At 69.5% G+C, this 56,001-nt stretch carries 50 protein-coding genes, 4 tRNA genes and 1 pseudogene (1 of these 55 only partly in view); 12 read left to right on the top strand and 43 right to left on the bottom strand.

The window, feature by feature from the left end; genetic code table 11:
• The 6 genes from CYJ26_RS00270 to CYJ26_RS00245 all read right to left on the bottom strand — a co-directional run.
• A protein-coding gene (locus CYJ26_RS00270) for a zinc ribbon domain-containing protein (RefSeq protein WP_006549863.1) crosses the window boundary here: on the bottom strand, positions 1-724 show its 5' portion. Its footprint begins 11 nt before the window's first position; only the first 724 of its 735 coding nucleotides appear in the window; it begins with the start codon at positions 722-724; the stop codon falls past the left edge of the window.
• A gap of 28 nt (positions 725-752) precedes the next feature.
• On the bottom strand, positions 753-1,592 hold the full coding sequence (locus CYJ26_RS00265; protein ID WP_006549864.1) for a Nif3-like dinuclear metal center hexameric protein: 840 nt from the start codon (positions 1,590-1,592) through the stop codon (positions 753-755).
• 163 nt (positions 1,593-1,755) lie between these two features.
• Positions 1,756-1,837: transfer RNA gene (locus CYJ26_RS00260), tRNA-Leu, on the bottom strand.
• A 17-nt stretch (positions 1,838-1,854) separates the two neighbouring features.
• Positions 1,855-1,945 (bottom strand) — tRNA-Ile (locus tag CYJ26_RS00255).
• 68 nt (positions 1,946-2,013) lie between these two features.
• Positions 2,014-2,089 (bottom strand) — tRNA-Val (locus CYJ26_RS00250).
• Between the two features lie 68 nt (positions 2,090-2,157).
• Positions 2,158-2,562, bottom strand: a complete 405-nt coding sequence (locus tag CYJ26_RS00245; RefSeq protein ID WP_006549865.1) for a DUF3052 domain-containing protein — start codon at positions 2,560-2,562, stop codon at positions 2,158-2,160.
• A 319-nt stretch (positions 2,563-2,881) separates the two neighbouring features.
• On the opposite strand from CYJ26_RS00245, the gene aceE reads away from it, so the two are divergent.
• Positions 2,882-5,641 (top strand): pyruvate dehydrogenase (acetyl-transferring), homodimeric type, encoded by a 2,760-nt coding sequence (gene aceE, locus CYJ26_RS00240; RefSeq protein WP_048681185.1) that lies wholly within the window; start codon positions 2,882-2,884, stop codon positions 5,639-5,641.
• Positions 5,642-5,732: 91 nt separating this feature from the next.
• Here aceE and aspA read toward each other — a convergent pair whose 3' ends face one another.
• Entirely contained in the window at positions 5,733-7,208 is a 1,476-nt protein-coding gene (gene aspA / locus CYJ26_RS00235; protein WP_024035800.1) for an aspartate ammonia-lyase, read from the bottom strand.
• A gap of 257 nt (positions 7,209-7,465) precedes the next feature.
• Between aspA and CYJ26_RS00230 the strand changes: the two genes are divergently transcribed.
• The 4 genes from CYJ26_RS00230 (at position 7,466) to CYJ26_RS00215 (ending at position 11,384) form a co-directional block, all read left to right on the top strand.
• Positions 7,466-8,644 carry a PucR family transcriptional regulator gene (locus CYJ26_RS00230; RefSeq protein WP_006549868.1) on the top strand — a complete coding sequence of 393 codons (1,179 nt, stop codon included), beginning with the start codon at positions 7,466-7,468 and terminating at the stop codon, positions 8,642-8,644.
• On the top strand, positions 8,641-9,675 hold the full coding sequence (locus tag CYJ26_RS00225; protein ID WP_024036573.1) for an ACP S-malonyltransferase: 1,035 nt from the start codon (positions 8,641-8,643) through the stop codon (positions 9,673-9,675). The genes CYJ26_RS00230 and CYJ26_RS00225 overlap by 4 nt, the downstream gene beginning before the upstream one ends.
• Before the next feature lie 176 nt (positions 9,676-9,851).
• Complete coding sequence (locus CYJ26_RS00220) at positions 9,852-10,100, top strand: acyl carrier protein (protein ID WP_048681170.1); 249 nt, start codon at positions 9,852-9,854, stop codon at positions 10,098-10,100.
• A gap of 3 nt (positions 10,101-10,103) precedes the next feature.
• The gene (locus CYJ26_RS00215; protein WP_040319880.1) at positions 10,104-11,384 is read left to right on the top strand and encodes a beta-ketoacyl-[acyl-carrier-protein] synthase family protein; all 1,281 of its coding nucleotides are present in this window, start codon (positions 10,104-10,106) and stop codon (positions 11,382-11,384) included.
• An 8-nt stretch (positions 11,385-11,392) separates the two neighbouring features.
• Here CYJ26_RS00215 and CYJ26_RS00210 read toward each other — a convergent pair whose 3' ends face one another.
• The 4 genes from CYJ26_RS00210 to CYJ26_RS00195 form a co-directional block, all read right to left on the bottom strand.
• Complete coding sequence (locus CYJ26_RS00210; protein WP_006549872.1) at positions 11,393-11,893, bottom strand: DUF3145 domain-containing protein; 501 nt, start codon at positions 11,891-11,893, stop codon at positions 11,393-11,395.
• A gap of 177 nt (positions 11,894-12,070) precedes the next feature.
• Positions 12,071-13,012, bottom strand: coding sequence for a DUF7916 family protein (locus CYJ26_RS00205; protein ID WP_006549873.1), 942 nt, complete (start codon positions 13,010-13,012; stop codon positions 12,071-12,073).
• A gap of 67 nt (positions 13,013-13,079) precedes the next feature.
• Complete coding sequence (gene def, locus CYJ26_RS00200) at positions 13,080-13,571, bottom strand: peptide deformylase (RefSeq protein WP_006549874.1); 492 nt, start codon at positions 13,569-13,571, stop codon at positions 13,080-13,082.
• Between the two features lie 87 nt (positions 13,572-13,658).
• Positions 13,659-14,888, bottom strand: a complete 1,230-nt coding sequence (locus CYJ26_RS00195) for a glycosidase (RefSeq protein WP_034236328.1) — start codon at positions 14,886-14,888, stop codon at positions 13,659-13,661.
• Between the two features lie 145 nt (positions 14,889-15,033).
• On the opposite strand from CYJ26_RS00195, the gene CYJ26_RS00190 reads away from it, so the two are divergent.
• From CYJ26_RS00190 to CYJ26_RS11210, 3 genes and pseudogenes are all read left to right on the top strand, one after another.
• Positions 15,034-16,356 carry a deoxyguanosinetriphosphate triphosphohydrolase gene (locus tag CYJ26_RS00190; RefSeq protein ID WP_006549876.1) on the top strand — a complete coding sequence of 441 codons (1,323 nt, stop codon included), beginning with the start codon at positions 15,034-15,036 and terminating at the stop codon, positions 16,354-16,356.
• A gap of 90 nt (positions 16,357-16,446) precedes the next feature.
• The gene (dnaG, locus tag CYJ26_RS00185; protein ID WP_048681175.1) at positions 16,447-18,453 is read left to right on the top strand and encodes a DNA primase; all 2,007 of its coding nucleotides are present in this window, start codon (positions 16,447-16,449) and stop codon (positions 18,451-18,453) included.
• A gap of 333 nt (positions 18,454-18,786) precedes the next feature.
• Positions 18,787-19,002 (top strand): annotated as a pseudogene (locus tag CYJ26_RS11210) (helix-turn-helix domain-containing protein); the annotation flags it as partial.
• A gap of 82 nt (positions 19,003-19,084) precedes the next feature.
• On the opposite strand, the gene CYJ26_RS00175 reads toward CYJ26_RS11210, so the two are convergent.
• Both CYJ26_RS00175 and CYJ26_RS10900 read right to left on the bottom strand, forming a co-directional pair.
• A tRNA-Asn gene (locus tag CYJ26_RS00175) sits at positions 19,085-19,156 on the bottom strand.
• A 91-nt stretch (positions 19,157-19,247) separates the two neighbouring features.
• Complete coding sequence (locus tag CYJ26_RS10900; RefSeq protein WP_048679083.1) at positions 19,248-19,952, bottom strand: hypothetical protein; 705 nt, start codon at positions 19,950-19,952, stop codon at positions 19,248-19,250.
• A 220-nt stretch (positions 19,953-20,172) separates the two neighbouring features.
• Between CYJ26_RS10900 and CYJ26_RS00165 the strand changes: the two genes are divergently transcribed.
• The gene (locus tag CYJ26_RS00165; protein ID WP_006549879.1) at positions 20,173-21,186 is read left to right on the top strand and encodes a LacI family DNA-binding transcriptional regulator; all 1,014 of its coding nucleotides are present in this window, start codon (positions 20,173-20,175) and stop codon (positions 21,184-21,186) included.
• 12 nt (positions 21,187-21,198) lie between these two features.
• On the opposite strand, the gene CYJ26_RS00160 is transcribed toward CYJ26_RS00165, so the two are convergent.
• Positions 21,199-22,428: a glycerate kinase gene (locus tag CYJ26_RS00160; RefSeq protein WP_040319881.1), complete on the bottom strand. Its 1,230-nt coding sequence runs from the start codon at positions 22,426-22,428 to the stop codon at positions 21,199-21,201.
• A gap of 4 nt (positions 22,429-22,432) precedes the next feature.
• Complete coding sequence (locus tag CYJ26_RS00155; RefSeq protein WP_101637752.1) at positions 22,433-23,830, bottom strand: M20/M25/M40 family metallo-hydrolase; 1,398 nt, start codon at positions 23,828-23,830, stop codon at positions 22,433-22,435.
• Between the two features lie 40 nt (positions 23,831-23,870).
• Between CYJ26_RS00155 and CYJ26_RS00150 the strand changes: the two genes are divergently transcribed.
• Entirely contained in the window at positions 23,871-24,479 is a 609-nt protein-coding gene (locus CYJ26_RS00150; RefSeq protein ID WP_101637751.1) for a DUF3043 domain-containing protein, read from the top strand.
• 118 nt (positions 24,480-24,597) lie between these two features.
• Positions 24,598-25,617, top strand: a complete 1,020-nt coding sequence (locus CYJ26_RS00145) for an aldo/keto reductase family protein (RefSeq protein ID WP_006549884.1) — start codon at positions 24,598-24,600, stop codon at positions 25,615-25,617.
• Positions 25,618-25,668: 51 nt separating this feature from the next.
• Here CYJ26_RS00145 and CYJ26_RS00140 read toward each other — a convergent pair whose 3' ends face one another.
• Positions 25,669-26,940, bottom strand: coding sequence for an MFS transporter (locus CYJ26_RS00140; RefSeq protein WP_244901976.1), 1,272 nt, complete (start codon positions 26,938-26,940; stop codon positions 25,669-25,671).
• A 98-nt stretch (positions 26,941-27,038) separates the two neighbouring features.
• Positions 27,039-28,085, bottom strand: coding sequence for a quinone-dependent dihydroorotate dehydrogenase (locus CYJ26_RS00135; protein ID WP_101637749.1), 1,047 nt, complete (start codon positions 28,083-28,085; stop codon positions 27,039-27,041).
• Positions 28,086-28,174: 89 nt separating this feature from the next.
• On the opposite strand from CYJ26_RS00135, the gene CYJ26_RS00130 reads away from it, so the two are divergent.
• Positions 28,175-28,537, top strand: coding sequence for a DUF488 domain-containing protein (locus tag CYJ26_RS00130; RefSeq protein WP_006549887.1), 363 nt, complete (start codon positions 28,175-28,177; stop codon positions 28,535-28,537).
• Here the strand turns inward: CYJ26_RS00130 and CYJ26_RS00125 are convergent.
• From CYJ26_RS00125 to CYJ26_RS00005, 26 genes are all read right to left on the bottom strand, one after another.
• Positions 28,527-28,961 (bottom strand): metal-sulfur cluster assembly factor, encoded by a 435-nt coding sequence (locus CYJ26_RS00125; RefSeq protein WP_034236337.1) that lies wholly within the window; start codon positions 28,959-28,961, stop codon positions 28,527-28,529. The genes CYJ26_RS00130 and CYJ26_RS00125 overlap by 11 nt on opposite strands.
• A 72-nt stretch (positions 28,962-29,033) precedes the next feature.
• The gene (gene sufU, locus CYJ26_RS00120; protein ID WP_006549889.1) at positions 29,034-29,516 is read right to left on the bottom strand and encodes a Fe-S cluster assembly sulfur transfer protein SufU; all 483 of its coding nucleotides are present in this window, start codon (positions 29,514-29,516) and stop codon (positions 29,034-29,036) included.
• A gap of 2 nt (positions 29,517-29,518) precedes the next feature.
• On the bottom strand, positions 29,519-30,880 hold the full coding sequence (locus CYJ26_RS00115; protein WP_052039832.1) for an aminotransferase class V-fold PLP-dependent enzyme: 1,362 nt from the start codon (positions 30,878-30,880) through the stop codon (positions 29,519-29,521).
• Positions 30,881-30,889: 9 nt separating this feature from the next.
• Positions 30,890-31,639 carry a Fe-S cluster assembly ATPase SufC gene (gene sufC, locus CYJ26_RS00110; protein WP_101637748.1) on the bottom strand — a complete coding sequence of 250 codons (750 nt, stop codon included), beginning with the start codon at positions 31,637-31,639 and terminating at the stop codon, positions 30,890-30,892.
• Positions 31,640-31,684: 45 nt separating this feature from the next.
• Positions 31,685-32,944, bottom strand: a complete 1,260-nt coding sequence (gene sufD, locus CYJ26_RS00105) for a Fe-S cluster assembly protein SufD (RefSeq protein ID WP_101637747.1) — start codon at positions 32,942-32,944, stop codon at positions 31,685-31,687.
• A 74-nt stretch (positions 32,945-33,018) separates the two neighbouring features.
• Positions 33,019-34,458, bottom strand: a complete 1,440-nt coding sequence (sufB, locus tag CYJ26_RS00100; protein WP_034236341.1) for a Fe-S cluster assembly protein SufB — start codon at positions 34,456-34,458, stop codon at positions 33,019-33,021.
• On the bottom strand, positions 34,455-35,189 hold the full coding sequence (locus CYJ26_RS00095) for a helix-turn-helix transcriptional regulator (protein WP_034236342.1): 735 nt from the start codon (positions 35,187-35,189) through the stop codon (positions 34,455-34,457). Before CYJ26_RS00095 ends, sufB begins: the two co-directional genes overlap by 4 nt.
• 354 nt (positions 35,190-35,543) lie before the next feature.
• Positions 35,544-36,464, bottom strand: a complete 921-nt coding sequence (locus CYJ26_RS00090; RefSeq protein ID WP_101637746.1) for a glycoside hydrolase family protein — start codon at positions 36,462-36,464, stop codon at positions 35,544-35,546.
• A 30-nt stretch (positions 36,465-36,494) separates the two neighbouring features.
• On the bottom strand, positions 36,495-37,457 hold the full coding sequence (locus CYJ26_RS00085; RefSeq protein ID WP_101637745.1) for a carbohydrate ABC transporter permease: 963 nt from the start codon (positions 37,455-37,457) through the stop codon (positions 36,495-36,497).
• A gap of 1 nt (position 37,458) precedes the next feature.
• A complete protein-coding gene (locus CYJ26_RS10895; RefSeq protein WP_244901975.1) occupies positions 37,459-37,629 on the bottom strand; it encodes a hypothetical protein in 171 nt (56 codons plus the stop codon).
• A gap of 4 nt (positions 37,630-37,633) precedes the next feature.
• Positions 37,634-38,302 (bottom strand): carbohydrate ABC transporter permease, encoded by a 669-nt coding sequence (locus CYJ26_RS00080; RefSeq protein ID WP_244901974.1) that lies wholly within the window; start codon positions 38,300-38,302, stop codon positions 37,634-37,636.
• A 137-nt stretch (positions 38,303-38,439) separates the two neighbouring features.
• Positions 38,440-39,744 (bottom strand): ABC transporter substrate-binding protein, encoded by a 1,305-nt coding sequence (locus CYJ26_RS00075; protein WP_101637744.1) that lies wholly within the window; start codon positions 39,742-39,744, stop codon positions 38,440-38,442.
• Between the two features lie 78 nt (positions 39,745-39,822).
• Positions 39,823-40,851, bottom strand: coding sequence for a LacI family DNA-binding transcriptional regulator (locus CYJ26_RS00070; protein WP_101637743.1), 1,029 nt, complete (start codon positions 40,849-40,851; stop codon positions 39,823-39,825).
• Between the two features lie 213 nt (positions 40,852-41,064).
• A complete protein-coding gene (locus tag CYJ26_RS00065; protein WP_391484583.1) occupies positions 41,065-41,715 on the bottom strand; it encodes an NUDIX domain-containing protein in 651 nt (216 codons plus the stop codon).
• A gap of 23 nt (positions 41,716-41,738) precedes the next feature.
• Positions 41,739-43,526, bottom strand: a complete 1,788-nt coding sequence (locus tag CYJ26_RS00060) for a CTP synthase (protein WP_101637742.1) — start codon at positions 43,524-43,526, stop codon at positions 41,739-41,741.
• Positions 43,527-43,587: 61 nt separating this feature from the next.
• Entirely contained in the window at positions 43,588-44,709 is a 1,122-nt protein-coding gene (locus CYJ26_RS00055) for a glycosyltransferase family 4 protein (RefSeq protein ID WP_034236357.1), read from the bottom strand.
• The gene (gene murJ, locus CYJ26_RS00050; RefSeq protein ID WP_231550222.1) at positions 44,706-46,391 is read right to left on the bottom strand and encodes a murein biosynthesis integral membrane protein MurJ; all 1,686 of its coding nucleotides are present in this window, start codon (positions 46,389-46,391) and stop codon (positions 44,706-44,708) included. The genes CYJ26_RS00055 and murJ overlap by 4 nt, the downstream gene beginning before the upstream one ends.
• Entirely contained in the window at positions 46,381-47,289 is a 909-nt protein-coding gene (locus tag CYJ26_RS00045; RefSeq protein WP_024035465.1) for a hypothetical protein, read from the bottom strand. The genes murJ and CYJ26_RS00045 overlap by 11 nt, the downstream gene beginning before the upstream one ends.
• Entirely contained in the window at positions 47,286-48,251 is a 966-nt protein-coding gene (locus CYJ26_RS00040; protein ID WP_034236359.1) for a copper transporter, read from the bottom strand. The genes CYJ26_RS00045 and CYJ26_RS00040 overlap by 4 nt, the downstream gene beginning before the upstream one ends.
• A 27-nt stretch (positions 48,252-48,278) precedes the next feature.
• On the bottom strand, positions 48,279-49,505 hold the full coding sequence (steA, locus tag CYJ26_RS00035; RefSeq protein WP_034236361.1) for a putative cytokinetic ring protein SteA: 1,227 nt from the start codon (positions 49,503-49,505) through the stop codon (positions 48,279-48,281).
• Entirely contained in the window at positions 49,502-51,280 is a 1,779-nt protein-coding gene (recN, locus tag CYJ26_RS00030; protein ID WP_101637741.1) for a DNA repair protein RecN, read from the bottom strand. The genes steA and recN overlap by 4 nt, the downstream gene beginning before the upstream one ends.
• Positions 51,277-52,161 carry an NAD kinase gene (locus CYJ26_RS00025; protein ID WP_048682953.1) on the bottom strand — a complete coding sequence of 295 codons (885 nt, stop codon included), beginning with the start codon at positions 52,159-52,161 and terminating at the stop codon, positions 51,277-51,279. The genes recN and CYJ26_RS00025 overlap by 4 nt, the downstream gene beginning before the upstream one ends.
• A 20-nt stretch (positions 52,162-52,181) precedes the next feature.
• Positions 52,182-53,045, bottom strand: coding sequence for a TlyA family RNA methyltransferase (locus CYJ26_RS00020; RefSeq protein WP_024035744.1), 864 nt, complete (start codon positions 53,043-53,045; stop codon positions 52,182-52,184).
• A gap of 37 nt (positions 53,046-53,082) precedes the next feature.
• Positions 53,083-53,250: a hypothetical protein gene (locus CYJ26_RS00015; RefSeq protein WP_231550223.1), complete on the bottom strand. Its 168-nt coding sequence runs from the start codon at positions 53,248-53,250 to the stop codon at positions 53,083-53,085.
• Between the two features lie 38 nt (positions 53,251-53,288).
• A complete protein-coding gene (locus CYJ26_RS00010; protein ID WP_024035746.1) occupies positions 53,289-54,377 on the bottom strand; it encodes an HAD-IIA family hydrolase in 1,089 nt (362 codons plus the stop codon).
• Positions 54,374-55,126, bottom strand: coding sequence for a tetratricopeptide repeat protein (locus tag CYJ26_RS00005; protein ID WP_040319968.1), 753 nt, complete (start codon positions 55,124-55,126; stop codon positions 54,374-54,376). The genes CYJ26_RS00010 and CYJ26_RS00005 overlap by 4 nt, the downstream gene beginning before the upstream one ends.
• Positions 55,127-56,001: the final 875 nt, after the last annotated feature.

The following is a 56,001-nucleotide window of genomic DNA, read 5'->3' as shown; positions in this document are numbered from 1 at the left end:
TCCGCACGATGATGACGTCACCGTCCTCGGCGTGGATGACCTCGTCCTCGTCAGCGGCGGCGATGCGTGCGTGCTCCTGCGGGCTGATCTCCACGGCGGCGCCCTCGACGCGCCGTCCGTACAGTGCGACCGCGCCCACCCCACCGGTAGCCTCGCGCACTGCGTCATAGTCGGCCAGGAGGTCCGCAGCGACGGAACCGGCCAGGAAGTCCCGCTTGCCCTGCTCCTCGGCGATAGCGGCGTCCAGCCGCGCGAACTCGGCGTCACGCTCAGCGGTCAGCTCACGGCCAGCAGCCCGGATCGCCGTCTCTTCCTCGGCCAGGCGATCGACCTCACCCTGCGCCGCCTCCAGGGACTCCATGGCGGCCAGCTGGGCCTCCTCCAGCACGGCCTGACGCCGTCCGAGCTGGTCGATCTCACCCTGGATAGCCGTCAGGTCCCGGGCGCCTGCCCCGCCCGAGGACAGGCGCTCGCGCAGCACCCCGGCACGGCGCACCACCTGGCCGACCTCGTCCTCGCGGCGTGTGGCCTCCTTCTTGGCCTCGCTCAGGCCGGCGTCAGCGATCACGGCCTCGCGCTTGTTGGCCTTCAGCCGCTCCACCGTCGCCTCGATGCGGGCGAGCACGGGCAGGTGCCGGCGCTCGTGCCTGAGCCGCGCCAAGGCAGAGTCCAGTGCCTGGAGCTCGATGAGCAGCCGCTGCTGGGCAAGTGGTGCGCGCGTCACGTCGGGGGTCCTTCCGGTGGTGGCGCCCTCAGGCGCCCGTGCTCAGTCTCAGGGTCCAGGCGTCGGTGACGACGCACGAGACCTGTGCGGTGAGTCTACGTCCCTGGGCGGCCGCCTCGGCCTCAAGACGCGTGGCCAGCGGGGGCAGTCCCACCCACTCCGTCGCCCAGTGCGTACCGCACAGCAGGAAGGGGCGTCCCTCAGCCAGGTGGTCGGTCGCAGGGTGGTGCCGTAGGTCCGCGGTCACGAACACGTCCGCGCCAGCCGCCCGGGCGGCGCCGAGCAAGGAATCCCCAGAACCACCTGAGACAGCGATCCGGCTCACCTGGGCGTCCAGGTCTCCGCCGACGAGCAGGCCGGGGACGCAGTCAGGCAGGACCGTAGCCACGGTCTGGGCGAAGGCACGCAACGTCGTCGGCTCCGCCAGCTCCCCCACGCGTCCGATCCCCAGCTCAGGGTCAGCCTGGCTCGGGCTGAGCACGACGGTCCGCGTGAGTCCCACGGCCGCTGCCAGTGCGTCAGCCACGCCGCCGGCCGCCGAGTCCCAGGAGGTGTGGGCGTTAGCCAGGGCGATGCCGGCGCGGATGAGGCGGTGGACACTGCGGCCCTTGGAGGTCGTGGCCGAGACGTGGTCAGTGCCACGCAGGAAGAGGGGGTGGTGGGTGATGACCATGTCCACGCCCGTCTCGATCGCCTCATCAACGACGGCGGGCAGCGGGTCGACGGCCAGCAGTACCCTGCGTACCGGGTCCGCGGGGTCTCCGCAGATGAGCTGGTTGGAGTCCCAGGGCTCAGCGAGCTCGTTCGGGGCGATGCGACGCAGGAGGCTGACGACCTCGCCGACGGTCAATGGGGTGGTCTCGCTCATGGTCCCAAGCCTACGGCCGGCGACCCGCCAGGCAGGTCCCGCTACCCACCCATGCCCGTCGCTACCCGTTGAGGTTGCCCGCTACCCCGTAGCGCGCGCTGAGGGGTAGCCACGGATACCAGGGGGTAGCCACAGGCGCCAAGGGGTAGCGACGGCGGTCAGGTGCCCCCAACGGGACTCGAACCCGTACGCCCAAGGGCATCGGCTTTTAAGGCCGCTGTGTCTACCGATTCCACCATGGGGGCGTGGCTGGCTGAGCCAGTACCCCCACTGGGATTCGAACCCAGGACCATGTGCTTATCAGGCACGGACGAGGTATAAGCTCGCTGCTCTAACCACTGAGCTATGGGGGCCCGCCAGGGTGCCAAGTAAGCACGCTGACCGGCTGAGACTACCGCAGTCACGGCCGTCGCTGTGCACGTGGTGGACCCGGCCGGACTCGAACCGACGACCGACGCGGTGTAAACGCGTTGCTCTACCAACTGAGCTACAGGTCCGTGGCGCCCGTAGGCGCTGCTGCTCGCCGCAGCATACGGCACGCCGTCGTTCGACGACGCACCCGGCGTCAGTGCCGCCGGCTGGAGATGCGGATGCCGCTCCAGTGCTGGCCCATCGCCGCGGCCGAGGTGGCATGCATACCGGCAGTGCGGGCAGCCTCCTCCACGTCCGAGGAGGGAACGGCCCCGGCCGTACGAGCCTTGGGGGTGAGCACCCAGATCACGCCGTCGCCGTCGAGGTTGGCCTGCGCGTCCACCAGGACGTCAGTCAGGTCGTCGACGTCACCGTCGTCATCGCGCCACCACACGATCGTGGAGTCGGCTACGTCCTCATAGTCCTCATCGACCAGCTCGGTACCGGTCAGCGCCTCGGCGGCCGCGCGGAGCTCGTCGTCGACGTCGTCGTCGTAACCGAACTCCTGGATGATGAGGCCGGAGGTGAAGCCAAAGGCCCCACCTGCTGTGCTCGCCACTGTCGTCTCTCCGTCCCTCGGGCTCGCAGTGCGTCCCGTTCTCGTGCGCGGTAGCGCGGTTTTCAGTGCCCCGTGGGGCGCTACGGAGTCTAGCCCACAGCATGTGACCCCACTGACGCAAGCCCATACGCTCAGCCGGATTCCGGTGGCTGACCTCACAGCATCACTGGGACCTTCTTCCCGTCACCTGGGCGACGCTGTGACGCAAAGGCCGTAGATTTGTGGTGGACTACAGTCCATGCGACCCGGCCGGGCTCGCCGGCCCGACGCCGCCGCGAGCCTGAACTGCCACCGCACCGAAGCGAGGAAAGAGGAACCCGTGAGCCCGACCAGTGACTCCACGCCGCTCATCGACGGCCTCCTGACCAAGGTCACCGACAACGACCCCGAGGAGACCAGGGAGTGGCGCGAGTCCCTTGACGCCCTCATCCAGGAGAAGGGTGGCCCCCGTGCCCGCTTCATCCTGCTGTCGATGCTGGCGGAGGCACGGCGCAAGAACGTCGCCGTCCCCTCGCAGACGACGACGCCCTACGTCAACACCATCGACGTCGCCGACGAGCCCTACTTCCCTGGCGACGAGGACGCCGAGCGCACCTACCGCCGATGGAACCGCTGGAACGCCGCCGTCATGGTCACCCGCGCCCAGCGCCCGGGGATCGGGGTGGGCGGACACATCTCCTCCTACGCGTCGACCGCCACGCTCTACGAGGTCGGCCTCAACCACTTCTTCCGCGGCAAGGACCACCCTGGCGGCGGCGACCACGTCTTCTTCCAGGGCCACGCCTCCCCCGGCAACTACGCCCGAGCCTTCCTCGAGGGCCGTCTGACTGAGGACGACCTCGACGGCTTCCGCCAGGAGTACTCCCACCCCGCCGCCACCGGCGGACGTGGCATCCCCTCCTACCCGCACCCGCGCCGGATGGAGGACTTCTGGGAGTACCCGACCGTCTCGATGGGCCTGGGCCCGGCTGAGGCCATCTACCAGGCCTGGTTCGACAAGTACCTCCAGGGTGCGGGCATCAAGGACACCTCCCAGCAGCACACCTGGGCCTTCCTGGGCGACGGCGAGATGGACGAGCCCGAGTCACGCGGCATGCTCCAGCTGGCGGCCTCCCAGCAGCTGGACAACCTCACCTTCGTCATCAACTGCAACCTGCAGCGCCTGGACGGCCCGGTGCGTGGTAACGGCAAGATCATCCAGGAGCTGGAGGCCTTCTTTAAGGGCGCAGGCTGGAACGTCATCAAGGTCATCTGGGGCCGTGGCTGGGACCAGCTGCTGGCCGCGGACAAGGACCACGCCCTGGAGCACCTCATGATGGAGACGCTCGACGGCGACTACCAGACCTTCAAGGCCAACGACGGCGCCTACGTGCGCGAGCACTTCTTCAACCGTGACCCGCGGACCGCCGAGCTGGTCAAGGACTGGACCGACGAGGAGATCTGGGCCCTGCAGCGCGGCGGTAACGACTACCGCAAGATGTACGCCGCCTACAAGGCGGCCATGGAGCACAAGGGCCAGCCCACGGTCATCCTGGCCCACACGGTCAAGGGCTACCTGCTGGGCTCCCACTTCGCGGGCCGCAACGCGACCCACCAGATGAAGAAGCTCAAGCTCGACGACCTCAAGGGCCTGCGCGACCGGCTGCACATCCCGATCACCGACGAGCAGCTGGAGGCTGACCCCACCCGTCCTCCGTACTACAAGCCTGCGCCGGATGACCCGGCTCTGCTCTACATGCTCGAGCGCCGTCGCCAGCTCGGAGGCTTCGTGCCCGAGCGCCGTGACGCCGGCACCGAGCTGGAGCTACCCGGTGACAAGGTCTACGACATCCTCAAGTCCGGCTCGGGCAAGCAGGAAGTCGCCTCGACGATGGCCTTCGTGCGCCTGCTCAAGGAGCTCATCAAGGACAAGAACATCGGCCGCCGCTTCGTGCCGATCGTTCCTGACGAGTCGCGCACCTTCGGTCTGGAGTCGCTGTTCCCCACGAAGAAGATCTTCAACACCCAGGGACAGAACTACACGCCGGTGGACGCGGACATGATGCTGTCCTACCGCGAGTCCACCTCCGGTCAGCTCATGCACACCGGCATCAACGAGGCTGGCTCCGCCTCACTGTTCCAGGTGGCCGGTACCAGCTACGCCACCCACGGCGAGCCGATGATCCCGGTCTACATCTTCTACTCGATGTTCGGCTTCCAGCGCACGGCCGACCAGTTCTGGGCCGCCGGGGACCAGCTGGCCCGTGGCTTCGTCATCGGTGCCACGGCCGGTCGCACGACGCTGACCGGTGAGGGTACCCAGCACATGGACGGCCACTCCCCGCTCATGGCTTGGACCAACGAGGCCTTCGCCTCCTACGACCCGGCCTACGCCTACGAGATCCGCCACATCGTGCGTGACGCGCTGGAGCGCTGGTACGGCCCGGACAGCGTTCGTAACCGCAACATCATGTACTACCTGACGGTGTACAACGAGCCGATCGTCCAGCCGGCCGAGCCCGAGGACGTCGACGTCGAGGGCATTCTCAAGGGTCTGCACAAGATCTCCGACGCCCCGGCAGGCGACGGTCCCGAGGTCCAGCTGCTGGCCTCCGGCGTGGGGGTGCCGTGGATCGTCGAGGCTCAGCGGATCCTGGCTGAGGACTGGGGCGTGCGCGCCAGCGTGTGGTCCGTAACCTCGTGGGGCGAGCTGCGCCGTGAGGCTCTGGCGGTGGAGAAAGACAACTTCCTCCACCCCACCGCTGACCAGCGCGTGCCCTACGTGACCGGCAAGCTTGCCCACGCCACCGGTCCCTTGATCGCCACCAGCGACTTCGACCACGCGGTGCCTGACCTCATCCGTCCGTGGGTCCCTGGCGACTACCACGTGCTGGGTGCCGATGGCTTCGGCTTCTCCGACACCCGCGCTGCGGCTCGCCGCCACTACCTCATCGACGCCGATTCCGTCGTCGTCAAGGCGCTTCAGGCGCTGGCGCAGCAGGGCAAGCTCGACCGCGAGGTCGTGGCCCAGGCGATCGAGCGCTACAACCTTGAGGACGTCAACGCCGGTTCCTCCGGCAGCCAGGGTGGCGAGGCCTGAGGGCTGCCGTTCTCGCTGAACGCGTGAGTGCGGCCGGTGAAGGGTCTTCAAGCCCTGCACCGGCCGCACTTGCACGCGCTGGGCGCTGGCGTCAGTCCTCGTCAGCGTCCTCGGCCCGGGTACGGGGAACCGACGGGTCAGAGCCGGAGTAGTAGCGCATGTCGCGGTAACGCGGACGCAGGAGGTTGTCCACGCTCAGCAGCTCGTCCAGCGCCTTCTCGTCCAGCAGCCCCATCTCCAGGACCACCTCACGCACGTTTCGTCCTGAGCGGGCGCACTCACGTCCCACCAGGTCACCGTTGTGGTGACCGATGACCTCGTTGAGGTAGGTGACGATCCCGATGGAGTTCAGGACGTTGTCGCGGCACACCTCCTCATTGGCCTCGATGCCGATGATGCACAGCTCGCGCAGCGTGCGCATGGCGTGGGTGAGCAGGCGGATCGACTCAAAGCTCGTCTGGCCGATCACCGGCTCCATGACGTTGAGCTGGAGCTGGCCGGCCTCGGCAGCGAAGGTGAGCGCCACATCGTTGCCGATGACCTTGAAGCAGACCTGGTTAACGACCTCGGGGATCACCGGGTTGACCTTGGCCGGCATGATGGAGGACCCCGCAGCCCGCTCGGGCAGGCGGATCTCCCCCAGGCCTGCACGCGGTCCGGAGGACAGCAGACGCAGGTCGTTGCAGATCTTGGACAGCTTGACCGCCAGCCTCTTGATGGCCGCGTGCATGGAGACGTAGGCGCCGGTGTCGCTGGTGGCCTCCATGAGGTTCTCCGCGCCCTTGATCGGCAGGCCCGTGACCTGCTGGAGGTAGCCCACCACGGAGTCCTGGTACCCCTCAGGAGTGTTCAGTCCCGTCCCGATCGCCGTGGCACCGAGGTTGACCTCCAGGAGCAGGCTGGAGTTGGCCCGCAGCCGCGAGATCTCCTCGCCCAGCAGCACGCTGAAGGCCTCGAACTCCTGTCCCAGGCTCATGGGCACGGCGTCCTGGAGCTGGGTGCGCCCCATCTTGAGCACGTCCTTGAACTGGGTGCCCTTGGACGCCAGGGCGTCGATGAGACGGTCCAGCTCAGCCAGGAGCGCCTCGACCTGGGCGTACAGACCCAGCCGGAAGCCGGAGGGGTAGGCGTCATTCGTGGACTGGGACTTGTTGACGTGGTCATTAGGGTTGATGACGTCGTAGCGTCCCTTGGCGTAGCCCAGGTGCTCCAGCGCAAGGTTGGCGATGACCTCGTTGGTGTTCATGTTGACGCTCGTGCCAGCCCCGCCCTGGAAGACGTCGATGGGGAACTGGTCCAAACAGCGCCCGTCGTCGAGCACCTGGTCGCAGGCCCACACGATGGCGTCAGCCACCTCGTCAGACAGCGTCCCCAACTCGTGATTGGCCAGTGCCGAGGCCTTCTTGACCTGGACCATGCCGCGGATGAAGGCGGGCTCCTCCCCGATCGTCACGCCAGAGATCTGGTAGTTCTCCTGGGCGCGCAAGGTGTGGATACCCCAGTACGCCTCGAGCGGTACCTCGCGGGGACCGAGGAGGTCTTCCTCGGTGCGGGTGGCCTGCGACATCGTGATTCCTCCAGTGCGCCCCAGGCGCACGTCGACGTTGACGGTCTGCTCACGGCCCAGCGCCGTGTTGCAGGCCCCAGCCTAGCGACCCGCAGCAGGACCCGGACGCCATTGCCGGGCGAGATCCGACGGCGTCCACGGACTTTCGCCCCAGATCTGCCGTATTCCGGCCCCGCCGTCGTTTTTCTGTCGGTTCCCTCAAAAGGTCCCACCTGCGGACCGTTCCGGTGTCGTGGGTGCAGGCTAGGCTCTCAGGCATGAAGGACCTCAGTGCACCCGCGGTCGCAGCTCTGCGTCAGGCCCAGGAGCCCATCATCGAGCACGCTCTGGACCGCATCAGCGCCGCGCACCCGTGGTACCGCACCCTGGCTGAGCCTGCCCGCAAGCAGATTGCTGCTGTCGCCCGTCTCGGCGTGACGATGTTCGTCGACTCCATTGAGTTCCCAGACACCGCCGTCGCCCCCGGCAAGATCTTCTCCGTGGCGCCAGCAGCCCTGACCGGCACGATCACGCTGGAGCAGACGCTCGGCATGGTACGCACCGCCCTCGACGTCGTCGTGGAGGAGGCCCCCCAGGCCGTTCCCGAGCAAGATCATGACGCCCTGACGGTTCTCGTCCTCACCTTCGGCCGGGACGTCGGTTTCGCCGCAGCGGAGGTCTACGCCCGCGCGGCAGAGGCTCGTGGCGCCTGGGACGCCCGTCTGGAGTCGGTCGCCGTGGACTCGATGCTCCACGGGTCCCCGGAGGAGGCGGCCTCCCGGGCCGGTTCGGCCGGCTGGAGCGGAAACGGACCGGTGGTGGCGATCGCCGCCCGGGCGAGCCTGGACGCCATCGCAGCCTCCCGGCTTCGCCACGAGGGCAGGCAGCACGCTCACGACTGTCTGGTCTCCGTGCGCGGGGACTCAGTCATCATCGTGCTGGGGGGCCAGCCCGAGGCGGCGCAGTCCTCCGGCAGCCCGGATCAGGCGGTCGACGCCGCAGCCGCCCTCATCGCTCGCCGGCTCGACGGCGCCGCCGTGCTCGGTCCGGTGGTGAGCGCGGTCAGCCAGGCGGGTCGGTCGCTGCGCTCAGCTCTGGCTGGGTTGCGCGCGCTGCCGGGATGGATCCAGGCTCCGAACCCGGTGCGCGCTGACGATCTGCTTCCTGAGCGTCTGCTGCTGGGCGATGAGCTGGCCACCGAGCGCGTCGAGACCCTCGTGCATGAGCCGCTGCGTGCGATGGGTGAGCCCTTTGAGGAGACTGTCGCCACTTACCTGGCGCTGGGCCGCAGCCTGGAAGCCACCGCGCGGGAGCTGTTCGTCCATGCCAACACTGTGCGCTACCGGCTGGGCCGCGTCAGCGAGGTGACGGGATGGGACGCCACCGACGCGCGTGACAGCCTGGTCCTCCACCTGGCCATCATCGCCGGCCGTCTGCACGAAGGCGATCAGCGATGACGACGACGCCCCCGCCGCCCGCAGCGAGCGCCCGCGCACCGCTCGCTCCTGCGCGCGCTGAGCCCGAGATCCTGGCCCTGGCCCTCCCAGCTGGCACCGCCGTCGTCTGCCCCGGGCAGGGTTCTCAGCGCCCCGGCATGCTCACGCCTTGGTGGCAGGGCGCCAACGCCCGCTTCCCCGGCGTACTGGAGGCCATGTCCGAGGCGGCGGATGCGGATCTGGTGGCCCTGGGCACCACGGCCTCGGCCGAGGCTCTCCGCCCCACTCAGGTCGCCCAGCCGCTGACGGTGGCCACGTCCCTGGCCTGCGCCATCGCCGTCGGGCTCGCCGGCCCTCGCCCCGTTCAAGCCTCACCTGGGCCAGCGCCGGTGCTCGCTGGGCACTCCCTCGGGTACCTCACCGCCTTGGCACTGGCCGGGGTTCTCTCCCCGGCCGAGGCCGTCGGGCTGGCTGCGCTGCGGGGCCGGGCGATGGCCCGGTGCGCGGCCGAGCACGACGGTGGGATGGCGGCGCTTATCGGCGGTAGCCGGGAGGAGGTCCTGGCGGCTATCGACCAGGCCGGCCTGACTGCCGCCAACGTCAACGGCTCAACCCAGGTGGTTGCCTCGGGCAGCCGCGAGGCACTGGCGGCGCTCGTTCCCCCTGCCGGCGTCCGCGTGCTCCCCCTTGCCGTGGCAGGAGCCTTCCACTCCCCCGCGATGTCCGCGGCGCAGACGCAGGTGGCTGCGGCCGTGGCGCACCTGCCCCGGCGGGCCTCCACCGCCGTCGTCATCGATGACGCCGACGGCGTAGCCCACCTGCCGCACGAGGGCAGCGAGGGCCTGCTGGACGCCGTCTGCGCCAAGATCACCCGGCCCGTGCGCTGGGACCTGGTCCAGGAGACACTGCACCGGCAAGCGATCACCTCGATCATCGAGCTCGCCCCCGCAGGAACCCTCACCGGCCTGGCTCGCCGCGACCTGCCAGAGACGCACCTGACCCGCCTGCGCTCGCCTGAGGACCTGGTGGAGCCGGCGCGGCGCCAGGCCTGACACCCGCCTCGCGCCGCCAGCCGGCCCTGTGACAGGCCGACGCGCCGTCGGTTCACCCCCGCCCCTGCTTGTGAGACACAATGACCGGTAGCGGCCGCTCACCGGCCCTACCGCCCGGACTCGGCCGTGGCCAGAGCCGGCGCCACCACGAGTCTATGACCTCTTAGGAGACCCTGATGCCTGAGCAGACCGACGTCCTCACCGTCATCGCCGAGATCACTGCTGAGGAGGCTGGCGTAGAGGCCAGCGCGATCACGCCTGAGTCCCGCTTCGCCGACGACCTCGACATCGACTCCCTGGGCCTGCTCACCATCGCCACCCAGGTCGAGGAGCGCTTCAGCGTCGCGCTGGACGACTCCCTCATCCCCACCCTGCCGACCGTTGGCTCGCTCGTCGAGCTCGTGACCGCGCAGAAGCAGGGCTGAAACGTGGCCCGTCCCGCTCCCGAGGCCTCGGCCCTGGCGCCACGCACCGTTGTCGTCACCGGCCTGGGTACCACTAATCCGTTGGGCGGGGACGTGCCCACCACGTGGCAGGCCCTGCGCGAGGGGCGCTGCGCGGTGCGCGAGCTGGACGAGGACTGGGTGGCGACCCACGAGCTGCCGGTGCGGATCGGGGCTCGGCTCGCCCTCGAGCCGCAGTCCTGCCTGACGCCTAAGGAGCTGCGGCGACTGGACCGTGCCAGTCAGTGTGCCCTGCTGGCGGCGCGTGAAGCCTGGCAGCAGGCGTTCGGCCCGGGCGCGGCAGGCAACGGGGTGGTCGACGGCCAGAGGCTGGCTGTCTCGATCTCGCCGGGCATGGGCCCCGTGCTCTCGGTCATGGAGGCCTGGGACACCCTGCGTGAGAAGGGACCACGCCGGGTGCTGCCGACGGCGGTCCCGGCTCTCATGCCCAACGCTCCGGCGGCCACGGTTGGTATCGAGCTGGGCTCGACGGCGGGGATCCACGCGCCGGTGTCCGCCTGTGCCTCAGGAGCCGAGGCCATCGCCTACGGCGCCGACCTCATCGCCTGGGGGCGCGCCGACGTCGTGGTCGCCGGTGGCACGGACGCAGCCCTGCACCCCATGACGGTCGCTGCTTTTGCCGCCATGCGGGCCCTGTCCACCCGCAACGAGGAGGCGGCGACGGCGTCGCGTCCCTTCGCACCCGATCGCGACGGCTTCGTCCTGGGTGAGGGGGCCGGTGTTGTGGTCCTGGAGTCCGCTGCGCACGCAGCAGCCCGCGGCGCCCAGGTGCTGGCGGTCCTCGCAGGTTCGGCCGTGACCGCAGACGCCTATGACGTGGCCCGGCCCGATCCGAGCGGCGCCCAGCAGGAGCGAGCGCTACGAACCGCCCTGGACCAAGCTGGCCTGGAACCCAGCCAGCTCGGGCACGTCAACGCCCACGCGACCTCGACGCCCGCCGGGGACGTGGTCGAGGCGCAGGTGCTGGCGCGAACGGCGCCAGCAGCGGCAGTCTCGGCGACCAAGTCAGCGACTGGCCACCTCCTGGGCGGAGCCGGCGGCCTGGAGGCGGTTCTCAGCGTCATGGCACTGGCCGAAGGCTGGCTGCCACCGACCTTGCTGCCTGGCGGCATCGATCCGCAGATCGCCGAGCTCGGAGTGGACATCGTCGGTCCGCAGGGGCGCCAGGTCCCTGGGCTGCGGGCCGCAGCCAGCACCTCCTTCGGTTTTGGCGGGCACGACGTCGCGCTCGTCTTCACGCGCTGAGCGCAGGCTCAGCCCACCCGGTGCAGCCAGCGCACCGGCGCGCCCGCACCGGCATAGCGGAAAGGCTCGAGCTCGTCGTCCCAGGCTTGACCGAGGGCCAGATCCAGCTCGCGGCGCATGACCTCAGGTTGGGAGGCATGCACGAGCGCCGCGCGCACCCGGTCCTCAGGTACCACCACATTGCCGTGCACGTCGGTCTGGGCGTGGAAGATCCCCAGGTCCGGGGTGTGGGACCAGCGTCCGCCGTCGGAGCCCGGGGCGGCCTCCTCGGTCACCTCGTAGCGCAGGTTCGCCCAGCCCCGCAGCGCGCTGGTCAGCCGGGCACCAGTGCCTACCGGCCCCACCCAGCTGGCCTCGGCACGCAGCATGCCGGGAGCCGCAGGCTGCTCCGTCCAGTCCAGGTGGACGCGTGCGCCCAGCACCTCGGCGGCCGCCCACTCGATGTGCGGGCACAGCGCGCGAGGCGCAGAGTGCACGAAAAGAACACCGCGGGTGTAGGCACCGTTCACGATGGATCGCCTCCTGGTTGGTTCGAGAGCCGTCTTCCCCTACGTTCTCGAGCCCGACCGGGCCTCCTCATGACGCACGCGGCGTGCAAGGTCATGGTGCCATGAACCGCCCCTCAAGGCCAGCACCGCCACACCTGCGGGCGCTGCCCGCCACGCTGGCGCGACGGCTAGCGCGCCTCAGCGCATGCGCGAGGCCGCGATCCGGTGCCAGGTGTGACGCCGACCGCGCACCGCGAGGCTGTAGGCGTAGATGTTCTCCGGCGGGGCGATTCCGAAGAAGCCGGAGTCCCCGATGTGGTGGATATCCGCACCGGTGGTCTTCGAGTCCAGCCCCAGACGCTCGATGACGCTCGTCGAGGCCCCCTCCTGGGAGGTACCGATCGAGTTCCACGCCAGCATGCCCCGCGCGTGCGCCGCAGCCACCCAGGCCTCGCTCGCGGACACGCTCGTGCCTGGCGTGGTACCCGGAGCCGGCAGCACGACGCCGTGGGCACCGGCGTCAGCCAGGCGAGCGACGTCGTCGGCCGTCATCACCGGCTCACCCGAGCCAGCAGCGTGCATCCGACCAGCGAGCAGCACCAGCTCACCGTCCGTGGCTGCGCGAATCTGCCTGGTGGCCTCGATAATCGCCTCGATCGTCACCCCCGTACCGGGGTTTCCCGTGATGACGGCGATCTGCCCGCCCTGCTCGACCAGCATCTGCGCGGCACGCACCGTGGCACGCCGGCCCTGCGGAAAGGTCGCTTGAGGGAAAACCGGCTCCAGGTTCACTGCCGTGACCCGCCCCGTCCACTGGGACACCTGTCCGGCGGTCACGCCCCGGCCCAGACCGACCGAGCCGAAGGCGAAGGCATCGGCGTCTCCAGCCTCCTGCTGGCCCTGCGCATCAGGCATGCCGGCCACACACGGGTGATCGACGTCGTAGAGGTTGAGCACGACGATGTCCGCCCCCGCAGCAGCAGCCAGCTCGGGGTTGGAGACCTTGTCCAGCAAAGGGCCGGTAGCCACGATCGTCTCGGCGGCGACGGCGCGTCCCTCACTGTCAGCGATGGCACGCACGAGCTCCTCGCCGCGCAGCCCTGGCAGGGCCGAGGAGGGAAGGTCGATCAGTCGAGTCATGGAGGGCTCCTTCGTCGCAGCCGGGCGGGGGGGGGTGGGAAAGCTGTCAGATGCAGCCTCGTAGCGCCTACAGACCCTGGGCGCGCAAGTCCTTCATCGCCTTGGCCCGGTTCTTACGGTCCAGGCGGTCCAGGTAGAGGTGCCCCTCCAGGTGGTCGCACTCGTGCTGGATGCACCGGCCCATGAGCTCCTCACCCTCGACCACGACCTCCTTGCCGTCCAGGTCGATGCCGGTGGCGCGCGCGTACCAGGCACGCTTGGTCGGGTACCACAGCCCGGGCACGGACAGGCAACCCTCGTCCCCGTCCTGGTACTCGTCAAAGTTCAGCTCATCGATCCGGGGGTTGAGGATGTAGCCGATCTCGCCGTCGATGTTCCAGGAGAAGGCACGCAGCCCCACACCGATCTGGTTCGCGGCCAGGCCCGCGCGGCCGTCCTCGTCCACGGTCTCCAGCAGGTCCTCAACCAGCTGCTTGACCGAGTCGTCAATGTCAGTGATCCACTCGCACTGGGTGCGCAGGACCGGGTCGCCGATGATGCGGATGTCGCGGTAAGCCATGGGCTCATCTTCGCACGTGGCACCGCCTGGGGCAGAACCCCGCAGCTCCTCTCCCGCCGCGCGCCCCGGCCCTTGGCCGACTCGCCCCTAGCGGACCGTCGCGGCGTCGAGCCAGGTGGTCGTCGTCGGCGGGACCTGCAGCAGCCCGTCCTTCTGGTCCAGCTGCTGGGAGCTGAGCAGGACAGAGGCGTGCTCAGGCAGGGCCACGGCCTGGTCAGTGGTGTTGACCAGGACGACGACGTCGCGCACGAGCAGGGTCAGCGCCTGCGGCGGGCACCAGTCCAGGCCGGTGACGAAGGCGAGGGTGGAGGTGGCCAGCTTGCGCTCACGACGCAGCCGCGTGGCGTGACGCACGGTAGCCAGCGGCGAGCCGAACTGGCTGGCCTGGGTGTGCGCGTGGGCGCCCACCAGCGCCGCCAGCTCCATGGCAGCCTCCGGCTTGTCCTGGTCCAGCAGGGCGATCTCGTCGCCCTGGCGCAGGTAGAGCGCACCGGGCAGGGCCAGCATGAGGGCCTGCATCGACAGTCCTCGACGACGCCGTTCCTCCCCCGCCACGTCGAACCAGCGCCGCCCGTCCCCAGGATCGGTGGCCGCGCTGAGGCGGAAGCTGGGCAGGTAGCGCCACACCGGCGGCGCGCCGAAGCGGTCGTGCTCGGCCAGTGAGGCCGTGATGTGACGCGTCAGGGACTCCACGTCCCAACGCGTGAGGGTCAGGGCGTCGTCGCGCAGGTGGTGCAGCCAGTCCTCCTGGAGGTGGTGGCGCATCGTGTCCGGGTAGTCCGCGGACACGTCCGCCCCGAGGATCCCGTCCTCCACGTGCATAGCGACCAGACCGTGCAGGATCGTGAAGTACTCGGTCAGGCGTCCCAGGTCCGTGCGCTCATCGACCTCCGGGGGAATGATCGTGCCCAGGTCGACGCCGTCGGCCCCGGCGGCTAGGAAGGCCTCTGCACGCTCCAAGATCCCCTCACCGCTGCGCTCGGCGCCGACGACGAAGCGGTCATCATCGTGCACGTGCGCACCCGTGACCGGGCCCAGGGCACCGGAGACCCGCACCACCACGCGCAGACCACGCTCATGCGCCTGCTCGGCCAGTGCCCGGAAGGAGTCGATCTGGCTGGTGGAGGTCTCCAGGAGGCTGGGACGCAGCAGTAGCGCGGTGAAGCCGAGGGAGACCACGTGGTCAAGCATGCGGTGGGCACCAGCCAGATCGGCAGCGCCCAGCTCAGGCGAGGCAATCTCATAAACCAGCCCGTCACGCCACCACTCAATGGGTCCGGAGGACGCACGGTGGACGAGCGTTGTCGTGGTCGTCACGGCAGCTGGCTCCCTTCTGCCGGGCACACCGCCCGGTCACGAGGCCGGGGCGGCACCGGTGAGCACACCTGTGACTGGCACAGGCCGCTAGCGATCGTCCTCAACCTTTCGGCCATACTAGCGCGCCGCTGCGTAGGCTGAGGCCATGTCGTCACCCGAGCACGTCTTGACTACCCCCGCCACAGCCGTTGGAGAGGACCGGGGCGACCTCATCGGCTACGGCGCCCACGACGTCGAACGCTTCGTCACCGAGGCTGCCAAGAACCCTCAGCGCACGCCCTTTGAGCGCGACCGAGCCCGTGTTCTCCACTCCTCCGCGCTGCGGCGCCTGGGGGCCAAGACGCAGGTGCTCGGTCCCTCTGCCGATGACTTCGTGCGCACGCGCCTGACCCACTCCCTGGAGGTGGCTCAGGTTGGCCGGGCGATCGGTCAGGCGCTGGGCTGCGACCCGGACGTCGTCGACACCGCCTGCCTGGCCCATGACCTCGGCCACCCGCCCTACGGGCACAACGGCGAGAAGGCCCTGGACCAGGTGGCCGCCTCGATCGGCGGATTTGAGGGCAATGCGCAGACCCTACGGCTGCTGACCCGGCTGGAGCCCAAGACCCTGGACGCCTCCGGGCGCAGCGTGGGCCTCAACCTCACGCGTGCGAGCCTGGACGCCGTCGCCAAGTACCCCTGGGCCCGTGGTGAGGGGCCGGGCGGGCCTGAGGGCAAGAGCGCCCGCAAGTACTGCTGCTACGACGACGACCGCGAGGTCTTTGCCTGGATGCGTGCTGGTGCGCCGGCGCTCAGACGCTGCCTGGAGGCTCAGGTGATGGACTTCTCCGACGACGTGGGCTACTCCGTCCACGACGTCGAGGACGCCATCGCCCTGGGCAAGATGGACCCGGCCACGCTGCGCTCGGCCGCGGAAAGCCAGGCCGTCGTCGAGGCGACGCTGAACTGGTACGGACACGACCTGGACGCCCAGGAGCTGGAGGCAGCCTGGCGCAGGCTGACGGCGCTGGAAAGCTGGATCGCGGGATACACCGGGTCCATGGCCGACGCCGCCGGCCTGAAGAACATGACGAGCCAGCTCATCGGCCGCTTCGTCTCCGAGGTGGCGCGCGCCACCCGTGAGGTCTTCGGCGACGGCCCGCTGGCCCGCTACGACGCCGATTTGGTCATCCCCGAGGGAACCCGCGCCGAGATCCTCGTGCTCAAGGGGGCGGCGGTGCGCTACGTCATGGCGCCGCGCGAGCACGAGCCGGTCTACCTGCGCCAACGCACCGAGCTGTTCGATCTGGCAGACGTGCTGACGGCCTCGGGCGACGAGCACCTGGAGCCCGTCTTTGCCGAGGCCTGGCGGCAGGCGGCCGACGACGCCGGGCGACTGCGCGCGGTGGTTGACCAGATCGCCTCGTTGACGGACACCTCGGCCAGGCAGTGGCACGCTCGGTTGTGCGGGCTGTTCTCCCAGGTGTGAGGGCTCCACGAGGAGGCGGGGCTCTCCTGGCAGGAGCGGGCCTGGCTCAGCACGTTCATTGATGTCGGTGGGCACGCCTAGGATGACGCCATGGCGGGACTGATCAAGCGCGAGGACATCGAGGCGGTGCGTGAGCGCGCCAAGATCGAGGACGTCGTCGGCGAGCACGTCACGCTCAAGAGCGGCGGCGTGGGCTCGATGAAGGGACTGTGCCCCTTCCACGATGAGAAGACCCCGTCCTTCCACGTCCGCCCCCAGCTGGGCCTGTGGCACTGCTTCGGCTGCGGCGAGGGAGGGGACGTCATCTCCTTCGTCGAGAAGATCAACCACCTCTCCTTCGCTGAGGCCGTGGAGTACCTGGCTGGACGCGTCGGGGTCCAGCTGCGCTACGAGGACTCCTCGGGGGACGTGCGCCGCGGTGTCGAGCCCGGCACGCGCCAGCGCCTGCTGGAGGCCAACCGCGTGGCCGAGGAGTGGTTCCGCTCCCAGCTCTCCCCCGCCAACCCCGCTGCCGCCTCAGCCGGCCGTTTCCTCTACGGACGCGGTTTCGACGACGCCGCTCTCGCCCGCTTCGGTGTGGGCTACGCGCCCCCCGGCTGGGACAACCTGGCCGGGCACTTGCGCTCAAAGGGCTTCACAGAGGCAGAGCTCGTAGCCTCCGGCCTGTGCGGCCAAGGAGGAACCGGCGGCGGACGTGTCTACGACCGCTTCCGAGACCGGATCATGTGGCCCATTCGGGACGTGACCGGAGCGACGGTGGGCTTCGGTGGCCGCCGACTGAGCGACGAGGACAAGACCGTCCCCAAGTACCTCAATACCCCGGAGACCGCGATCTACCACAAGAGCCAGGTCCTCTACGGACTGGACCTGGCCAAGAAGGACATCGCTAGCCAGCACCGGGTGGTGGTCGTCGAGGGCTACACGGACGTCATGGCGGCCCACCTGTCCGGGGTGACGGTAGCCGTGGCTACCTGCGGAACCGCGTTCGGCGAGGACCACGTGCGGATCGTGCGGCGTCTCCTGGGAGACGCCGCTGATCCGTCGGCCGGCGTGGTCATGGGCAACCGCGTTCGTGGCGGCGAGGTCATCTTCACCTTCGACGGCGACGCCGCCGGCCAGAAGGCGGCCTTGCGCGCCTATGGCGAGGACCAGCACTTTGCGGCACAGACCTTCGTCGCCGTCGAGCCACACGGCCTGGATCCCTGTGACCTGCGGCTGGAGGAGGGTAACCAGGGCATTCCTCGCCTGCTGGAGCGGCGCAAGCCCCTGTTCGAGTTCGTCATCCGCACCTGCCTGGCCAACCTGGATCTGGACACTGCTGAGGGCCGGGTACGCGGTCTGCGCACGGCGGCGCCGATCGTCGCCGGGATCCGGGACAGGGCTCTGCGCCGTGAGTACACGCGGCGTCTGGCCGGATGGGTGGCCCTTCCCGAGTCAGACGTGCTGCGCGCCGTCCAGTCTGCCGAGAGACGAGGACCTGGCGCCGTCCAGGCCTCCTCCGGTGGCAGTGGGGATGCGGTCCTGGGCACGGATGCCCGGCGTCCTGCGCTTGAGCCGGTGACGGACCAGGTCACGGCCCTGGAGCGTCAGGTTCTGGCCACCATGGTGCAGCAGCCGATGGCAGCAGCGCGCGCCGGGGCGGACACGATTGAGTCCGCCGCCTTCTCCAACGCCGTCCACCGCGCCGCCTTCGAGGCGATCGAGGCTGCGGGAGGCGTCAGCCGGATGCAGGACGAGGTCACGGCACTCACCGCCGGGGGCAAGGGTCTGAAGGAGATCGAGCGCACTGCCTTCGCCCACTGGGTGGAGCAGGTTCGCCTCGGTGCCACCCCGGAGATTGATGCGGCGCTGACGGCGCTCGCGGTCGTCACGCTTCCGGTGGCCACACGGCGGGGATCGCAGGAGATCGACCCTGATGCCCTTCAACGCTACGCACGCGACGTCGTGACCTCGCTGGCTCGAATGGGTGTCAACCGTAGGCTCACTGAGCTGCGCGGCCGGCAGAGGCGTATGTCTGCCGAGGACCCCGGGTACCGCGAGCTCTTCGAGGAGATCGTGGGCCTGGAGAACAAGCGCATGCAGCTGAGCCAGGGCTGAGCAGGCCCAGACTCGCTCGGCCCTCTGACAGCCAACCTGCCAGGCGTCGCCCAGGACCCGCTCGGGTCATACGCCAGGCTACGTTTCCAGAGGGGGCGAGTCCCCCCCCTGCACGCACCAAAGCCCCACACGCCGCCCCATCTCCGTCGCCTCTTCCCGTCGCTTTAGGCCACACGCCAGCCCCAAACTGACGGTTCAGGGCCTCAACTGACGCAGCCATCAAACCCACCACCCCCACTGGAACGTGCATCCCCCGATGCGGACGTGCACACGTCATTGGTGCGTGCCCTAGCACTCCCCTAGAGACCGTCGCATTCGCCAAAGCACGCACCAATCACCCACCCCACGCCACAAAACCCCCACGCGCCACCGTCGTTCGGAGCCTGCTCCCCAAGGTGCCCAGAACCAACTTCAACCCCGACTATCCAGCACCAGCTCGGTGAGGCCATGGGCGTCAGTCGCGCAACAGTCAGCAACTACGAAACGGGCTTCTCCAGTAAGCCACGCAAGATCGTGCTCAACGTCTGGGCTATGGCTACAGGCGTGCCGATTCAGTGGATCGAGACCGGGACCGCGCCAGGAGCCGGAGACGACGGAAGCCCCGGCCGGTGGGGCCGGGGCTTCCGAGAAGCTCCTGCGGTTGGACTCGAACCAACAACCGTCCGATTAACAGTCGGATGCTCTGCCATTGAGCTACGCAGGAATCGCGCTTGGCGCGGAAAGAACTTTAGCAACCGTTCACGGCCGCGTCGAATCGGCACCTGAGGCTAAGACCGCCAGATTCCGCCATTTTCTCACGGTGTGGGCAGACCCACACCATCACGGACCTGACGAAGCAGGGCCTGAGCAGCCTCACGCTGCCCCGTATCCAGACTCTCGAGCGCCGGATCAAGCACCGCGTACAAGCTCCCGTCGCCACGGCGACGGATCGAGGCTGTCACGCGCAGCCCATCGGGCAGGGCCTGGCTGACGTAGTGGACAATGGCACGCTCAACCTGCTGTCTGACCACCCGCCCGAAGGCGGACTCGTCGACGTCCACACTCTCCCAGCCGCCGCCAGGCCTCCCCTGACGCAGGGCCGCCGGCACGCGCAGCAACCGTGCCCGCCTCTCATACAAGACATGAAACGAGAAGCAGCGCTCCTCGGCATCCCACCGCGCCCGAGTCACCTGGTCCCAGCCCGTCAGCCCGTCCCAGCACCATGGTTCCGCGGCGCCTGCGGCCTTAACCTCGGGCTCGGCCGCGGCAGCACCGCCCGCCGCGGCAGCACCACCGGCAGCCCCAACCTCGACCTCATCCCCGGCAGCACCGCCGGCCGCAGAGGCCTCCGCCGACCCGACCTCAACGCCCCGCAGACCGTCCTGGCACGCCACGAGCCAGCGCCGACCATCCGCCGAGACCGGTACAGCCGCAAGCAGACGAGATTCTGCCGCAACCTCCGCGACTACCTCAGCAGGCAGGGCAAGGTGAGAAGAGCGAGAACGACGCAGCCATGACATGGCCGCAGGCTACAGGCACCAGGCCCGCCCCGGCGCCCCCTCCCCCTGCTCACGACACCTATCTTGCATAGTCTTACATTAAGCCGTTACATTCATACATGACACGGGTCCGCCCCTGCCTCGATTCGACGGCGAGTCACGGCGCCCCGTCCGCGGTCCGTCTGCGTCGTTGTCATCTAACGCCGCACCACGAGCTGCACCGACTCGAAGGAGATTTGAGGTGCCTCAACGCATCACCTTGGCCAGTATTGCCGAGCAGGCTGGCGTCTCGACGGCGACCGTCTCCCGTGTCCTCAACGGCAAGTCCAACGTCGCTGAGGTCACCCGGCGTCAGGTGCTCGTGGCCCTGGACCTGCTGGGATATGAACGTCCCGAGGCCCTGCACCAGGCCTCACGCGGGCTGGTCGGGCTGATCGTGCCCGAGCTGTCCAACCCGATCTTCCCTATGTTCGCCCAGGAGATCGAGCAGCTGCTGGCTCCCAGCGGGCACACCCCACTGCTGTGTACCCAGAACCCTGGTGGCACCACCGAGGACGAGTACATCGAGATGCTCGTGGACCGTGGGGTCTCCGGCATCATCTTCGTCTCCGGCCGCCACGCCGACACCTCCAGCGACGTCACCCGTTACCAACGCCTGCGCGAGCGCGAGGTCCCCCTGGTCACGATCAACGGCAACGCCCCCACGATCAAGGCCCCCGGCTTCACCACGGACGACCGCACTGCCGCGCGCATGGCGGTGGACTACCTCATCAGTCTGGGCCACCGCCGAATCGGCCTGGCCATGGGCCCCTTGCGTATGGTCCCCGCCCAGCGCAAGCGCTCGGGCTACGAGGACGCCATGCGTGCCGGTCTGCCTGGCGAGCCCCTGCGGACCGTCGAGGCCCTGTACAGCTATGAGGGCGGCGCCGCAGGCGCCACCCGGCTGCTGGAGCAGGGGTGCACTGCCATCGTGTGCGGCTCGGACATCATGGCCCTCGGCGCCATTCAGGGTGTGCGTGCCGCAGGTCTGTCGGTCCCCGGCGACGTCTCGGTCATCGGCTACGACGACTCCCCGCTCATCCCCATGACCAACCCGCCGCTGACCACGGTGCGCCAGCCGGTGACTGCCATCGCCCGCTCGGCCGTGACAACCCTGCTGGCCGCGATCGCCGGCGAGGACGTCCCGGATGGGGAGATGTTCTTCTCCCCCGATCTCATTGTCCGCGGCTCCACGGGCCCGGCGCCCAAGGAGTAGCGAGGCCGCCGCCTAACGCGACCAGCTGCGGGCCAGGCGCGCGCCCATCTCCTCCAGCCGACGGCGCACTGCCTGCTCTCCCTCGCTGTGCCAGACGCCCATGGTGCCCGCCCCCATCTCCTCCAGGCTGTAGGAGGCGCTCACACCAGCCACTGCCAGCTCACCGCGCGGCACAAGAGCGCGGCCGCTGACCAGGGCTACCGGCAGCGCCCGCGCCGAGGCAGCCTGGCCCACGACGGCGGTCAGCGAGTCCGCCAGGACGTCGTAGACCTCTCCCGCTGCAGTCACGACGAGATCAGCGTCCTCCACCCTCGCCTCCAGGCCGAGCAGGTCCGCCATCACTCGCGTGCCGGGCATCGCCCGCGCGCCGAGCGCCTGGAGGAGGAGGGCAGCCCCACCGCCGGCCCCACTGCCCCATGAGGTGACGCTGAGCGTGCCCGGTGCGCTCCTTTCGGCTCCAACCACTGGCAGGACCCGGCGCACCGGCCCACCGACCCCGGAGCGTTCGGTCAGCTGCGTGAGGAGACTGCTGGCAGCCGCGCAGGCATCCCGGTCACGTTCCTGCGCCTGCTCGGCTCCCAGGGAGGTCACGGAGACCAGCCCCTGTCCGGCGCCAGACAGTCCGCCGAGCGGGACGTCGTCGGCCAGGGCGAGCAGGAGCCGCCGCTCCGCGAGCATCCGGGCGGCCTGCTCCACTCCCCCGAGCCCGTCGACGAGGCCCGCCCCACCGTCGTGGACACCGCTGCGCGCCAGGCCCACGACAAGCAGGTCGTCGGGTGCGCTCGCCCTCACGGCGGCAGCCAGCACCTGGCCGAGGCCGTAGGTGGTGCCCTCCATCGCCTCGCGCGCAGCCTCCTCGCGGTCCGCCGGCAAGGCCGTCAGGCGGGCTGCGTCCAGGAACCACGTGGTCCCGGAGCCCGACGACGGCGCAGCCGCGTCACTCGGTCTCTTTGCCTGCGGCGGGGCGAGCCTGAGCAGGTCCACCTCACGGACCTGGCCAAGCGGCCCGGAGGCCTGCACAGCCAGGCGGCCAGTGACCAGGGAAGAAGGAAAGACCGCAGCGCTGCCGGCAGCGCCGTCGGCCATCGGCAGGAGCGCCAGGCGGTCCTCGGGCCGCTGGCTGCGCCATCCCGCTGACAGGGCCTGGGCCACGGCGTGAGCAGGCAGGCCCGTCCCCGCCGTGGTCACAGGCACGCCCCCGGGCTCGGGATACATCCCACCCGGTGCAAGAAGGACGCGCACGCGCTCAGCCCTTGGCCGGCTCGTCCACGGCCCCGCCCAGCCGCGCCAGCAGGAGCGCCTCGGCGGTAACGATCTTCTCCAGGTCACCCAGGTGCATGGACTCGTCCTCGCTGTGGGCACGCGTGTCCGGGTCCTCGATGCCGGTCACCAGGACCTGAGCACCGGGGAAGGTCTCCTGGAGGGTGGAGATGAAGGGGATGGAGCCACCCTGGCCGATGTCCACGCAGTTCTCGCCGAAGGCCGTGGACAGCGCCCAGTGGGCCGCACGGCCGGCCGGGGTGTCCGAGGACCCGTCGAAGGCGGGACCGGCCTCGCCCTGGGAGACGGTCAGGCGCGCCCCGAAGGGCACCTGCTGCTTCAGGTAGGCCACGAGCGCGGCCTGGGCCGCGGCAGGGTCCTGGCCGGGTGCCAGACGCATTGAGATGCGGGCGGTGCAGGAGGGGGCCAGGACGTTGCCGGCCAGGTGGAGGGGCGTGACGTCCATGCCGATCACCGTGATCGTCGGCTTGGTCCACAGCCGGGCGGTGAGGTCCCCGGTACCGGCCAGCTCGACGCCGTCGAGCACGCCAGCGTCGGCGCGGAAGGCCTCCTCGGGGTACTCAGGGAAGTCAGGAGCAGCCTGGGCACGGGAGACCAGCCCCGGCACGGCGACGTCGCCCGCCTCGTCGTGCAAGGTGGCCACCAGGCGGCACATGGAGGTCACGGCGTCGAGCACCGGGCCGCCGTACTGTCCCGAGTGCAGGGCGTGGTCGAGGACGTCCAGCCGGGCGTCGACCTGGACCACGCCGCGCAGCGAGGTGGTCAGCGCCGGCACACCGACCTTCCAGTTGGAGGAGTCGGCCACGACGATGACGTCAGCCTCCAGACGGTCGCGGTAGGCAGCCAGCAGGTTCTCGAAGGAGGGCGAGCCGACCTCTTCCTCCCCCTCGATGAAGACGGTGACCGAGCAGGGAAGGCCCCCGAGGAGCTCGTCCAGCACCCGCAGGGCGTGGACGTGGGAGATGACGCCGGCGCCGTCGTCGGCCGTACCGCGTCCGAACAGGCGGTCGCCGCGGCGCTCGGCAGTGAAGGGATCAGCCTGGGCCCAGGCGCCGGGGTCGCCCACGGGCTGGACGTCGTGGTGGGAGTAGAGCAGCACGCGCGGGGAGCCTGCGGGCCCCTCGCGGTGGGCGAGCACCGCCGGACGGCCAGGCACGCCGTCCGGCCCGTCGACGCTCACGACCTCGGCCTCCAGCCCCACGCCCCGCAGCAGGCCGGCCACGTGCTCGGCCGAGCGCGCCACCTCCGCCTGGTCGTGGCTGGAGGCCGAGACCGAGGGGATGGCGACGAGGTCGACCAGGTCGGCCACGACGTCGTCGAAGGAGCGGTGGACGGATGCGCGTACGGCGTCGACTGAGATCATGGTTTTCAGCGTAGCGCGACCGAGCCGGTAACCTAGCGGCGTGAGTCTGTTCAAGAAGGAGAAGGCCGCCGAGCCCGCGCCGGAGGCCGAGAGCACCAAGCCCGGTGGCAAGGGACGTCCCACGCCCAAGCGCAAGGACGCGCAGGCCCGTGGCGTCCACCCCGTGGTCCCCACCGACCGCAAGGCCGCCAAGCGTGAGGCCCGCGCCAAGCAGGATGAGGCCTGGGAGCGCCAGCGCCGCGCCATGGTCACCGGGGACGACCGCTACCTGCCGGTGCGGGACAAGGGACCGATCAAGCGCTACATCCGCGACTACGTGGACGCCCGCTTCAGCGTCGGCGAGCTCTTCCTGCCCTCGACGATCATCCTGCTGCTCGTGGTCATCGGCTTCCAGGCGGTCTCACGCTCGGCGCAGGCGGCTGTGGGCACCTTCTACCTCATGCTCTTCATCTACGGTCTCTTCCTCATCGCGATCGTGGACGCGGTCATCTGCTGGCGTCTGGTTCGCAAGCGCCTCATCGCCAAGTTCGGCGAGGCTCGCGTCAAGGAGCAGGGTGTCATCTTCTGGTACGTCTTCTCCCGCTGCTTCAACCTGCGGCGCTGGCGTCAGCCGGTTCCTCAGGTGGGACGCCGCGAGTACCCCTCCTGAGCCCGCTCCGCCTCGTTTCCCGGCCCGGTTCTCCGCCGACAGCGGAAGCCGGGCCGACGACGTCCCTGGCCCTGTGACCGAGGACTCGCCCCGGCGCCTGCTCCCCTAGGCTGGAGCCATGGTTGCTTACCGTCATCTTGGCAGCTCCGGCCTTCGCGTCACGGAGATCACCTACGGAAACTGGCTCACCCACGGCTCGCAGGTCGAGGCTGACACGGCGACGCAGTGCGTCCACACGGCCCTGGACCTGGGCATCACGACCTTCGACACCGCCGACACCTACGCCAACACCAAGGCCGAGGAGGTATTGGGCAAGGCGCTGGCCGGCACGCGCCGTGACGGCGTGGAGATCTTCACCAAGGTCTACTTCCCGATCCAGGACAAGGGCGCTAACGACTCCGGGTTGTCGCGCAAGCACATCCTGCGCGGCATCGAGGGGTCGCTCAAGCGCCTGGGCACCGACTACGTGGACCTCCTCCAGGCCCACCGCTACGACGACGCCACGCCGCTGGAGGAGACCATGCAGGCCTTCGCCGACGTCGTGCGCTCGGGCAAGGCCCTGTACATCGGCGTCTCGGAGTGGACCGCCGAGCAGATCCGGGCCGGTCAGGAGCTGGCCACCCAGATGGGATTCCGCCTGGTGTCCAACCAGCCGCAGTACTCGATGCTGTGGCGTGTCATCGAGGACAAGGTCGTGCCCACCTCCGAGGAGCTCGGCATGGGCCAGGTCGTGTGGTCCCCGATGGCTGAGGGCGTGCTGTCCGGCAAGTACCTACCCGGTCAGCAGCCTCCGGCAGGCTCGCGCGCCACGGACGAGCGTGGCGGCAAGGACATGATCGCGGGATGGATGCGCGACGAGGTCCTCACCGCGGTCCAGAGCCTGCGTCCGATCGCTGACGAGGCAGGCCTGACCATGCCGCAGCTGGCGATCGCGTGGGTCCTGCAGAACCCGAACGTCTCGGCCGCCCTGGTGGGCGCCTCCCGGCCCCAGCAGCTGGAGGAGAACGTCAAGGCCTCGGGCGTGCGCCTGGACGCGGACATGATGGCCGCGATCGACCAGGCCCTGGGCGACGTCGTCGAGCGTGACCCGGCGCTCACCCGCTCCCCCTCACGCAAGGCTGACGAGGAGCTGCGCTGACCTGTGACGCGAGCGGGTAGCTTTGCGCACGAGCGAGGAGCCTGGCGTTCTTCACTCGGAGGCAAAGCTACCCGTTCGGCCCGTCAACGCCTGCGCTGCGGCCAGAGCGAGTATGACCGCACCGGCTGCCACAGCCGGCAGGTTGGCGTAGTGGAGGTTGGCCCCGAGCGCACCCGTGGCCACCGAGCCGAGGGAGACCCCCAGGACGTTGCAAGTAGCAGCCACAGTCATCAGGCTCGTGACCCGTCCGGATACAGCCACCGCCTCGATACGCGTGTAGGAGGTTGCCAGGACCGTGCCCACGCCCGCTCCCATGATGAGGATCATCGCCAGGGTCAGCGGCGTGCCGGGAACCGCCGTGAGGACGGACGAGCAGATGAGCACCAGAAGGCCACCCAGAGCCGTCCTCGCGAGGACGCCGGTGCGCAAGGAGGGCGCCACCATGCCGGCCAGCGCCGAGGTGATCCCCATCGAGCCGTAGATCGGGCCGGTCAGCCCTGGGGTCCCGTGAGCCGTGTGCACGGCGGTCAGCGCCGTCTGGGTGGCGCCAAAGACCACGCCCACAGCACCGATCGTGAGCAGTACCGGTGCCAGCGCCACCCACGGCGTACGCGCCTGCGCCTGCGTGGAACCGGCCCCGCCGTCGTGGTGCGGACGAGACAGCGCCGGGCGGCGGGCGAGCCACAGGGCGAAGGCTCCTTCACCCAGCACGGTGAGGACCAGCAGGGACAGGGCCGCCCCCTCGGCCCCGAGCAGCGTCACCAGCGCCCCGGCCGCGACCGGCCCGACGACGAAGCTCGTCTCATCCGCGGCCGTCTCGAAGCCCAGGCCGAGCCGGATCGTCCGCAGGGCACGAGCAGGTACGGCGTCCGCACGAGCAATGGCCGACCAGCATGCACGCGCAATCGAGCCTGCCTGAGGGTTCGCACATCCGAGGAGTGCCGCGAAGATGAGAATGAGGGCACTTGACAGGTCCGCATACAAACAGGCGAGTACCCCGGCCAGAGCCAGTGACTGCACCACGAGGGCGCAGGCGAGCACACGCACCGCACCAATCCGGTCCACGAGGCGGCCGACGAGTGGCGCCCCAGCGGCAGTCCCCAGGCCCACGGCCGCGACTGTCGAGCCGGCCAGGGCCAGGCCTCGGCCGGAGGCGGAGACGATGAGGAGCATGCCCAGCTGGTTCATGGCCGCTGGCAGCCGGCCCAGAAACCCCAGGGCAAGGAAGGAGCCACCGGCAGCCTGCACGAGAGCACGCAGGGGCCGGTCGGGTGCAGGCGGCTGCGCGCCGGGCACCTGAGAGGAGGGGGCTGAATGAGTCACTGGTGTTCCCGGGGTCGACGACGTCGGACTACCAGCCCGACCTCACAGGTAGCCTCGTCTCCCACTCATGCGCCGTGGCGCGCGGCCATGGTAACCGTTCAGCGCGGGCGGCGCATGGTCGCCAGCGCCCGGTTGATACGGCCCGGCCACGCCGGACCGTTGTAGATGAAGGCGGTGTAGGCCTGGAGCAGGTCCGCACCGGCGTCGAGCATGAGCTCAGCGTCCATGATGGAGGAGATCCCACCCACGCCGATAATCGTTGGCCCTTCGCCCAGGCGCGCGCGCAGCCGGCGCACGACCTCCAGGGAGCGCGGAAGCAGCGGCGCCCCGGACAGGCCTCCCTCCCCCAGGTCGTGGTCGATGGTGGTGTTGGTGGCTACCACGCCGTCCAGGCCCATGTCGGTGACAAGGTCAGCGACGGCGTCGACGTCCTCGTCGGCCAGGTCCGGGGCGATCTTGACCAGGAGGGGCACGTGACGGTGAGCGGCAGCGTCACCGGCCTCCCGCACGGCCTCAAGGATCGGCCGCAGGGACTCCACGTTCTGCAGGTCGCGCAGGCCGGGAGTGTTGGGGCTGGAGACGTTGACCACGAGGTAGTCGGCCCAGCGGGCCACCGCGGCCGCGGAGTAGCGGTAGTCCTCGACGGCGTCCTCCAGCGGGACCACCTTGGTCTTGCCGATGTTGGCTCCCACGACGATGCTGCGCCCACGCACCGTCGAGCGCAGCTCGCGCAGGCGGCGAGCGGCCTCGTCCGCGCCAGAGTTGTTGAAGCCCATCCTGTTGCGCACGGCTCGCGTAGCCGGGTAGCGCCACATGCGGGGCTTGTCGTTGCCAGGCTGGGCCTGCGCGGTGAAGGTGCCGACCTCGATGAAGCCGAAGCCGAGGGCGTCCATGCCCACCACGGCCTCGCCCTCCTTGTCCATCCCGGCTGCCAGTCCCAGCACGCCGGGAACCGGGCGGGCGAAGGGCCCTCCCTGACCGGCAGAGGGCACGGGGATCGCGGGCCGGCGTCCCCAGGCCTGGCGCACGACGTCCCGCACGAAGGGCAGGCGACCGGTGAGCGCGACGCCCTTGACGCAGACGTCGTGGATAACCTCGGGGTCAATGCGTGTCAGGACGGTCTTGTACAGCAGGTCGTAGAGCACGGGGTCAGGATACCGGGGGCCACGAGGCTCATGCGTTACGCCGGTGGGATACTGGCACGGCCACGAGTGAAGAGAGGCGAGAGACCGTCATGAGCCTGGACGTCGTGCTCAAGTCCGTCCGTGAGGAACCCAGCGCCGAGGACGGGTACCGGGTGCTGGTGGACCGGTTGTGGCCGCGAGGGGTGTCCAAGGAGCGCGCAGCACTGGACGAGTGGTGTCAGGAGATCGCTCCGTCTGGCGAGCTGCGTCGCGGCTTCCACCACGGCGAGATCAGCTGGGAGGAGTTCCAGGCGCGTTACCGCGCCGAGCTGGCCCAGCCCGAGCGTGCCGAGGCTGTGGCACACCTACGCGGCCTGGCCGAACGCGGACGCCTCACCCTCCTGTACGGCACGAGGAACGGAAACCAGCGCTCCAACGCGCCGGTGCTGCGCGAGGTACTCCTCAGACGTTGAAGCCCAGCGCCCGCAGCTGCTCGCGCCCCTCGGGCGTGATCTTGTCCGGGCCCCACGGCGGCAGCCACACCCACTGGATGCGGACCTTGTCCACGATGTAGGCCAGGGCCTGGGACGCCTGCTCCTCAATGACGTCGGTCAGCGGGCAGGCTGCCGTCGTCAGCGTCATGTCCAGCACCACGGTGCCGTCGGGCTCGATGGCGATGCCGTAGAGCAGACCGAGGTCGACGACGTTGATGCCCAGCTCCGGGTCGATGACGTCGCGCAGGGCTTCCTCGATCGCGGCGACGTCGACGTCGGAGAGCTGGGCGGGGGCGTGCTGGGCCGCCATGGGGTTGTCGGCCGGGCCGGCAGGTGCGGTGGTAGCCGGGCTGCCGGCCGGGTTCTCGGCTCCGGGCGCCGGGGCGCCGGTGGGCTCGCTCATGCGGTCTCCTTGAGGTTGTCAGGACCGATCCGGTCCTCGTCAGTCAGTGGTGAGGGCAGGTGAGGGGACGCCTCAGCTGGCCGGTGCGCCGTCGGCCTCCACCTGCGGAAGGACGACGCCGGAGCGCGCCAGGGCGTCCTTGAGGGCCATCCACCCCAGCAGCGCGCACTTGACGCGGTTGGGGTACTTCGAGACCCCCTCGAAGGCCGCCCCGTCCTCCAGGGCGTCGAGCACGGCCTCGTCCACGCCCTTGCCGCGTGAGTGCATGAGGGCGTCGAAGTCCGCCTCCAGGCGGGCGACCGTCTCTAGGTCCGCACCGTCGACCAGGTCGTGCATGACCGAGATCGAGGCCTGGGAGATAGAGCAGCCCTCCCCCTGCCAGCCGACGGCCGCGATGGTGCCGTCCTGGACCTTGACGTCAAGAGTCACCTCGTCCCCGCAGGTGGGGTTGACCTGGTGGGACTGGCCGTCAGGGGCGTCGAGCGCGCCCGCGCCGTGGCGCTCACGCGAGTGGTCGAGGATGACCTGCTGGTAGAGCTGGTCGAGGTCGTTCATGCTCACCTGCCAAAGTAGGAACGGACGGAGGCGACCGCCTCGAGGAAGCGGTCAACCTCCTGGGGCGTGGTGGTCGGCCCGAAGGATACGCGCGAGGAGGCGTGCACCCCGAAGTGGGCGTGGATGGGCTGGGCGCAGTGGTGGCCGGTGCGCACAGCGACCCCGGCAGCATCGAGCACCTGGCCGACGTCATGAGGGTGGACGCCATCGACGACGAAGGGCACCACGCCGAGCCGGTCGCGGGTATCGGTCGGCCCGAGCACGCGCACGCCGGCCACGCCCGTCAGGCCGTCCAGAAGACGCCCAGTCAGCACCTGCTCACCGGCGTGCAGACGGTCCAGGCCCAGCCGTGACAGGTAGCCCACCGCCGTCGTCCACGCCGCGGCCTGGGCCAGCGGCTGGCTGCCGGCCTCGAAGCGGGCGGGACCGGTCATGTAGGTCGAGGACTCCATGGAGACGACCTCGATCATCGAGCCCCCGGTGAGCACCGGTGGCATCGCCTCCGTCAGCTCCTCGGTGGCCACCAGCGCGCCGATGCCGGTCGGCCCGAGCATCTTGTGGCTGGACAGGACCATCGCGTCCACACCGGCAGCGGACAGCGCCGCGAAGTCCAGCGGGAGGTGGGCCCCGGACTGGCAGGTGTCCAGCAGGACGAGGGCACCGACTGCCTTGGCTGCCGGCAGGATCACATCCAGCGGGGTGAGCGCTCCGATGACGTTGGAGGCGTGGGCCACAGCCACCACGCGGGTGCGCTCGGTGATGACGTCCACCGTGCCGGGATCGATCCGGCCCTCGGGGGTCAGGTCCAGCCACCGCAGAGTGGCACCCGTGCGCGCCGCCAGCTCCTGCCAGGGCACGAGGTTGGCGTGGTGCTCCGCGCGCGAGACGACGATCTCGTCGCCCTGGCCCAGGCGGAGCCTGGCCGAGGGGTCATGAGCATCCGCTGCCGCGCCCCCGCGCCCGGCCGGGCGTCCCAGGCTCGCGTGCCCGATCGCCAGGGCCACGAGGTTGACTGCCTCGGTGGCGTTCTTGGTGAAGACCACCTGACTGGCCCGCGCTCCCACGAAGGCGCCGACCGCCTCGTGAGCCTCCTCCCAGGCGGCAGTCGCCTCATCGGCGATCTGGTAGGTCGAGCGGCCCGCGGCGCCGTTGGACATCCGCAGGAACTCGGCCTCACGAGCGATGACGCAGGCTGGCTTCTGGCTGGTGGCTGCCCAGTCGAGATAGGCCAGCTGCCCGCCCGAGCGCGCGGGACGCGCCAGGTACGGGAAGTCCGCACGGACGGCGGCGAGCTCGTCCGCGCTCAGCGGCTGCGGCGGCCTCGCCTGCGCGGCAGACGGGACGGAGGATGCAGGGTCAGTCATGAGGGTGCCTCACTTGAGGAAGCGGTCGTAGCCCTCGTTCTCCAGGCGCTCGGCCAGGTCCGGGCCACCTTCCTCGGCCACGTGCCCGTCAACGAAGACGTGGACGTGGCTGGGCTTGATGTAGCGCAGGATCCGCGTGTAGTGCGTGATGAGGAGGAAGCCGGCGTCGGAGGAGTCGTGCAGGCGGTTGACGCCCTCGGAGACGATGCGCAGCGCGTCCACGTCCAGGCCGGAGTCGGTCTCGTCCAGGACGGCGAACCGGGGCTTCAAGAGCTCCATCTGGAGGATCTCGAAGCGCTTCTTCTCGCCTCCCGAGAAGCCGGCGTTGACGTCACGCTCGTTGAAAGCAGGGTCCATGCGCAGCTTCTCCATCGCGCCGGCTACCTCGCTGACCCACTGGCGGACCTTGGGGGCCTGGCCGTCGATGGCGGTTTTGGCGGTGCGCAGGAAGTTGGCCACGGACACGCCGGGGACCTCAACCGGGTACTGCATGGCCAGGAACAGGCCGGCGCGAGCGCGCTCGTCCACGCTCATGTCCAGCAGGTTGACGCCGTCGAGCAGGACCTCACCGTCGGTGACCTCGTAGTCGGGGTGACCGGCGATGGAGTAGGCCAGGGTGGACTTGCCCGAGCCGTTGGGGCCCATGATGGCGTGGACCTCGCCGGAGTCAACCGTGAGGTCGACGCCCTTGAGGATGGGCTTGGGGCCGTCGTTGGTGGCGACCTGGACGTGGAGGTTCTTGATCTGCAGGGTACTCATGCTCGTGTGCTCTTCTGTTGCGGGTACGGGGTGGTCAGGTGCGGCTCAGGCGGTGGGAGCCTGCTCGCGGGCGGCGATGACGCCGGTGAGCTCCAGCTCCTTCTCGATGGCGCCCATGAGGGTCTCCTCGATCTCAGGCACGCCGATCTCGGCGACGATCTCGTTGAAGAAGCCGAGCACCACCAGGCGCCGGGCCTCAGCCTCGGGGATGCCGCGGGCACGCAGGTAGAACAGCTGGTGGTCGTCGAAGCGCCCGGTGGCCGAGGCATGGCCGGCGCCCTCGATGTTGCCGTTCTCGATCTCCAGGTTGGGGATCGAGTCCGCCTTGGCGCCCTCGGTGAGCACCAGGTTGCGGTTGAGCTCGTAGGTGTCCGTGCCGCGGGCGGCGGCGCCGATGAGGCAGTCCCCCACCCATACGGCGTGGGCATTCTCGCCCTGCAGCGCGCCCTTGTAGGTCACGCGGGAGTAGCAGTGCGGCTCGGTGTGGGCCACGTAGGGGCGGTGCTCCTGGTGCTGGCCGGCGTCGGTGAAGTAGACGCCGTAGGCCTCGGTACGCCCGCCCTCGCCAGCGAAGCCGAGGTCGGAGGAGATGCGCACGTCTCCTCCCAGGCTCACGACGACGTGCTTGAGGGTGCCACGCCCCTCCACGCGCACGCGGTGGTTGGAGGCGTGGACGGCGGCGTCGTCCCAGTTCTGGATGGTGACGAGGGTCAGCTCGGCCTCGGGAGCGACGACAACCTCTACCCCCTGCGTGTAGGCGGCAGTGCCGGTGTGATCCAGGACCACGGTGCCGCGGCTGCCCTTCTGGGCGGTGATGAGCAGGTGGCCGGCAGCGGGGTGGGCGAAGCCCTCTTCGCCGGGGACCTCGTGGCCCGTCACGCTCACGCGCACGGCGCGCTCGAGCTGGGCGCCAGCCTGGAGGGTGACGGCGGTGGCGGTCTCGAACGCCACCCAGGCGACGACGCCGGTGCGGTCCACCGGGGCGCCGACGGTCCCCAGGCGCTCGTCGGTGCGTTCCAGGCTCTCCACGTCCACGCCCTGCGGGGCGTCGACGGCGACGGTGACCGAGTCCGTCGCGCTTCCGGCACGCACGGCCTCCAGGCCGAACAGCGGGCGGAAACGCTTCATGGGCGTGAAGCGCCATTCCTCCTCGCGCCCGCGTGGCACCGGGATGTCAGCCGGGTCGAAGGAGGTAGGGCGGTCCGCACGCGAGGCGACGTAGCGCCCCTGAGGCGCTGCGGCGCGCCCGTGAGAGTGGGCGCCGTCCAGGCTCGCCTGGGAGTGGTCAGTGGACAGGTCGGGCATGAGGTGCTCCTGTGCCGGGTACCCGGCGGATCGAGTGGAAGGTGGTGTGCGTGGGGCGGGCTGCGCCGTCGGCCTCAGCCGACGGAGTTCTCCATCTGCAGCTCGATGAGGCGGTTGAGCTCCAGGGCGTACTCCATGGGCAGCTCGCGGGCGATAGGCTCGACGAAGCCGCGCACGATCGTGGCCATGGCCTCGGTCTCGGTCAGCCCGCGCTGCATGAGGTAGAAGAGCTGGTCCGCGCTCACCTTGGACACGGTGGCCTCGTGGCCCATCTCGACGTCGTCGGTACGCACGTCGACGTAGGGGTAGGTGTCCGAGCGCGAGATCTCGTCGACCAGCAGGGCGTCGCACAGCACGTTGGACTTGGAGTGCCGGGCGTTCTTCATGATCTGGACCAGGCCTCGGTAGCCCGAGCGCCCGCCGTGGCGGGCCACGGACTTAGAGACGATGTGGCTGGAGGTGTAGGGCGCCATGTGGACCATCTTGGCGCCGGTGTCCTGGTGCTGGCCCTCGCTGGCGAAGGCGATGGACAGGGCCTCACCGCGGGCGTGGGGGCCCATGAGGTAGACGGCCGGGTACTTCATGTTGCGCTTGGAGCCGATGTTGCCGTCCACCCACTCCATGGTGGCGCCCTCGGCGCAGGTGGCGCGCTGGGTCACCAGGTTCCACACGTTATTGGACCAGTTCTGGATGGTCGTGTACCGCACGCGGGCGTTCTTCTTGACCACGATCTCCACGATCGCTGAGTGCAGGGAGTCGGTGGAGTAGATGGGGGCGGTACAGCCCTCGACGTAGTGGACGTAGGAGTCCTCGTCGGCGATGATGAGCGTGCGCTCGAACTGGCCCATGTTCTCGGTGTTGATCCGGAAGTAGGCCTGCAGCGGGATCTCGACGTGGACGCCCTTGGGCACGTAGATGAAGGAGCCGCCGGACCACACCGCGGTGTTGAGGGCGGCGAACTTGTTGTCACCAGCCGGCACCACCGAGCCGAAGTACTCCTGGACCAGCTCGGGGTACTCGCGCACCGCGGTGTCGGTGTCGACGAAGATGACGCCCTGCTTCTCCAGGTCCTCACGGATCTGGTGGTAGACGACCTCCGACTCGTACTGGGCCGCCACGCCCGCCACCAGCCGCTCGCGCTCGGCCTCGGGGATGCCGATGCGGTCATAGGTGGAGCGGATGTCGTCGGGCAGGTCGTCCCAGGAGCTCGCCGGCTTGTCAGTGGAGCGCACGTAGTACTTCACCGAGTCCATGTCCAGCTCGGACAGGTCCACGCCCCAGGTGGGCATGGGCTTGCGCTCGAAGATCTCGTAGGCCTTGAGGCGCTTGGCCAGCATCCACTCGGGCTCGCCCTTGATGGCGGAGATCTCCCGCACGACCTGCTCGTCAAGACCGCGCTTGGCGTTGGCACCAGCCTCGTCAGAGTCGTGCCAGCCAAAGTCGTACTGCGTCGAGATCGAGTCGATGATCTCGTCGTCGGAGACGCGAGGCTTGTCGGTGCTCGGTGATGTCATCGGGTTCCTTCCGTTCGCTGGGCCCGTGGGCTTCGCGTGTCTGCTGCTGCTCGTACCGTGCGCTTGCGCAGGACGGGCATCGCGATGGGGACGTGCGTGGTGCACACGTGGTCGCCGCCGGCGAGGGTAGCCAGACGCTGCACCGGGACTCCAATAAGGCGGGCGATGGCCTGGGTCTCGGCCTCGCACAGCTCGCCGAACTGTCCAGCGACGTCACGCACCGGGCAGTGGCCCTGGCACAGCTGGACGGCATAGGAACCGTCTCCCACGTCGCGGACGGTGGCGGCGTAGCCGTCCAGGGTCAGGGCGTCCGCCAGGGCGCGAGCGCGGTCCGAGGGATCCTTGCCGGCGGCCTCGACCACCGGCATGTAGCGGCGTTCCAGGTCGCGTCCGCGCACGGCCGCAAAGGAGTCGATCGCCTTGTCCCCGGCGACCTGCTGGAGGTAGGACAGGGCTCGCGTGGCGATGTCGGAGTAGCCCTCGGCGAAGCTCGTCCTCGCTTTCGAGGTGGCCACGTAGTGGCGAGCCGGACGGCCACGCCCTCGCTTGCCGCAGGCAGCGGCCGCGTGGACCTGGATCTCTCCGCTCTCCTCCAGGGCAGTGAGGTGGCGACGCACCGCCGCAGGCGTCAGGTCCAGGACCCTGGCCAGCTGAGCTGCGGAGACCGGCCCCTTCTCGACGATGAGGTCAAGGACCCGGGCCCGGGTCGAGTCGTCGTCGACCGTGCTCATGACCTCTCCTCTCCTCCTCGGGCGGCGCACCTAGGCCGGACGGCCTACGCACTGTCCTACTTTAACCAAGATCAGCCTTCCGATATTCCCAGGACGCGAGGATCGGTCAATCTCGGTAAGTGGGATCCAGCACGCATACCGGTCAGAGGAGTGGCCTATGCCGGGCCCAGCACGGTGACGACGGCGCACGGCGCCGGTCGGATCGTTTCTTGCACTGGCTGCGTTTCCGGCAGACGCACGACGCTCGATGGGGGTGGGAGCGAACCTCATTGGTTCGCTCCCACCCCCATCGAGCGGTCACATCGGGCATGGCCCCATCGGAGCACTACCCGAGCGCGCCGAGGCCGCTTGGCGTCAGCGCACTGGAGCCTGAGACAGCTGCACCTCGTTCCATGGCAACGGGTCCGGGATCACTCCGCGGAAGACGCCGTCCTCTCCGTCATCAAAGCCGGTGAAAGCCCACTGTCCGTCTGCCATGTCAAAGACCTGGCCGGCGTACAGGTGCGTAGGCTCGACATAGCGGGCATTGTCCACATCCCACGGCCCCAAGGGCCCCTCCCCCTCGGCGACCCACACCGTTCCGTCGCACGCAGCGGCCTGCATGTCACGCCCACAGGAGAAGACCAGCAGGTGCTTGCCGTCCACGAAGCGCGACTGACTGACCTCAAGCTGACCGAACTGGCTGGGCTCAGTCAGAGGCTCGAGCACCTCCCAGTGGTCCAGGTCATCAGACACGGCATGGCCGATCACACCGGCGTGCAAACGATCCACACCGGCACGGCGCGCCGTGACCAGCATGTGCCAGCGCCCCTCGTGTTGGAAGACATAGGGGTCCCGCCACGGCTCGTCCCACGGGTAGGAAGGGTTCCACTTCTCGTACCAGCGTCCGTCAGCCTCCACAGGCTCGGCGCAGGCGCGGGTGAAGGTCACCCCGTCCTGGGAGTCAGCCCAGCCAACTCGCTGAACCATCCCTCCTTCGCGACGGGAGATGCCGGTGTAGAAGAGACGGATCGTGCCGTCATCCTTGACGACGGCCGAGCCGGTCCAGGTCGCCTGGTCATCGAAGGCAGGGCCATCAGAGTGAACCAGGGCATCGGGCAGCAGGGTCCAGTTGCGAGCATCTGAGGACACCGCGTGCCCAATCGATGCCCGCCAGTGACGCCGGTCCGGGTTGTGCAGCGCCTTCGACGCACGCAGAAAGAACAGGTGGTACAGGTCTGCGCGACGAGCGATCCAGTGGTCCCACATCCAGTGGTCAGCAAGGCTGAAGGCCATCTCGGTCTCCTTATCCGGGTTGCAAGTGTCTCAGCCCTTGACGGCCGTACCGGCCAGAGACTGGACGAAGGAACGTTGGAAGATGATGAATAGCACCAACATCGGCACTGTGATGAGCGTGCCGTAAGCCATGATCTCGCCCCACACGGGGTTGAGCTGGAAGAAGTACTGCATTCCTACGCTGACCGGGCGCATCGCCTCCTCCTGAACCACCATGAGCGGCCAGAGGTAGGAGTTCCACGCCGGCAGCATCATGATGATGGCCACCGTGGCGAAAGTCGGTCCAGACAGCGGGACGACGATCTTGCGATAGATGGTGAACCAACTCGCGCCGTCCACGCGCGCAGCCTCGTCGATCTCCTTGGGAATGTCTCCAAAGTGCTGCGAGAAGAGGAAGATCGCCAGCGCGTTGGCAATGTAGGGCAGGATCTGGACCTGGTAGGTGTTCAGCATCCCCTGCTTGACCAGGAACCCGTCCACGACCCACTGCAGCGACGGCAGCTTGGCCACCCAGAAGACCAACGGCACCGCGATGGTCTCAAAAGGCACCATGAGGGTGGCCAGGACCAGCGAGAGAATGATGCGCTTGCCCTTCCACCGCATCCGGGCGATGGCAAAACCGATCATGGAGTTGACCACGAGGCCGAGGACCACGATGCACACGGTCACGATCGCCGAGTTCATCAGGAAGCGACCTGCTGGCACACGTTGGAAGACACCCTCGTAGTTGTCCAGTGACAGCTCGCCCACCGGCAGGAACGCCTTGACACTGCCCAGGTCCGCGAAGATCTGCGAGTCAGGCTTGAGCGAGGAGAAGATCATAAACAGCAGCGGGAAGACCGCGACCGATGCGGCGACAACCAGCCCGATATAGGTCAGGACCCGCGAGCGCCGCTTCGTTGCCGCCCGGCCACGCCTTCCAGGCACACGCTGAGCGGTGGGCTGCTGGGCCGGGGTGGTCAGTTCGTGAGACGGGACAGTATGCGTAGCCATGTCAGTCCTTCTCCCTGGTCAGCCAGCGCTGGATAAGGCTGATGAGGAGGACGCAGACGAAGAAGATCAGCGAGATCGCGCTTCCGTAGCCCATGTCCTGCTCGCGGTAGCCCTTGCGCACGGCGTGGTAGACGAGTGTTGAGGTCGCGTCCTGCGGACCTCCTGAGGTCATGACATCAACCTGGACAAACAGTCCGAGCGCAGCGATGGTGATGGTGACAAGGATGAACACCATCGTCGAGCGCAGGCCTGGGCCAGGTCACGTAGCGGAATCGCTGCCAGCCGTTGACACCGTCGAGGTCCGCAGCCTCATACAGCGCAGGGTCGATGCCCTGTAGTCCAGACAGCCAGATGATCATGTGCAGGCCGACCGCCTGCCAGATCGACAGCACGATGATCGCCGGCATCGCGGTACCCGGATTGTTGAGCCAGGCCACCGCCGTCCAGCCGCCGCCCGTGATGGTGTTGAGCATGGAGTTGACCAGGCCATCGTCCTCGTAGAAGAAGCTCCACAGGATCGAGACCACCACCATGGAGGTGACCACAGGCATGAAGATCATCGTCCTGAAGGCCGTGACGCCCTTGACCTTCTGATTGACCAGGATGGCCAGGGCCAGGGCCAGGCCGGACTGGCACGGAACGACGATGAGGGCGAAGAAGGCGGTATTGGTCAGCGAGCGCAAGAACGTGGGATCAGCTCCCAAGGCACGCTCAAAGTTGGCCAGCCCGACGAAGGAAGGCGGGTTGGGCGAGATCAACCGGGCGTTGGTGAAGGACAGCCCGAAGGTGAGAAGGATCGGGATGCCCATGAAGAGCAGTAACAGGATGAGGGCAGGTGAGCTCATGAGCCACGCCTGCAGCGCCTCGCGACGAGAGCTCGCGCTGCGCCTTGCCGCAACAGAGGTGGACACGTCTTTCTCCCTTCCCGGTGGGAGGCACGCTCGTGCCTCCCACCGGATCAGTGGGTTCAGGGCGAGGCTCGTCAGGAAACCTTGTAGCCGTTGTTGGAGGTGATATCGGCGTCGATGTCCTTGACCGCCTGGTCAAGGCTGGCCTGGACGTCAGCGCCGGAGGCGATGTCACGCAAGGCCTTGTCGAAGACCGAGGAGATCGTCTTGTATCCCGGGGTCGCTGGGCGCAGCAGGGCAAAGGCCTTGCCGATCTCATAGACGGGCTCCAGCGGCTTGCCCTCACCGTAGTTGGCAGTGCCCGGGATCGCCGACTCAATCGAGGGGTAGGTGCCGATCGCGTCGGAGTACTTGATCAGGTACTTGTCCTGCATGAGCAGCTCGATGTACTTGTTAGCCGCTTCCTGGTTCTTGGAGGTCGCAGACACCGCCCACTGCCAGGAACCGCCGCCGACCTTGGCACCCGCACCGAAGTCCACTGGCGGCAGGATGAGGACCTCGTCCAGGCCGTGCGTCTCCTGCGCCTGCAGCACCTTCCAGCCGCCGGTGTAGACCATCGGGACCTTGCCCTGGAGGAAGTCCTGACCGTCCGTCGCCGGGGTCTCGGAAGCCAGGCCGTCAGCGAACAGGTGACGGAACCACTCGCCGAAGGCCTTCGCCTCAGGACCGTTGAGAACGCCCTCGGCGCTCGCCATGGTCTTGCGGTCAATGAGGTCACCACCGAAGCTCTGCAGCATCGGGGCATAGGCGTAGGGCCACCACTCCGCGGCGTCCCAGTTCGACAAGTCGATGGCGTACTCGTAGTCGGGCAGCGCCTTGAGCTTGGTCAGCACGTCCTCGAACTCGTCCTTGGTCCAGGGAGAGTCAACGGTGGGGACGCGGGCCCCGATCTGCTCGATCGCGGACTTGCGGGCCAGGAAGCACAGCGAGGTGTCGTACGGGCCCACGGAGTAGAGCGTGTCGTTGAAGTACCCCTTGGTGGAGTCCACCATCTTGTCGGTCAGCGAGCTGGGCAGCGTCAGAGGAGCGAGGTAGCCAGACCAGGCCCAGTTCGGCATGATCGGACCGTCCAGGTCCAGGATGTCAGGCAGATCACCGGAGGCAGCCGCCGCCACGATCGCGTCGTTGTAGGAGGCCTGGGGGAAGGCCGTGATCGTGATCGGGGTGTCGGGGTTGGCGGCATTGAAGTCATTGACGATGCCCTCGATAACGGCGTACTCATCTGTTCCGCCGGCGCTGTGGGTCCACAGTGTCAGCCCGCCCTTGCCGCCGGAAGCAGAACCTGAGGAGTCCTTACCCTGCGAGGAACAGGCCGCCAGGGTCAGGGCCGCCGCACTGGCAGCGCCCAGGCCGAGGAAGGTACGACGAGTCGTGATCATGGAACACTCCTTTGTGTCATCTGGGATGGGAGTTCCCCCGGCTCGTGTGAGCCGGAAGCTTGTGCGTGCCCGGGCTGCTCAGCCCAGGTCTGAGGAGCGGACAGGCTGACTGGGCGGCGCCGTCGACGCTCGTTGAATGAGCTGGCAGTGCATACGAGTGACCCCAGGAGGCGGGTTCTGCTCGTCCTCACAGATCACCGCGCGCGTCATCCACTCAGCCATCTCGTAGTGCGGCAGCCGCATGGTGGTCAGCTGGGGATCAAGGTTGGTGGAGATCAGCTCCAGGTCGTCAAAGCCCACCACTGACAGGTCCTGAGGGATCCTCAGGCCTCGACGCGCCACCTGCCGGTACACCCCAGCGGCCATGGCGTCGTTGTAGCAGAAGACAGCTGTCGGGCGAGGATCGAGGTCCAGCAGCCGCGTAGCCGCCTCGTCAGCGCCTGCAGGATCATTGTCTCCGCGCAAGAGCAGGCGCTCGTCCCACGGCAGGCCGTGGCTGACCAGGGCCCGGCGATAGCCCGCGATGCGCAGGCCGACCGCCGCCGCGTCAGAGTCGTGCGCCAGGTGGGCGATGCGGTCGTGGCCAAGCTCGATGAGATGAGTCGTCGCCTCATAGGCGGCACGCTCCTCGTCCGGGACCACACCGGGCACGTCGTCGCGGTCAGCGAAGCTGTTAAGCACGAAGACGTCTGACAGTCCCTCGTCAACGACCACCTCCTGGTGGTACATCGCCGCGTAGATGATGGCGTCGACCTGGCGCGAGCACAGCTCATCGACGGCACGGCGACGCTCTGAGGTGTCACCGCCAGTGTCGGCGAAGATCACCGACCACCCCTGTGACCGTGCGGTGGTCAAGATGCCGTCAACCATCGAGACGGCGTAGGGGGTGGATAGCACGTCATTGGCGACCACGCCCAGCGTCCGGGTGCGCTGACTACGCATCGAGGCCGCCAGGGCGTTACGCACGTAGCCCAGGTCCCGGGCGGCGCCACGTACCCGCTTGGCCGTCGTCGCCGAGACCCGCCCGTTCGCCTTCCCTGACAGGACCAAGGAGGCCGTGGCGGTCGAGACCGCGGCAGCCTGCGCCACATCCGTCAGAGTCGTCATCGCACCTCCTCGCGCCATTGTCATCACGTAGCAGACACCTTCGTATGCCGATGGGCCCATCCTGCCTTACCGCTGACCGCTCGTCAACCGTTTAACGCCCTTAATCTCAGCACGTTAATCGCTTCACTGAAGAACGCCAGTCCTGGCAACGAAAAGTGGCCCACGGCACGTGTCGTGTCGCGGGCCACCGTGTGCGGCGCAGCCGCTGTGGTGCTACAGACTCACCGGGCTCCTCAGCCACGGCGCATCGGCTGGGCGCAGCCCTTCCCAGCCGCGAGCGCGCAGCCGGTCAGCCGCCAGCACCCCCGCCACCGTGGCCGGGTTGTGGAGCCGGCCCTGCAGGACTGCCGCCACGACGTCGTCGAAACGGAACCAGGTCGGCACGAACTCAGCCTCCTCCGCCTCACGAGGCACCCGGCGCTCCTCCGGCAGGAGGCTGAGGTCACGAGCGAGGAAGGAGCGGCAGCCCTCCGTGGTGAAGCCCGGCGAGGCATAGTAGTCGACGAGCGTGTGCCAGGTACCGGCCTCGTAATCAGTCTCCTCCGCCAGCTCCCGCCCTGCAGCCACCGCCGGCGCCTCGCCAGCAACGTCAAGCAGGCCTGCCGGGACCTCCCACAGGTCGGCACGCACCGGGTGACGGTACTGACGCACCAGGAGGATCTCCGCAGCGCCGTCGTCCTGGGAGGAGTCCGCCCCCTCACGCCACGCCACGATGCTCACGGCGTCATGGTGGGCCACGGTCTGCCGGCGCACGGGCTCAGCACCAGGGGCGAGCGCGATCTGCTCGTCCTGGATGGTGAAGATCGGGCCGGCCCACACCTGCTGGCTGGCGGTCACCTGCCGCGAGTCACGCTGGTCGTCCAGCTCGCGCGCCTGTCCCCTCGTGCTCACCGTGACTGCCTTCCCGCCGTGGCCTCATCCTTGACGGGTGCCACGCTACCCTTCTGGGCAGCCTGCGCGACCTCGGGCTCCAGTCCCTCCTCGCCACGAGCGGCGAAGCGGTCACGCTGGCGGTCCAGCCCGGCATTGATCAGCCCCGTGAACAGCGGGTGGGCGTGGGTGGGCCGCGATTTGAACTCCGGGTGGGCCTGTGTGGCCACGTAGTAGGGATGCAGGGCGCGGTCGAGCTCGACGAACTCGGTCAGGTGCCCGTCCGGCGAGGTGCCGGACACGTGCAGGCCCGCCTCCTCCAGGCGCTCACGGTAGGCGTTGTTGACCTCGAAGCGATGGCGGTGGCGCTCGCTGACGTGGGTGGCGCCGTAGGTCTGGGCGACGACGGAGCCCTCGGTCAGGACCGCCGGGTAGGCACCCAGCCGCATCGTGCCGCCCAGGTCTCCCCCACCGGTGACGAACTCACGCTGGGCGTCCATCGTGGTGACGACGGGGTCGGGGGTCTCGGGCGCCATCTCGGTTGAGGACGCGGCCTCCAGCCCCAGCAGGTGGCGGGCTGCCTCGATCACCATGCACTGCAGCCCCAGGCACAGGCCCAGGGTGGGCACCTGATGCTCGCGGGCCCAGCGCAGCGCCCCGAGCTTGCCCTCGATGCCGCGCACGCCGAAGCCGCCGGGCACGACGACGGCGTCCACCCCGGACAGCGCACGCTGGGCTCCGTCCGGGCTCTCGCAGGTGTCGGAGGCGACCCAGCGGATCTCCACCTTCGCGTCGCAGGCGAAGCCGGCGTGGCGGATGGCCTCGGAGACGGACAGGTAGGCGTCGTGCAGATCGATGTACTTGCCCACCAGCGCCACCTCAAGACGGCGGGAGGGGTTGTGGACGTGGTCGAGCAGGCCGTTCCACTCCGCCCAGTCCACGTCCCGGAAGGTCAGGCCCAGCCTCTGGACGAGGAAGGCGTCCAGGCCCTCACGGTGCAGGGTCGGCGGGACGTCGTAGATGCTCGCGGCGTCCTTGCACTCGACGACGGCCTCACGGTCGACGTCGCACATGAGCGCCACCTTGCCCTTGACTCCCTCAGGCAGGGGCCGGTCGGTGCGCAGGACCAGGGCGTCAGGCTGGATACCGATCGAGCGCAGCGCGGCCACCGAGTGCTGGGTGGGCTTGGTCTTGAGCTCACCGGCCGCCGGCAGGAAGGGAATGAGGGAGACATGGACGAAGGCCACGTGGGCCCGCCCCAGATCGGCACGCACCTGGCGAGCCGCCTCGAGGAAGGGCTGGGACTCGATGTCACCGACCGTGCCGCCGATCTCGGTGATGATGACGTCAGGTACCTCGCCGTCCGGGCCAGGCTCAGCCTGAGAGCGCATGACACGCTTGATCTCGTCAGTGATGTGCGGGATGACCTGGACGGTGTCTCCCAGGTACTCCCCCCGCCGTTCCTTGGCGATCACGCGGGAGTAGACCTGCCCGGTGGTGGCGTTGGCCTTGCCGGAGAGGTTGACGTCAAGGAAGCGCTCGTAGTGGCCGATGTCCAGGTCCGTCTCCGCTCCGTCCTCGGTGACAAAGACCTCCCCGTGCTGGAAGGGGTTCATCGTGCCGGGGTCGACGTTGATATACGGGTCAAGCTTCTGCATCGCCACGCTGATACCGCGCGAGCGCAGCAGTCGTCCCAGGCTGGAGGCCGTCAGCCCCTTACCGAGGGAAGAGACGACGCCACCGGTGACGAAGATGTGGGCAGGGACTTCACTCTGGTGACCGCTGGAGCGGTTAGACGTGCTCATCACGGAACTCCATCATATCGATGACGGCGAAACCTGACAGACACGGTCGGCTAGAGCCGCCTCACACGCCTGGGTCCAGCACTCGTTGCAGCTGGGCCGCCAGCGCCGCGTGGTCCGGCAGCTCACGCGCCGCCTGACGCGCGCGGTCCTGGGCCTGGCGGCGAGCACCGTCGTCGGCCAGGAGCCGGGCCACGGCCTGGGCAACGGCCTGGCTGCTCGGCGAGACGAGCTGGGCTCCACCGCGAGAGGTCACGCCCGTGCCTCCCACGTCCGTGGCCACGATCGCCGCCCCAGCAGCTAGCGCCTCCTGGATCGTGATGGGCTGGCCCTCCCACAGCGAGGTCTGGACAACAACGTCCGCGGCCTGCATGAGGGAGCTGACATCTCCTCGGCGGCCCAGCAGGCGCACGGGCAGCTGCTCGCGCGCGATCCGTGCGGCAAGCTCATCGGCCTGCGGTCCGTCCCCGGCCACAGCCCACGTCAGTGAGGTGGCACCGCCCTCGCCGCCAGCCTCGGTCACGGCGTCGGCCAGCTGCGCGGCGGCGTCCAGGAGCAGGTCCAGCCCCTTCTGGGGAGCCAGGCGCGCCACCGTGAGCACGCGGTAGCCCTCGGGCCACACCTCCTGCACCGCCGCGGCGTCCAGTGCCTCCTGCTGCACGTGGCCGGAGGCGGGGATGACGGCCAGCTCTGCCTCCCTCGCGCCCAGCTCACGCGCCTGTGCCAGCAGGTCGGGGCTGACGGCCAGGACCTGGTCGGAGCGAGCAGCGACCACACCCGCCAGCGCCCGGCCCGTGGCGGTGGTCAGGCGTCCTCCCACCGGCAGGTTGTGCTCGGTGACCACCAGGCGCGTCCGCCGTCGTCCCAGTGCCAGTGCGGCCAGGGCACCGGCGCGAAGACCGTGGGCGTGGACGACGTCAGCCCGTCGTCCCAGACGACGCAGGCGCGCCAGCACCAGTAAGTCGCCTGGGCCCGGACGCGGGCCGATCTGGAGGACCTCGCTGCGCGCAGCCCCCAGCGGTGCCCCGTCCAGCACCGAGGCAGGAGCCTCGACGATGACGTCGTGGCCCGCCTCAGCCAGGAGCCGGGCGCAGTCGGCCACATGGGCACGCACGCCGCCGGCTGCTGACCCGCACACCTCCAGCACACGCAACCGCCGCCGCTCGGGCTCGACGCGTGAGGTCATGACCTGCCACCCTCCTGCTCGTCCACCGTGCCGGCGGCGTCCTGGCCGGCCGGCGCCCGGTCCTGGCGCGCGGGGCGACGGCGCAGCACGCCCAGCAGCCGGCGGTCCGCCACCAGCGCCAGGCCCAGGCTCGTGGCAGCCACGAGCAGGGCCGCCAGAAGACATGCTGCCAGGTACACCGGCGTCGTGGCGTGCTTGGCCAGCCTCGAGGTGGCCTGCAGCGCCGCCGTGCCGCCGACCGCGGCCACGGCCCCGCTGACCAGCAAGGCGCGCAGGACCGGTGCCAGGACCGCCGTGCCCAGCAGGCGTGCCAAGGCTGCCAGCAGGCCGACCCCAGCCACCGTCATCCCCACGCTCAGCCCGATCGCCAAGGCGATGAGAGTGGCGCGCGAGTCGCCGCCGTGGGGGGCCATGACCCGCACCGCCACCGTCGAGACGACGATGACGCACACCCACCCGGCGCAGGTCGCGGCAGCCCCCGAGCCCGCGCGGTCGGCAGCAAAGAGCACCCGGGTGACCTGGAAGATGAGCGCGTAGCCCATCAGCGCCGGGGCGAGCACCGCCAGGGACTGCCCCATCCCCTCAACGTCAGTGAGCAGAGAGAAGAAGGTCTGGGCCCCCTGGCTCACGGCCAGCAGCGCACCGCCTCCGGCGGCCGCGACAGCCACCACCAGCGCCGTCGAACGCGCTGCGAGCTCGCTGACCGCCGACTGCTCAGGTCCGTCCGCTGCCAGCGCGGCGGCCAGACGGGGGTAGAGCACGGTCGCCACCGGGACGGCGAGCACCGCGTAGGGCAGGACGTAGACCGCCTGGGTGTACTGATAGACGGCCACGGTGCCGGTGCGACCACCGCTGCGGGCCAGCGCCAGCACCACGAGCACGCTGGCCTGCTGCGCCAGCAGGGTCCACAGGCCCGCGCCTCCCAGGCGCCCCAGGCGCCTGAGCTGCCCGCCACGCAGGCCCAGCCTGGGACGGATCCGCAGTCCCAGGCGCGCCACCGGCCAGATCAGCGGCAGGCTCAGGGCACCCACTCCCAGGGTGGTGCCCCAGCCCAGGACCTGAAGTGACGCGCCGGAGGGGGTCTCAGGCGCGGAGGCACTCATCTGCCCGTAGACGGCGTAGGTCGCCATGACCACGAGGCTGGAGGCCACCGGCGTCAGCGCAGGCCAGGCGAAGCGGCCGTGCGCCTGCAGGACGCCGGTGAGCACCACCCCGACGCCGTACAGCGGCACCTGGAGGGCGAACATGCGCAGGAAGCCGGCCACCAGCTCACGCTGGTAGGCGGGGTCGACGCCCTGAGAGAGGGGAAAGAGCGAGGCGATCGGGCCGGCGAGCACGGCCAGGGCCACGGCCAGAGGGGCCAGGACCATCAGGACCAGGCCGAGCAGACCCGAGGCCGTGCGTTCGACCTCCTCGCGCCGACCTCCTCGTACCGCCCCGGCCAGCAGTGGAACGATCGTGGCGGCCAGCGCACCGCCGACCACCACCTCGTACAGGACGTTGGGGACCTGGTTGGCCGTGGAGTAGGCACCCGCCACCGTCCCGGCCCCGACCGTGGAGGCCTGGACGATCCAGCGCGCGAAGCCCAGCGCACGGGAGACGAGCGTGAGGCCCGCCACCGATCCTGCGGCTCCCAGCAGCCCGCTGCGGGCGCTGGAGGGAGCAGGTCCGCTAGTCCTCACGGCGTCCCAACGCATCCAGGGCGGCCAGGGCAGGTGTGCGGGCGATGACGCCAGAGAAGGAGATCTTCTCGCTGGCCAGGACCAAGGCGGTGCCAGCGCAGGCGCTGGTCAGGCGGAGCACAGGGCTGGGATGGCTGGCCAGGCTCGCCCCGGCCAGGGCACCGACCGTGTTGGCGCCGGTGTCCCCCAGCATGGTCTGCTCGGCCAGGTCCTCTCTCAGCCCCGCCGCGCAACAGGCCAGCGTGCCGCCAGCCAGCGCCGCCGAGGCCGGAGCCCGTCGCGCCTGCGTCAGTGCCATCGGAGCGGCCAGGAGCCCCGCGGCCTTGAGGGCACGGCCCGGACGCAGGTCGAGCAGGTTGTGCACATTGGCCCACGAGGCGATGGCCACGGTGCGCACGCCCGCGTCCACCAGGCCGCCCAGCCCACGATGAGGCCTGGGGTCCGCGGCCGTCATGACGGCGCCGGCCACAGCGGAACCGGCTCCGATGACGAGGATCTTGAGGGCTCCGGTGGTCACGCGTCCGCGGGCCAGGGCACCGAGGTGTCCTTTGAGGCCCTTGGCAGGGGCCTCACCGTCATGGGCTCCCTGGTCGAGGTCGTCGACCAGGCCCGCCGCGCCGGCCGCCGTCGTGGCCACCGCCGCTCCCAGCGCCGCCGCCTGTGCCACCCGTGCGCCCTCGCCCTGTGCCACGGGCCGAGCGGCGAGGAGCCCGACGGCGGTGGTACCGGCCGCCATGGCGAGGCCTCCGCGCAGGCTGACCCTGCGGCCGTGGAAGTTCTCGCGCTCCAGGACGGCCTCCAGGCGCGGGCTGCGCGCCAGCACCCGGCTCACGGTCCCCACGAGGCTGCCTCCGGCCACGGCGGGCAGCAGGTCCAGGGCGCGCTGCGGCGTCGTCACTGCTCTGTGTTCTCCGTGGCGGCTGGCTCGGCGGCCTTGGTGGCCGCCGACAGCTGCGGCATGACCGCCTCGGCGCCTTCATCGAATCCGTAGGAGCCGGTGGTCCCGGCAATCGTCTGGGCCAGCGCCAGCGGGACCGAGACCGCGGCCGCGACCTGCCCCACCGAGTCAACGGTGGTCACCTTGGTCTGCGAGGAGCGCAGCTGCGCCACGAGGTCGGTCTTGACGTCGGCCGCACCGATCACCACGGACGGCGAGACGGAGGCCAGACCTCCAAGTGCCTCGTTCCAGGCCGCCAGGCTGATGCCCTCGGTCGGGGCCGGGGTCGGGTCGTCCCCCGTGGTCATGGTGGTGCGCGGGCCGACGACGACGACGCTGTCCGCCGGCTCGCTCGGCTCGGCATCCACCGTCATCAGCGGGCTGTCCGAGGCCTTGAGCAGGTCGGTCAGGGCCGAGGCGCTTGCCTCCGACGACGTCAGCGCCGTGGCGAGCCCAGCACCCAGGACCGTGTTCCCGCTGCCGGACACGGCCTCCATGTAGCCGGCGAACTGGCCGGAGTAGGTGGAGCGGAAGGTCTCCCGGGAGGTGTCGATCCACGCCGTCGTCAGCGTGACCCGGGCCACCACGCTGGCGCCGGCTGCCTCCAGCTGGGCCACGACTGCCTCGATGTCAGAGCTGTCGGCCTCAGGCAGGGCGACGAGCGCGACCTTGCGGTTGGTCAGGGTGCCGGGCAGGTAGGCAGCCGCCGCGGCGGTGATGTACTCGTCGCGGTCGTTGACGGCCGTCTCGGTCTGTTCCAGCTTGCCCTGGGTGGCGTTGCGGTCCTCGCGCAGCGAGGCGACCTGATCGTTGAGCGCGTTGCCCAAAGAGCTCTGCAGCGGTCCTGCTCCCAGGACGACACCGACGGCCAGAGCCAGGAAGACGGAGATCAGGGAGACCAGGTGGTAGCGGAAGTCGATCATGAGGTGTGCCGTTCCTGTTCCAAGTCGTCAGACGGTCGGGGCCGACGGAGCCAGCCCCAGCAACGAGCGTATGAAGTTGACGATGTCGTCCCACACGGCACCGGACAGGCCGAGGAAGGTCTGCCCGGCGGACGTGGCCGCCAGCGCCACACCCAGGGCGATGAGCCCGGCCAGTGCCAGCAGGACAAGCTGCCAGGTGGAGATGCGGGTGCGGTACAGGCGCGAGACGCCCTTGGCGTCGATGAGGCGGCTGCCAACCTTGAGGCGCGTGAGGAAGGTCGAGGACATCCCGGCGCGTCCCTTGTCCAGGAACTCCAGCAGGGTCGCGTGCGTGCCCACCGCCACGATGAGCTCGGCGCCAGCAGCGTCGGCCAGGAGCATGGCGATGTCCTCGCTAGTACCGGTGGCGGCGAAGACAAGGTGCTCCACACCCAGGTCCTCCACGCGCGCCAGGCCTGGCGCCCGGCCGTCGCGGTAGGCGTGGACGATGATCTCAGCCCCGCAACGCAGCGCCTTGTCTGAGACCGAGTCCATGTCCCCCACGATCATGTCCGGCTTGAAGCCGGCCTTGAGGACGGCGTCGGCCCCGCCGTCCACGCCGATGATGACGGGCTTGTACTCGCGGATATAAGGCTTGAGGGCCTGCAGGTCCTCTTTGTAGGAGTAACCGCGCACCACGACCAGGACGTGGCGCCCACTCATCTGCGTGCGCACGTCCGGCATCCCCACGCCGTTGAGCAGGAGGTCGCGCTCCCCGCGCATGTACTCCATGGTGTTGGCAGCAAAGGCCTCAAGCTGAACTGCCAGCCCCTCCTTGGCTGCCTCCATCGCCGCCTCGACGATCTGGGCGGTCTGGACGGTGCCCTGGGCAATGGACTGCTCGGAGCCGGCGAGTACCACAGTGCCTCGGGAGGGCGAGTCCTCAGCCAGGTCGATGACCACCCGCTGACCCTCACGCAGACGCATGACGTCAGAGCCCAGGTCATCAATGAGGGGAATACCGGCCTCCAGCAGGATGCCAGGACCGAGATTCGGATAGCGTCCGGAGACCGAGGGCGCGGCATTGAGGACCGCGGCGGGCTGACACTCGACGAGCGCCTCGGCGGCTACGCGGTCCAGGTCACTGTGGTCGATGATGGCGATGTCGCCCGGGCGCAGGCGCTTGGTGAGCGTCTTGGTCCGGGCGTCCACGCGCACGAGGCCGCTGGGGCGCTCCGGCTCCGACGGTAGCTGCTTGCGGAAGGGGTTCCTCACGGCTGGGATTCTGCCACGTGGGCCTCTTCCAACAGTTCAGCGGCGTGGCGCAACGCCGAGTCTGAGTCATCGTGGCCCGAGAGCATACGGGCCAGCTCACGCACGCGCTCCGTCCCGTTGACCGGCAGCACGGTGGTGCGGGTTAGGCCCGGCACGACGCCGTTGCTCGCCTGAGCCTGCTGCCTGTGAGAGTCCTGAGCCTGCTCCTTACGCACCACCAGCTGGGTGTCCGCCCATGCAGCGACCTGCGCCAGGTGCGTGACCACCACCACTTGGTGGGAGCGCGCCAGCCGCGCCAGACGGCGCCCGATCTCACCAGCAGCCCTTCCGCCCACGCCGGCGTCAATCTCGTCAAAGACCAAGGTGCGCCGGTAGCCGTCCGTACTCGCCTCGGCCAGGACGACCTCCAGGGCGAGCATGATGCGGCTCAGCTCGCCGCCTGAGGCTCCCTTGCCCAGCGGCAGCGCAGGAGCACCAGGGTGGGAGACCAGCTGCAGCGTCACGGACTCCGCCCCCGTCGGTCCGGGCTCGTCGAGCCTGTCCAGGACCACGACCAGGCGCGATCCCTTCATCTGAAGCCCTTCGAGCTCGCTGGTCACGCGCTCACGCAGCAACTCAGCCAGCTGCGCGCGGGCCGCGCTGAGCTCGCCAGCACGCGTGTACAGGAGCTCGCGAGCCTGCTCAACCTCCTGCGAGAGTGCGCTGCCTGTATCCGTCGGACCGTCCAGGACCTCCAGCCGCGCGGCCGCACGCTCAGCAAAGGCGAGCAGCGCGTCAGCGTCCTCGATCTCCTCGTGTGCGCCGCCAATCTCCCGACAGGCTCGGGCCAGCTCGCCGCGACGGTCCTGGACCCACGCCAGCCGGGCCGGGTCCGCGTCCAGGCCAGCCAGGTACTCACCCAGCTCGGCCGCCACATCAGCCGCCTCGATCGACAGGCGCTCAACCCGCGCCCCCAGCTCGCCCAGCGCCTTGTCCACCTCCGCGACAGGCGCAATCGCACGCTCTGCCTCTGCCAGCAGTGACAGCGCGTCGGCCTGGGCGGCCAGGGCGTCGTCGTCACCGGCCAGCGCCGTGCGTGCCACGGCGGCGGCACGCCGCAGGTCCTCAGCGTGGTCGAGGCGTGTGGCCTCCTCAGTCAGTGCCACGTCCTCGCCCGGAGCCGGGTCAAGCTCCTCGATCGCCTCCAGCCACCCCCGCAGGCGGGCTACCTCCTCAGCACGGGCAGCGGCTCCCTCACGCCACTGGCGCAGCCGCTGGGCGGCATCCTGATAGGCACGGTAGGCCTGGGCATAGGACCGGCACCGGGCCAGGTGCTCGGCCCCGCCCAGGCTGTCCAGGGCGGAGCGCTGGGCCGCCGCGCTGCGCAGGCGGAGCTGGTCAGCCTGGCCATGAACCGAGACGAGCTCGGCTCCCACCTCTGACAGGACGGCAGACGGCACCGAGCGCCCCCCGAGGTAGGCGCGGGACCGTCCCTGCGCCGGAACGGTCCGCGAGGCGATGAGCAGGTCCTCATCCAGCTCGGCGCCGGCCTCCTGGGCACGCGCGGCAGCGCGCGAGTGCTGGTCCAGGACAAAGCTGCCCTCCACGACCGTGCGGTCGGCCCCAGCCCGCACCACGGTGGACTCGGCGCGCTCGCCCAGCAGCAAGCCGAGCGAGGTGAGCACCATGGTCTTTCCGGCACCTGTCTCCCCGGTCAGAGCCGTCAGCCCGGGGCTCAGCGTCAGCTCAGCCTCCTCGATGACGCCCAGGTCCTCGATGCGTAGCGACTCGATCACGGCTTGACCTCCTGCGGAGCACGAGGGGCAGGCCGCTCGGCGGCAGCCCGCCACCCGTCAACGGGAAGGTCGAACTTGCGCACCAGACGGGTGGAGAACGGGGCCTGGTTCAGGCGCGCCACACGGACCGGACGAGCGGCACGCCGGGCACGGATCCTGCTGCCGGCAGGAGCCAGCAGGCGACGTCGGCCGTCGCACCACACCTCGGCACCTCCCAGGCCGGCGTGCTGGACCACGACCTCCAGGCACGAACACGGTCCCAGGACCAGGGGACGGGTGAACAGGGCGTGGGCAGCCAGGGGGACCAGCAGAAGAGCCTCGACCTCAGGCCAGATCACGGGGCCTCCTCCGGAGAAGGCGTAGGCCGTGGAGCCCGTCGGGGTGGACATGACCAACCCGTCGCAGCCGAAGGAGGACACCGCCTGCCCGTCCACCCCGATGGCGACCTCGAGCATGCGCGCACGGTCACGCTTCTCCAGGGCGGCCTCGTTGAGCGCCCAGCTGCGAGTGACCGTGCCGTCAGGAGCAGTGACCTCCACGTCCATGGTCATCCGGTTCTCGACCGTATAACGCCCGGCCACGATGTCAGCAACGACCTGGTCCAAGTCGTCAGGGTCAGCCTCGGCGAGGAAGCCGACGTGCCCGGTGTTGACCCCGGCCAGCGGGATGTCACGCTCACGCGCTATCTCGCTGGCGCGCAGGATCGTGCCGTCACCACCCAGGACGAGGACGAAGTCGACCTCGTCCTGGCAGTCCTGGTCCACGGTGTCCACGCCGTGGGCACGCAGAGCCGCCTCAGCGCGCTCAACGGCGCGAGCCGTCGGCGCCGCCTTGCGGTGCGGAGGCACAGGCTTGTCACCACGGTCACGCTGGATGACCATGACGCGGCGTACGGTCACCGTCATCTCCTTCCTCTGGCTCGCCGAGCCTGACCGGCCGGGCCGGCGTCGACGGCGCGGCGCGCCTCGTCCACCAGCGCCTGGCCACGCAGGTCCTGCGGCGCACCGGCACATGAGGCGTGCATGGAGACAAAGTACTCGACGTTGCCGGCCGGCCCCGGCAGCGGTGAGGCCGTCACGGCGTCGATACCCAGTCCGAGGCCGTGAGCGGCCTCGGCCACCGTCAGGACGGTCTCCACGTGCAGCTCCGGGTCCCGCACGACTCCCCCATGGCCCAGACGCTCCTTGCCGACCTCGAACTGCGGCTTGACCATGAGCAGCAGGTCCGCATCCTCGGCGGCCGCTGCCACGAGCGGGGGCAGGACGAGGGTGAGGGAGATAAAGGACAGGTCTCCCACGACGAGTCCTGGGGCCGGAGCCACGGCCTGCGGATCCAGGGTGCGCACGTTGGTGCGGTCGAGCACGGTCACCCGTGGGTCGGACTGAAGGGACCAGGCAAGCTGCCCGTAGCCGACGTCGACGGCCACGACGTGCTCGGCGCCGCGGCGCAGCAGCACGTCCGTGAACCCGCCTGTGGAGGCTCCGGCGTCCAGGCACCGACGCCCTTGGACGCGTGGCGCCAGACCCCGCTCGGTCAGCGCGTCCAAGGCGCCGGCGAGCTTATGGGCGCCACGGGAGACATAGTCGTCACCAGTGGGGATGACAACCTCGATCGCCTGGGCCGGGTTGACCTGACGCGCCGGCTTGGTCACGACGGCGCCGTCGAGGGTGACGTGGCCGTCCGTCACCAGCTGGGTGGCGTGGGTACGCGAGCGTGCGAGCCCGCGACGTACGAGCTCAGAGTCAATGCGGATCAGTCTGGCCATGTCGTCCTCCGGTTGTCTGCCCACGCCTGGTACCAGCTCAGCCCTCCGCCTCCCGCAGGAGCGAGGCCAGCTCCTCGTGAACGGCAGCCAGGCCTGCAGACCGTTCCTCAAGTGGCAGGGCGCCAATCTCCTCCAGACGGCCGGCGTAGTCCGGCAGGTCACGTGCCTGAACGCTGCCCGCTGCTCCTGGCGGTGGGCCGGGCACCGGCCGAGGGGGCGCTGGCCGGGGTCCTGGGCTCGCCATCAGCCCTCCGAGGCGGCCCGGACGCTCAGCCCGGGCAGCGCCGGCGCCCCAGCGGGGCCGTGGCTGTCCAGCTGCTCCCAGACCGCGCATGCCAGGGCGCGGTAGGCGTCCAAGGCGAGCTCCGCCGTCGTGCCCTGGGGGTCAAGCTCCCAGGTACCGTGCTCGCTGCGCAGCCGCGCGACGCCGCCGGACACCTGGGCCGCCCAGGCACCGACCTGCCACCATCCCGTCTCTCCGCGGCTGGGGGTCGGGTGAGGCTCGTTGAGGCCTCGAAGGTCGGTGTGCAGGTAGCTCGGGCGCTGCTCGACAGGAGCCAGGACGACGTCTCGAGCCGTCGAGACACCGGTCAGGACGTGCATGCCAGCGATCCCCGCCGCGCGGGCGCCCACCAGGTCAGTGTCCAGGCGGTCGCCGACGGCCAGCGGCGTAGAGCCGCCTGCGCGTGCCAGTGCCCGGCGGTAGATCCCGGGGAAGGGTTTTCCTCCCGCCAGGTAGTCCTTGCCTGAGGCGTTGGCCACGGCCACGACGAGGCTGCCGTTGCCCAGCGCGAAACCGCGCTCCGTGGGCAGGGTGGCGTCCGTGTTGGTGGCCACGTGGAGGGCACCGTCGCGGATGGCGTACACGCCCTCCGACATCATCGCCCAGTCCACCTCGGGCGCCCAGCCCTGGACGACGGCGACCGGATGATCCTCAGCGCTGTCCACCAGGCGGTAGCCCTCATCGAGGAGGGCCTGGCGTAGACCGTCACCACCAATGACGAGGACGGGGCTGCCCGGCTCGACGTGCTCGCCCAGCAGCGCCGCGGCGTCCATGGCGGCGGAGAAGACCTCAGTCGGGTAGGCCTCGATGTCATTGGCCGCGAGCTTGTCGACGACCGTGCGCGGGGCACGGGAGGCGTTGTTCGTCACGAAGGACAGGCGCATGCCAGCTCCGCGCGCGCCGTTGACGCCCTGCGCGGCGTGGTCGATGCGCGCCTCGCCGGCAAAGCACACCCCGTCCAGGTCCAGCAGCGCGACGTCGTAGGCCTGGGACAGCGGGGACGGCGAGCCCAGGAGCGTGGCTGCGCAGGGCACTGCGGGTGAGGTCATGCCTGCTCCTCCTGCGAGGCGGCAGCCTCGGTGGCCGGCGTTGTCTCGCCGAGCAGCTCGGCCATCTCCTCCTCCACGCGCTCAGCGAAGGACGCGGACCACTCAGCGTCAGAGTCGTCATCCGGCTCGTCGTCGTCCTCGGCCGGCGGCTCGTGCACCTCGGCCTCCGCGGCCTCCGCAGCCTCGGAAAGCTCCTCCTGCGACTCTTCCTCGATGTCGTAGACCTCGACGTCCTCCGGCTCAGTGTCCTGCGGGCCCTCGCCGATGCGCTGGCGAACCGCCTGCGCCTCCTCGATGCGTCCAAGCTCCTCCAGCCGATCCGCACGCACCGAGTGAAGCCGGCGCAGGGTCTCGCGGTCGCCGCGGAACATCATGATCGCTTCCTCGATCACGATCAGGCCCAGCTCAGTCTGGCCCATCTCGTGACGGACACCGGAGACCACCATCGCGATCTCGGCCTCCTCGACGTCATCGAGCTGACGTGGGTCCGCCTCCTCGGCAGCCTTGAGCGCACGCCCGAGGTGTCCCAGAGCCCGCTCACAGTCGGCCTCGATAGCCCGGTGCAGGTCGAGACCGGACAGACGCCTGGCGGCGCGGATGTCACGCAGGGCCTCCTGATAGTGACCCGAGAGATAGGCGGCCACGCCGGCAGCCTCACGCACCACGGCCACCCGGCCGGCGTGAGAGGCAGCGTAACGTGCGTGCTGGAAGGCCAGCTCGGGGTCAGAGTCCAGCAGGCGCTGCACCATGACGAGGTGCCGCGAGACGTTCTCAGCGTTGGCACGCCCCAGTCCCCGCAGCTCGCGGCGCGCCGAGGCCTCCAGGTCCGCAGCCTGAACCTCCTCGGGAACCGCCGGCTCAGGCGCCCGGTGACGCTGAGGCGGCCGGGAGTCCCGACGTTCGCCCGAGCGCGTGTCCCGCCCGCCGAAGCCGCGCCCTGCGCGCCCACCATGGGACAAGCCCTGGCCGCGCGAGCCGGAACCGCGCCCGCCCTGGCCACGACGCTCACCGTCGCCGTAGGACCGAGTGCGACGCTCACCGTCGTCGTAGGACCGGCCGCGGTCCCCACCGTCACGAGCCGAACGGCGGCGATCACCATCACCGTAAGCACGCCCCTGGCCTGCGTCCCGGCGCTTGTAGCCGCCCTCGCCGCGGGATCCGTCTACGCCCCGGTAGGAGGATCCTGAACCGCGGCGTGACTGGCCACCGTGTCCGCGACCGAAACCGTGCCTCTCCCCTCCTGAGCTGCGGCGGGGTCCGCGGGAACCGTGGGAAGAACGCTCAGCCATGCTGTCTCTCATTTCGTTTTCAGGACGACGGCCATCCAAGGCCGCATATGCGCTGCCGGCATCCTATCGAACGCACCGGGCGTGGCCTAGACCAGAGCACAGGAGGAGGTCAAGGTCATGCTTCCAGAGTCTCCACACCAGTCGTGAGAGCAGAGGCAATCCAACAGCGGGCCGCGCCTACGCGAGCCAGTCTGTCATCGAGGCCCTTTGGCGTGCCCTTCGGCTCGCCGTGTGGGTGCTTGGTGGGGTGTGGGGAGGCCCCACACCATGCCGTCCCTTGGGTGGGTGGTGGTGTGGGGCCTTCGACCCTGTTTTGGGTTGTGTGCTCGGCGGTG

Source organism: Actinomyces urogenitalis (assembly GCF_002861525.1).
GTDB lineage: Bacteria > Actinomycetota > Actinomycetes > Actinomycetales > Actinomycetaceae > Actinomyces > Actinomyces urogenitalis.
Note: the sequence above shows the minus strand (reverse complement) of the source record. Positions and strands in the feature narration are given on the sequence as shown.

What these genes read in the sequence shown, in the direction of transcription:
- sufU (WP_006549889.1), bottom strand. Translation starts at nt 29,516, where the DNA reads ATGAACGACCTCGACCAGCTCTACCAGCAGGTCATCCTCGACCACTCG.
- CYJ26_RS00225 (WP_024036573.1), top strand. Translation starts at nt 8,641, where the DNA reads ATGACGACGACGCCCCCGCCGCCCGCAGCGAGCGCCCGCGCACCGCTC.
- sufC (WP_101637748.1), bottom strand. Translation starts at nt 31,639, where the DNA reads ATGAGTACCCTGCAGATCAAGAACCTCCACGTCCAGGTCGCCACCAAC.
- CYJ26_RS00075 (WP_101637744.1), bottom strand. Translation starts at nt 39,744, where the DNA reads ATGATCACGACTCGTCGTACCTTCCTCGGCCTGGGCGCTGCCAGTGCG.
- CYJ26_RS00130 (WP_006549887.1), top strand. Translation starts at nt 28,175, where the DNA reads ATGAGCCTGGACGTCGTGCTCAAGTCCGTCCGTGAGGAACCCAGCGCC.
- CYJ26_RS00025 (WP_048682953.1), bottom strand. Translation starts at nt 52,161, where the DNA reads ATGGTCATCCAGCGTGACCGTGGTGACAAGCCTGTGCCTCCGCACCGC.
- CYJ26_RS00230 (WP_006549868.1), top strand. Translation starts at nt 7,466, where the DNA reads ATGAAGGACCTCAGTGCACCCGCGGTCGCAGCTCTGCGTCAGGCCCAG.
- CYJ26_RS00085 (WP_101637745.1), bottom strand. Translation starts at nt 37,457, where the DNA reads ATGGCTACGCATACTGTCCCGTCTCACGAACTGACCACCCCGGCCCAG.
- CYJ26_RS00055 (WP_034236357.1), bottom strand. Translation starts at nt 44,709, where the DNA reads ATGACCTCACGCGTCGAGCCCGAGCGGCGGCGGTTGCGTGTGCTGGAG.
- CYJ26_RS00095 (WP_034236342.1), bottom strand. Translation starts at nt 35,189, where the DNA reads ATGAGCACGGTCGACGACGACTCGACCCGGGCCCGGGTCCTTGACCTC.
- CYJ26_RS00205 (WP_006549873.1), bottom strand. Translation starts at nt 13,012, where the DNA reads ATGACTCGACTGATCGACCTTCCCTCCTCGGCCCTGCCAGGGCTGCGC.
- dnaG (WP_048681175.1), top strand. Translation starts at nt 16,447, where the DNA reads ATGGCGGGACTGATCAAGCGCGAGGACATCGAGGCGGTGCGTGAGCGC.
- CYJ26_RS00265 (WP_006549864.1), bottom strand. Translation starts at nt 1,592, where the DNA reads ATGAGCGAGACCACCCCATTGACCGTCGGCGAGGTCGTCAGCCTCCTG.
- CYJ26_RS00190 (WP_006549876.1), top strand. Translation starts at nt 15,034, where the DNA reads ATGTCGTCACCCGAGCACGTCTTGACTACCCCCGCCACAGCCGTTGGA.
- CYJ26_RS00145 (WP_006549884.1), top strand. Translation starts at nt 24,598, where the DNA reads ATGGTTGCTTACCGTCATCTTGGCAGCTCCGGCCTTCGCGTCACGGAG.
- CYJ26_RS00125 (WP_034236337.1), bottom strand. Translation starts at nt 28,961, where the DNA reads ATGAGCGAGCCCACCGGCGCCCCGGCGCCCGGAGCCGAGAACCCGGCC.
- CYJ26_RS00005 (WP_040319968.1), bottom strand. Translation starts at nt 55,126, where the DNA reads ATGGTGCAGCGCCTGCTGGACTCTGACCCCGAGCTGGCCTTCCAGCAC.
- def (WP_006549874.1), bottom strand. Translation starts at nt 13,571, where the DNA reads ATGGCTTACCGCGACATCCGCATCATCGGCGACCCGGTCCTGCGCACC.
- sufB (WP_034236341.1), bottom strand. Translation starts at nt 34,458, where the DNA reads ATGACATCACCGAGCACCGACAAGCCTCGCGTCTCCGACGACGAGATC.
- CYJ26_RS00220 (WP_048681170.1), top strand. Translation starts at nt 9,852, where the DNA reads ATGCCTGAGCAGACCGACGTCCTCACCGTCATCGCCGAGATCACTGCT.
- CYJ26_RS00090 (WP_101637746.1), bottom strand. Translation starts at nt 36,464, where the DNA reads ATGGCCTTCAGCCTTGCTGACCACTGGATGTGGGACCACTGGATCGCT.
- sufD (WP_101637747.1), bottom strand. Translation starts at nt 32,944, where the DNA reads ATGCCCGACCTGTCCACTGACCACTCCCAGGCGAGCCTGGACGGCGCC.
- CYJ26_RS00155 (WP_101637752.1), bottom strand. Translation starts at nt 23,830, where the DNA reads ATGATCTCAGTCGACGCCGTACGCGCATCCGTCCACCGCTCCTTCGAC.
- CYJ26_RS00060 (WP_101637742.1), bottom strand. Translation starts at nt 43,526, where the DNA reads ATGAGCACGTCTAACCGCTCCAGCGGTCACCAGAGTGAAGTCCCTGCC.
- CYJ26_RS00080 (WP_244901974.1), bottom strand. Translation starts at nt 38,302, where the DNA reads ATGAGCTCACCTGCCCTCATCCTGTTACTGCTCTTCATGGGCATCCCG.
- CYJ26_RS00070 (WP_101637743.1), bottom strand. Translation starts at nt 40,851, where the DNA reads ATGACGACTCTGACGGATGTGGCGCAGGCTGCCGCGGTCTCGACCGCC.
- CYJ26_RS00115 (WP_052039832.1), bottom strand. Translation starts at nt 30,880, where the DNA reads ATGACTGACCCTGCATCCTCCGTCCCGTCTGCCGCGCAGGCGAGGCCG.
- CYJ26_RS00020 (WP_024035744.1), bottom strand. Translation starts at nt 53,045, where the DNA reads ATGGCCAGACTGATCCGCATTGACTCTGAGCTCGTACGTCGCGGGCTC.
- CYJ26_RS00040 (WP_034236359.1), bottom strand. Translation starts at nt 48,251, where the DNA reads ATGATCGACTTCCGCTACCACCTGGTCTCCCTGATCTCCGTCTTCCTG.
- aspA (WP_024035800.1), bottom strand. Translation starts at nt 7,208, where the DNA reads ATGTCGCAGGCCACCCGCACCGAGGAAGACCTCCTCGGTCCCCGCGAG.
- CYJ26_RS10900 (WP_048679083.1), bottom strand. Translation starts at nt 19,952, where the DNA reads ATGTCATGGCTGCGTCGTTCTCGCTCTTCTCACCTTGCCCTGCCTGCT.
- CYJ26_RS00010 (WP_024035746.1), bottom strand. Translation starts at nt 54,377, where the DNA reads ATGACCTCACCCGCAGTGCCCTGCGCAGCCACGCTCCTGGGCTCGCCG.
- CYJ26_RS10895 (WP_244901975.1), bottom strand. Translation starts at nt 37,629, where the DNA reads ATGACCTCAGGAGGTCCGCAGGACGCGACCTCAACACTCGTCTACCAC.